This window comes from Cupriavidus sp. GW821-FHT07C08 (assembly GCF_059419025.1).
Window position 1 is genome coordinate 1 of sequence record NZ_JBWKQZ010000012.1, and the last position, 56,850, is coordinate 56,850.

Here is a 56,850-nt window from a genome sequence, read left to right on the forward strand (position 1 = left end):
GACCGGGTCGTCAAGTCCCGCCCTTCACGCTATGCCGTTCGCTTCCTCAATAGGGACCTTAACTGAACGGCATTACACCCGAAGGTGCGTTTTTTTCTGGGCCGGTGCCGGTCAGACCGAGAACGACGAGCCGCAACCGCAGGTGGTCGAGGCATTCGGGTTCTTGATCACGAACTGCGCGCCGTTGATGTCTTCCTTGTAGTCGATCTCGGCGCCGACCAGGTACTGGTAGCTCATCGAGTCGATCAGCAGGGTGACGCCGTTCTTGACCATGGTGGTGTCGTCTTCGTTGACTTCCTCATCGAAGGTGAAGCCATACTGGAAGCCGGAGCAGCCGCCGCCCTGCACGAACACGCGCAGTTTCAGTTCGGCATTGCCCTCTTCCTCGATCAACTGCTTGACCTTGTCGGCGGCGCTGTCGGTAAAGACGAACGGTGCCGGCACGTCCTCGGTAACGGGTGCCTCTGCGACTGCGTTCATGGGGGGTTCTCCTGTTTAGTTGGGTAGGGACAGGTCATTGCTGACCCATCCCCCCCTAAGAACCGTACGTGCGAGTTTCCCCGCATACGGCTCAAGCCTTTCAAAGTACGGTTTATTGTACCGGTTTCACTACGGGTCTGCCGTGGTGGTGCACTTGCTTGTGGCAATCAGGGTGTAGCAGCACACGATTCCCTAGAGCGTCCGAGCCTCCGTATGTACGGTACTCGATGTGATGATCTTCCCATCCTGTCTCTTTGGTGATCTTGCACTCACACACCGCACACAAGCCCCGCTGGGAAATGTAGAGCTTAATCCACTGCTTCCGGTGCGACATGTTGTTTAACATCCGCTCCTGACGCAGCGTTTCGCCGTATCTTTCCTGCGCTGGGTCGAAGGGGTGATAGTCCCCTCGAACCTTCTTGTGCCTTTGGATAGGCGTACCCGCAAGGGAAAAAAGCCCCACCCATCGGCTATTGCCGCCGTCATCCACGATCGTGGTTCCAAACACCCAACTCCGATCCCCGACTGGCGCGTAGTACTTCTTCCGCACCCAATCGGTGGTCTTCTGTGGATGTCGCCGTTTCGCCCACCGCCATAGAGCCTTGGATACTGCGTACTCCAAGCGGTTGAACGTGGCCTTCGCAACCACCGGGCTGTGATACTGCGCCCAGCCCCTTAGCATCGGGTTCAGCAAGTTGATGATGTTCACTTGCTTCGCCGTCTTGTTGGCACTGATGACCCCTTTCACCTTGCGATAGAACGTTTGCACATTCTTCTTGCTCGGCTTAATGAGCAGCGTTCCCGAATACTTCCGGAAATTCCACCCGAGGAAGTCAAAGCCGTCAGCGATATTGACGATCCGCGTTTTCTCCGTCGATAGCGTCAGCCCCCGTACTGCCAGGAACTGTTCCACCCACGGCTTCACTTCGCTTTCTAGGATCTCCGGCGTACTGCCAGTGATCACGAAGTCGTCCGCATAGCGCACCACATTCACTTTTAGCTTCTTCGTGTTGACCACGCCCAGTTTAGTCTCGAGAGACTTAACCAGTTGTCGTTCCAACCCGTTCAGCGCAACGTTTGCCAGAGTGGGGGAAATGATGCCCCCCTGCGGTGTTCCGGCTTCGGTCGCCTGAAGCTGGCCTTGAAATACCACGCCAGCTTTCAACCACTTCCGAAGGATTGCTTTGTCCATAGGGACATTGCTTTCCAGCCAGTCGTGACTGATATGGTCAAAGCAGCCTTTGATGTCCGCTTCCAAGATCCATTGGGCCGAAGCCTTTCTGGACAGGTTTAGGAATAGCTGAGACATGGCGTCCGCGGTAGAGCGGTTGATCCGAAACCCATAGGAGTTCGGATCGCTCGTCCCTTCGGACACCGGCTCCAGGGCCAGCAAATACAGCGCTTGCATGGCTCTGTCTAACATGGTCGGAATGCCCAAAGGGCGCTCCTTCCCGTTGGCCTTGGGGATAAAAACCCTCCGTAGTGGCAAAGGTCTATATCCCCGGCGCTTCAACCGCCCGATGGCTTCCCATCGGGTTTCAGGCGAGTCCCATTTTTCGCGATCGACGCCTGCCGTTCGCTTACCTTGGTTCTCCGTCACTCGCTTCACTGCCGATGCCTTGGCAGAAAACGAGCGGGTCAGAGACCGTTGCAAAGCTTTCACCCTGCGCCAATCCCCTTCCTGTGTCGCCTTCGCAATTCGAATCTGCATCTCTCGGACGTTCCGCTCCACGCGGCGCCAATCAATGGCACCCCAGGTTTGCGGCCCGCCGGAGAGCGCAGATTCATCCTTGCGGATCAATGCTTCCATGCTGCTCTCCTATCTTGAGGATCTTCCCCAACATCAAGAGACAGCACGCCCCTTGAGGGACGTGTTGCCCCTCAAGGGAAGAAAATTTAAACAAGCGAGATTAGTCAGCCGTCCTGCGACGATTGACCAGTTGGAAGTCTGCCCGCTTTCGCGTGGGATGATGTTTCAATCCCTATCCGAGCCATTACAGCCCGGCATTCGCTTTCTCCAACCTCCCATACCCGCACAGCCAACAGCGTTCCTTGCGGTTCGCCTGCCTGAGCCAAACTGCGCTCCGGCAGCCATACGGGCTTACCACGTTCCCTGCGCATTACACGACCGGGTTAGGGCCTGCCTTTCCGCCGGCGGTTGTATGGCGACGTGTTCCGGCGTACCAGCGGAACAACCAACCGCACACCTTTTGGTTGATGCCTATCAGCAGCTTTGGCATCTCAATACTGACGACGTTTACCAGCAGTTCACATACGTTGCCCATGCCAGCCAGCCTAGCTCCTCAACCCCAATTGCTGCTCGGAGTCTCTGCCGTCCAGTCTCACGACTAGGCGACACCCTTGCGGGGGAAACATTGTCAGGAGAGCTTCACACCCCACCGTTACCAGTGACGCATGTCCCCTTAGGCTACTGCTAGTCGCATAGCAGGTTCTCTATCGAAACACCCTCACGGGCACATTCGACCGAACCATAACGCGCAGAGCTTGCGCTCCGGGACCTCACTTCCTACTTCATGTGCTCCCATATTGGCGAGCGCTTGACGGTGGGTGAACTCTTTCGAGCGCAGACCTCCGTCCCAAGGCGTACAGCGCCGACCCGACTGGGTCGGTTTGAATGCCGTGTAACGACTTCGCAACCAAACTAACGTTGCGCAACCGCCCGCACCCTCCGTAGAGGAGGCGTTTACAAAGAAACTCGCCCAAAGGCGAGCGTCCCCGCCCTTGGGCAATGGCTGGAAATTCATCCAGCAGAAAGCAAACCGCGGGTAGCCAATACTCCGGCTCCCGCAGCACATCGGACTCCCCCTGGCTGTTCGGCTGGGTTCGTCTAAGCAAGAAATTGGTTGGGATTAGACGGTCTGGCAGAAGCCTTTCCGTGTCCCAACAAGGTCGATGCTCCTTACGTTGGAGCTGCCCGGACACGATAGTGCGTGTCGCACGATACGCCTGTATTCTAAGCGCTACTGAGAGATCGTGCCGAAACCCTGTGTTTTCAAGGGGTTCCCGGCATGGCGGGTGCCGCTCAGGCGGCCTTTTCAGTGGGTTGGGTGTCGGCAGCGGGCGTTGCGCGGTCCGTGACAGCAGCCTCGTCCGCCGCTTCCGTCACTTCGACCGCCGGCGCCGCCTCGACCAGGTTCGGCAGCGCCTTGATCTCGCCTTGCACCAGCGGCATCAGGCGGCCTTCGACCAGCGCGCCCTGGTGCATTTCCAGCGCCGCATAGCGCACGTCGCCCAGCACGCGGGCATGCGGCTGCAGTTCGAGCAGGTCGGTGGCCTGCACCGGGCCCTTGACGGTGCCGTTGAGCACCAGGTGGCCGACGCTGATCTCGCCCTCGACCATGCCTTTTTCGCTGACCACCAGCATGCTCGGCTTGCCCGGCGCCGCGGTGACGTTGCCGCGCACGCGGCCGTCCAGGCGCAGGCCGCCCGCAAATACCAGGTCGCCGTCGACGGCGGTGTCTTCGCCGATCAGAGTATCGATCGAAAGGCCCTTCTTTTTCGAAAACAGCATCACTCTCACTCCTCTCTCGTTCGTGCCGAACCCTCCGGCCGTGGCGCATTCGCGCCGGCAAGCAGCACTTGCCGATGGCGACAGGGCGTGATTGTAGCCGCGCGCAGCCCATACCCCACAAAAGTATGGCTGCCCAATCGCTTTTTCGGCAGGCCAGAGTATTTCCGTACCCTGCAGGCGAAAAAAAACCGCACGGCCAGCGTGCGGTTTCTTTGGTCTCGCAAGATCCGGCAGTACCGGACCTGCGAAAACGCATCAGCGCTTCGAGAACTGCTTGCGACGACGCGCCTTGTGGAAGCCGACCTTCTTACGCTCGACTTCACGTGCATCGCGCGTGACGTAGCCAGCCTTCGACAGGGCCGACTTCAGGGTCGCATCGTAGTCGATCAGGGCGCGGGTGATGCCGTGGCGCACTGCGCCGGCCTGGCCGGTTTCGCCACCGCCGGTCACGTTGACCTTGATGTCGAACGTTTCAGCGTGAGCGGTCAGTTCCAGGGGCTGGCGCACGATCATCAGCGAGGTTTCGCGAGCGAAATACTCTTTGATGGGCTTGCCGTTGACGATGATATCGCCCTTGCCCGACTTGATGAAGACACGAGCCACAGCGCTCTTGCGGCGGCCAGTACCGTAATTCCAGTTACCGATCATGGATTGGCCTCCTTAGATTTCCAGCGCCTTGGGCTGCTGCGCTTCATGCGGATGCTCGGCTTCGGCGTAAACCTTCAGCTTCTTGATCATCGCGTAGCCCAGCGGACCCTTCGGCAGCATGCCCTTGACAGCCTTTTCCAGGGCACGGCCCGGGAAACGCTGCTGCATCTTGCCGAACGTCGTTTCGTAGATACCGCCCGGGTAGCCCGAATGGCGATAGTACTTCTTGTCCGTTTCCTTGGTACCCGTGACACGCAGCTTGGCTGCATTGACGATGATGATGTAATCACCCGTGTCGACGTGCGGAGTGAATTCCGGCTTGTGCTTGCCGCGCAGACGGCGTGCCACTTCGCTGGCGACACGGCCGAGGACTTTGTCCGTCGCGTCAATCACGTACCAGTCGCGCTTTACCTCATGAGGCTTGGCGGAAAAGGTCTTCATGATTTTTCCTGACTATTAGTTCGTACCCGAAATCCGACTCGCGAAGGCTTGTACTCGCCCCTGCAAGTCTTGTGGCTGGCCCGTGAAGGCTGGCCCGGTCCTGCTCTTTCTTCCGCGGGTATGACGGAAAGCCTTCCATTATACTGGCGGCTGCTGGAACCGCACAAGCAAAGACTGATCTTTTCGTCAAGGTCGCTGCCATGGAGGGGCCAAGACAGAGCAGCTTCGCGCACTTTGCCTTGCGCGGCGCACCACGACACAGGGGCGAAAAAAAACCCAAGCTGTTGAGCTTGGGTTTGAATCCACCAAAGGAGGAGGGTGGAGGAGACACTGGGAGATCGACGGAGGGACTGGCGGGCGGTGCGGCGGGCTTGCCCTGGGGCTTCGCTTTCGCACTCTGGCGCGCTGTCGGTGCCGTCGTTCAATGATTCAAATTATACATGGGGTTTTCCCCAGTGCAAGGGAAATTTGCACTGCGAAATGCCATTTCGTATTGCGGAAAGAAAGACGTGACGCGCAAGACAGGTAATTTCAGTTATAAATCAATGACTTATGCAACATCCTGCTATGTCATTGAACTGTCATACTAGAGGAAACCCTCGGATTTCATATGGGTATTGGTGTCAGCAGCCCAAGCTTGACGATGCCATATACTGAGAATTGCAAGATTCGAGATCATGCGTTTGTGATCGGTAACACACAATATAAACGACAGGAACGAACAAAATGGAATGCAAAGTGACATGGATGGGCGCGGACGGCATGAGCTTCGTGGCCCAGACCGGCAGCGGCCATATCGTGGCGATGGACGGCGCGCCTGAGGGCGGCGGCCACAACCTGGCACCGCGGCCGATGGAGATGGTGCTGCTCGGCACGGGCGGCTGCACCGCCTATGACGTGGTACTGATCCTCAAGCGCGGCCGCCAGGACGTTTCCGGCTGCAGCGTCCAGCTGCAGGCCGAGCGCGCCGGCGAGGACCCCAAGGTCTTCACCCGCATCAACTTCCATTTTGTGGTGACCGGCAAGAACCTCAACCCCGCCACGGTCGAGCGTGCCATCAAGCTGTCGCACGAAAAGTACTGCTCGGCGTCGATCATGCTGGCCAAGACGGCCGAGATCACGCACACGCTGGAAATCGTCGAAGCCTGAAGGGAAGATGCAGACCCGGTACGCCGTGGTGGCGCCGGGTCATGCCATAAGAAGAAGCAAAGCAGGCCGATAAGCCGGATTCTGTGCACCCCGCCCGCCTTGCGGCAAACGGTGCGTGACAACCATTCCTCTAGGCCGGCTGTTACCAGCCGGCTCCAGCTCCCTACCCGCAGACTCAGCGGGCCGCTTCATCGCCTGCCTATTTGGGATTGCTCCAGGTGGAGGTTACCGCGTTTCACCCTTCCCGCCGGGCGAACCCGGCGGCAAGACTCGTCTCTGTGGCCCTATTCCGCACGTTGCCGTGGATGGCTGTTAGCCAACACCCTGCCCTGTGGAGTCCGGACTTTCCTCCCCCTGCACCTTGCGGTGCAGGCAGCGGTTGCCTGGCCTGCTTTGCGGCCCGCAGTCTAACACCGATTGGCGGCGGCTTCAGCCGGCGCGCCGTCCTGGGCGGAACACCGCGGTATCGGCGTAGAAGCCAGGTTCGGCGTTATCGTCGCACCAGCCCGGGATGCCGAGCACCGGCAGCGGCGCAAAACTGCGCCCGCCACGCAGCGCGCCAGCCTTGGCCGCAGTGGCAAGAGATTGCGCCAGCATGGCGTCCAGCGATGGGCCTGCCGCCTGCTGCGGCGCCAGCGGCAGCACCCATGCATGGGCAGTGACCGACTTGTACGGCTGCACCAGTTTTTCGAGCAGCGCATGGCCGAACGGCACCACCGTGCAGGCCCTGCCCCACGCCGGCCTTGATTCGACCAACAGGCGCTGCCACGCAAACCCCTTGAGCGCGTCCACCAGGTCCTGATCGGCGCTGACAAACAGCACCGCATTCTCGTCGAACAGGGTCGCCGCATCGCGCACGCCGCCGCGCGTGGTCTGCACGCCTTCGCGCGCGATGACCTCGGCCTGGATCTGGTTGAGCACGCGCTTGGCCTGCGGGAAATGCAGCCAGGTCAGCGCGTTGAAGAAATCGTGGAGATTGTCGCGGGTTGGGATCTCGCCCGTGGCATGGATATGCGCCTCATAGGCGCTGCCTTCGGGCAAGGCATGCTGGGTGATAAAGCGCAGCGGCAGGCCGCGCGCATTGCGCAGGCCAAGCTGGCCGGCGCGCGCGTCGAGCAGCGCGCGCAGATCGGCGCCACCCTGCACGGCCGCAGCCAGCGCAGCGCCCTGCGCCGCAAACGGCTGGAACCACGGCCGGGACCAGTCGATCCCGGCCAGCGCGGCGACGAAAGGCTCGTCGGCCGCGGGCACCTGCATGGGCAAGGCCTCGGCAGGGTTTAGCGGGCCTTCCAGCGCAGCGTCTCGCCGCCGCGCAGCGGCACCAGCGTGGTGTCGCCATAGGGCAGCTCGGCCGGCAGTTCCCAGTCCTCTCGCTCCAGCGTCAGCGTGCCGGTGTTGCGCGGCAGGCCGTAGAAGGCCGGACCGTTGAAGCTGGCAAAGGCTTCCAGCTTGTCCAGCGCGCCGGCTGCGTCGAAGGCCTCGGCATACAGCTCCATCGCATGCAGCGCGGTATAGCACCCGGCGCAGCCGCAGGCGTGCTCCTTCAGCCCGCGCGCGTGCGGCGCGCTGTCGGTGCCCAGGAAGAAGCGCGGGCTGCCCGAGACCGCGGCAGCCACCAGGGCCTCGCGATGGGTCTCGCGCTTGAGCACCGGCAGGCAGTAGTAGTGCGGGCGGATGCCCCCGGTGAAGATGGCGTTGCGGTTGTAGAGCAGGTGGTGCGCGGTGATGGTGGCGCCGACCGGGCCGCTGGCGTCGCGCACGTACTCGGCCGCGTCCTTGGTAGTGATGTGCTCGAACACCACCTTCAGCTCGGGCATGTCGCGGCGCAGCGGCGTCATCACGCGGTCGATAAAGACGGCTTCGCGATCGAAGATGTCGATGCTGGGGTCGGTCACCTCGCCGTGCACCAGCAGCGGCAGGCCCGCGCGCTGCATCGCTTCCAGCGCCGGGTAGCAGCGGCGGATATCGGTCACGCCGGCGTCGCTGTTGGTGGTGGCGCCGGCCGGGTACAGCTTGACGCCGTGCACGAAGCCGCTGGCCTTGGCCGCGGCGATTTCTTCGGCCGTGGTGTTGTCGGTCAGGTACAGCGTCATCAGCGGCTCGAACTGCAGGCCGGCCGGCAGCGCCGCCAGGATGCGGGCACGGTAGGCCTGCGCCTGCGCCACCGTGGTAACGGGCGGCTTCAGGTTGGGCATGATGATGGCGCGTGCGAACTGGCGCGCGGTGTCGGGCAGCACGGCGGCCAGGGCCGCGCCGTCGCGCAGGTGCAGGTGCCAGTCGTCCGGGCGGGTGATGGTGAGCTTCTGGGTCATGGCTAGCTTGGGCCTGCCGCGGCGGCGGCGGGCGTTCGTCGAAATCAGAGAATCAGGATGGCGCGGTAGTCGTTCACATTGGTGCGAGTCGGGCCGGTGACCACCAGGTCGCCGATGGCATCGAACAGGCCCCAGGCGTCGTGCGCGTCCAGCTGGCGCAGTCCCGGCAGGCCGGCGGCCGCGGCGCGCGCCAGCGTGGTCGGATCGGCCAGCGCACCGGCATTGTCCTCCGAACCGTCGATGCCGTCGGTGTCGGCCGCGATCGCATGCACGCCGGGCATGCCGTCAAGCTCGACCGCCAGCGACAGCAGGAATTCGGAGCAACGCCCGCCCCGTGCCTTCGCGGCGCCACCGCCGGCAGGCAAAGTGACCGTGCACTCACCTCCCGAAATCAGCGCCACGGGCGCGGCGAACGGCGCATTGTACGCGCGAATCTCGCGCACCAGCGCAGCGTAGACGCGGGCCACTTCGCGCGCTTCGCCGGTCACGGTATCGCCCAGCACCACCGGCGTGATGCCGCGTTCGCGGAACAGCGCCGCGGCCGCCTGCAGGCTGCCATGGGCGGTGGCGATCATGCGGTTGTCGACCTGGGCGAACAGTGCGTCGCCCGGCTTGGGCGTCTCCGGCACCTCGCCGCGGGCGCCGCGTTCCAGGTGGTCCCGCACGCTGGCCGGCACCTGCGCGCCCCAGCGGCGCAGGATCTCCAGCGCATCGGCAAAGGTGCTCGGGTCGGCCACGGTCGGGCCCGAGGCGATCGCGCTGGGATGGTCGCCGGCCACGTCCGAGACGATCAGCGTGGTCACCGGCGCACGGCTTGCCTGCGCCAGCCGCCCGCCCTGGATGCGCGAGACATGCTTGCGCACGATATTCATCTCGGTGATCGGCGCGCCACAGCGCAGCAGTTCCCGGGTGGTGGCCTTCAGGTCAGCCATCGGGATGCCTTCGGCCGGCAGCGACAGCAGGCTGGAGCCGCCGCCCGACACCAGCACCAGCAACCGGTCCTGCGGCGTCAGCGACTGCACACTGGCCAGGATATCGGCGGCGGCCTGCTCGCCGGCCTCGTCGGGCACCGGGTGACCGGCTTCGATTACGCGGATATGGTCGGTCGGCAGCCCGTGGGCGTAGCGCGTGACCACCAGCCCTTCCAGCGTGGCTTTGCCCGCATAGGCACGCTCGACCGCCGCGGCCATCGACGCCGCGGCCTTGCCCGCGCCCACCACCAGCGTGCGGCCGCCCGCGTGCGGGGGCGGCAGGTGCTGCGCCACGATCTGCAGCGGATCGGCGGCCGCCACGGCGGCGTGGAAGCTGTCCAGCAGGAGTACGCGCGGCTCGCCCGCGCCCGCCGCGCTCACAGCGCCTCCGCGATAGCCTGGCCCAGGTCGGCCGTGCCGGCCTTGCCGCCGATGTCGCGCGTCAGCGGCGCGTGTTCGGGGCCCGCGGCCAGCACCTTCTCGATCGCACCTAGCACGGCGGCGCCGGCGGCTTCATGGCCCAGGTGCTCGAGCATCATGGCGCCGCACCAGATCTGGCCGATCGGGTTGGCCACGCCGCGCCCGGCAATGTCCGGGGCCGAGCCGTGCACCGGTTCGAACAGGCTGGGGAAGGTGCGGTCCGGGTTGATATTGCCCGATGGCGCGATGCCGATGGTGCCGGTGCAGGCCGGGCCCAGGTCGGACAGGATGTCGCCGAACAGGTTGCTGGCCACCACCACGTCGAACCAGTCCGGATGCTGGACGAAATGCGCGGTCAGGATGTCGATGTGGTACTTGTCGACCTGGATGCCGGGGTAGCTGGCCGCCATCGCCTCGACGCGCTCGTCCCAGTACGGCATGGTGATCGAGATGCCATTGGACTTGGTCGCCGATGTCAGGTGCTTCTTGGGCCGCTTCTGCGCCAGCTCGAAGGCAAACTTCAGGATGCGGTCGACGCCGGTGCGGCTCATCACGGTTTCCTGCACCACGATCTCGCGCTCGGTGCCCGGAAACATGCGCCCGCCGATGCTGGAGTATTCACCCTCGGTGTTCTCGCGCACCACATAAAAGTCGATATCGCCAGGCTGGCGGCCGGCCAGCGGGCTCCTGATGCCGGGCATCAGCCGCACCGGGCGCAGGTTCACGTACTGGTCGAACGAGCGCCGGAACTGCAGCAGCGAACCCCACAGCGAGACGTGGTCAGGCACGGCATCAGGCCAGCCCACCGCCCCGAAGTAAATGGCGTCGTACTTGACCAGCGTGTCGAACCAGTCGTCCGGCAGCATCTTGCCGTGGCGGGCGTAGTAGTCGCAGCTGGAAAAGTCGAAGTGGTCCCACTGGAAGTCGATGCCGAAGCGCCGCGCCGCGGCGTCCATCACGCGGATGCCCTCGGGCATGACTTCCGTGCCGATTCCGTCTCCGGGAATCACGGCGATCTTGTATTGGCGCATGGTTATTGGGGAGATTCGTGCAGGATGGCCGGTCGCCGCGCGCGGTCCGGCCGACGCTGCTTGGCAGCGGCCCGGGTGCGCGGGATAATGTCTGCATTCTATTGCAAAGCGGCAGCCCGCTGCCGACCGGTGCCCCGATATGTGCCAGCTGCTAGGCATGAACTGCGCCACGCCGACCGACGTGACGTTCTCCTTCACCGGCTTTGCCGCGCGCGGTGGCCTGACCGACCATCACGCCGACGGCTTCGGTGTCGCCTTCTTCGAGGACAAGGCCTGCCGCCTGTTTATCGACAACCAGTCCGCCGGCACCTCGCCGGTGGCAGACCTGATCAAGCGCTACCCGATCAAGTCCAAGAACGTCATCTCGCATATCCGCAAGGCCACGCAAGGCACCGTGCTGCTGGAGAACTGCCACCCCTTCATGCGCGAGCTGTGGGGCCGCCACTGGATCTTTGCCCATAACGGCGACCTGAAGGGCTTCACCCCGTTCCTGTCCGGCGTCTACCAGCCGGTGGGCGATACTGACAGCGAACTGGCCTTCTGTACATTGATGCAGGGCCTGCGCAAGCGCTTCCCGGGCTCGCAGCCGCCGCTGAACGAACTCTGCCATGCGCTGGCCGACATCACCCGCGAGATCACGCTGCATGGCGTGTTCAACTACCTGCTGTGCAACGGCCAGGCCCAGTTCGCGCACTGTTCCACGCACCTGTACTACATCGTGCGGCAATGGCCGTTCTCGACCGCGCACCTGATCGATGCCGACCTGTCGATCGACTTCGCCCAGGTCACCACGCCGGACGACCGCGTGGCGGTGATCGCCACCCAGCCGCTGACCGACAACGAGACCTGGACCCGCTTCGCCCCGGGCGAGCTGATCATGTTCGAGGACGGGCGCCCGACCATGACGCTGACGGTGCCGATCCCGCCGGAAGTGCAGGCGAAGAACGCGGCCAACACGGCCTGCACCTGAGCCATCGGGAACGAAAAAAAGGGACGCCGAGGCGTCCCTTCTTGCTTGGCCCTGCCAGTACGGTCAGTGATGCAGGATCTTCGACAGGAACTGGCGCGCTCGCTCGGAGCGGTGTTCGATATTGCCGAAGAAGTCCTCCTTCTCGCAGTCCTCGACGATCTTGCCCTGGTCCATGAAGATCACGCGGTTGGCCACCTTGCGCGCGAAGCCCATTTCGTGGGTCACGCACATCATGGTCATGCCTTCCTGGGCCAGCTGCACCATCACGTCCAGCACTTCGTTGACCATCTCCGGGTCCAGCGCCGAGGTCGGCTCGTCGAACAGCATGCAGATCGGGTCCATCGACAGCGCGCGCGCGATCGCCACGCGCTGCTGCTGGCCGCCCGACAGCTGGCCGGGGTATTTCTCAGCCTGGCTCTTCAGGCCCACGCGGTCCAGGTACTTCAGGCCCTTGGCCAGCGCCTCTTCCTTGGAGCGGCCGAGCACCTTCATCTGCGCGATGGTCAGGTTCTCGGTGATCGACAGGTGCGGGAACAGCTCGAAGTTCTGGAACACCATGCCCACGCGCGAGCGCAGCTTGGGCAGGTTGGTCTTGGGGTTGCCCACCGAGGTGCCGTCGACCAGGATATCGCCCTTCTGGAACGGCTCAAGCGCGTTGACGGTCTTGATCAGCGTGGACTTGCCCGACCCGGACGGGCCGCACACCACCACCACTTCACCCTTGGCGACCTTGGTGGTGCAGTCGGTCAGCACCTGGAAGGCGCCGTACCACTTGGAGACATTGTTGATTTCGATCATACAGCCACCTTTTTCTGGTAACGCTTGACCAGCAGCGAAGCGGAGAAGCAGATAAGGAAGTACACCACGCCGGCGAACAGCAGCATCTCGACGATGCGCCCGTCACGTTCGCCGATGCCGTAGGCCTGGCCGAAGAAGTCGGCCAGCGCGCTGACGTAGACCAGCGACGTATCCTGGAACAGGATGATCCCTTGCGTGAGCAGCAGCGGCACCATGTTGCGGAACGCCTGCGGCAGGATCACCAGCCGCATCGACTGGCCATAGGTCATGCCCATCGCCTGCGCCGCGAACATCTGCCCGCGCGACACGCTCTGGATGCCCGCGCGGATGATTTCCGAGTAGTACGCGGCCTCGAACAGCGCAAAGGCCACCAGCGCGGACGTCATGCGCAGGTCGGTCGCCGGCGACAGGTTGAACAGGTTCTGCAGCACCTGCGGGATGATCAGGAAGAACCACAGCAGCACCATCACCAGCGGGATGGAACGGAAGATGGTCACGTACCCCTGCGCAAACCAGTTCAGCAACTTGAACGACGACAGCCGCATCATCGCCAGGATGGTGCCCCAGACGATGCCCACCACCACCGCGGTGACGGTGATCTTGAGCGAGACCATCATGCCCTCGCCCAGGACATGAAGCGTGGCAGGGGTGATGGAAGTGAAATCGAAGGAATAAGCCATGGCGCCCCCTTACTTGCCGCCGATGAAGCCGGGCACGCGCGTGCGGGCTTCCACCCAGCGCATGATCAGCATCACCGTCACGTTGATCAGCGCGTACATCAGCGTGACCGCGATGAACGATTCATACGGGCGCGCGGTGTAGTCCACCAGTTGCCGGCCCTGCGCCGCCAGTTCCAGCAGGCCGATGGTCGACGCCACCGCCGAGTTCTTGAAGATATTCAGGAATTCGGAAGTCAGCGGCGGCACGATCACGCGGAACGCCATCGGCAGCAGCACGTGGCGGTACGTCTGCGGCAGCGTGAAGCCCATCGCCAGGCCGGCGTTCTTCTGCCCGCGCGCCAGCGAGTTGATGCCCGAGCGCACCTGCTCGCAGACCCGCGCGGCGGTGAAGGTGCCCAGGCACAGCATGGCGGCCAGGAACTGCTGCGCGAACGGGTTCATCTGCTTGATCGCCTCGCCGCCGGGCAGCAGCTCGGGCGCGACGAAATACCAGATGAACAGCTGCACCAGCAGCGGGATGTTGCGGAAGATTTCCACATAGGTGGCGGCGATGCCCGCCAGCCACTTGTTGGGCACGGTGCGCAGCACGCCGAGCACCGAGCCGATGACCAGGGCGATGACCCAGGACGAGAGCCCCAGCGCGAGCGTCACCTTCAGGCCCGAGATCATCCAGTCCAGGTAGGTCTCGTTCTGGGCGGCCTGTTCGAGGAAGACTCCCCAATGCCAGTTGTAGTTCATGTTGCGTCCTCAAAAAGAAACGGAAGGACATGCCTTCCGTTTCACACTGCTGTCAACGGCAGGTCAGTCCAGCGCCTTGTCGTTCGGCGCCTTGATCAGCGCCTTCATGTCTTCAGACAGCGGGAAGTCCAGGTTGAGGCCCTTCGGCGGCACCGGTTGCATGAACCACTTGGTGTACAGGGTGTTGACCGAACCGTCCTTCATCATGCCGGTGATCACGGTATCGGACAGCTTCTTGAACTGCGGATCGTCCTTGCGGATCATGCAGCCATAGGACTCGCGCGATTGCGGCTTGCCCACCACGATCCAGTCGGCCGGGTTCTTCGCCTTGGCACGCTCGCCGTACAGCAGCGCGTCGTCCATCATGAACGCGACCGCGCGGCCCGATTCCAGCGTCAGGAACGACTGGCCGTGGTCCTTGGTGCTGATGATGTTCATGCCCAGCTTCTGGTCATCGTTCATCTTGCGCAGCAGGCGCTCCGACGTGGTGCCGGCGGTGGTGACGATGTTCTTGCCCTTCAGGTCGGCCCAGTCCTTGATGCCGGCATCCTTCTTCACCATGATGCGCGTGCCGATGATGAAGATGGAGTTGGTGAACGCAACCTGCTTCTGGCGTTCCAGGTTGTTGGTGGTGGAGCCGCACTCGATGTCGATGGTGCCGTTCTGCAGCAGCGTGATGCGGTTCTGCGAGGTGATCGGGATTTCCTTGACCTGCAGGTTCGGCAGCTTCAGCTGGTCCTTGATGGCTTCCACGATCTTCATGTTGATATCGTAGGAATAGCCGACTTGCCGCACGCCGCCCAGGTTGTAGTTGAACGGAATCGACGACTCGCGCACGCCCAGCGTGATGACGCCGGTGTCCTTGATCTTCTTCAGCGTGCCCGTCAGTTGTTCAGCTGCCTGTGCCGTCCCGCACATCACGCCCGCGGCAATCATCAGGGCAGCCAACTTGGCAAAATTCATAACATCTCCTTGACCATGAAGAGAAAGCGGGATTCTAGAGACAAAACCCCCACTGATGAAACAGTATTGCGCAGCATCCGCCGCAATACAACTGGGTTTTCTCCTAGAAGCCCACTTCAGGGCAATCACTGCGCACGGCATCCGGATACGACAACGCGGTCTCCGGCGCTAGCCGGAGACCGCGTCTGGCGGTCATGACCAAGGGTGCCGGGACGATTGCTGCGTTGCACCATGGCAGTGCCTCGTCCCGGCTTTCCTGTGTCCTGCCGATCAGGGATACAGGCCGCGCATCTCGCGCGCCTGCAGGATCCGCGTACAGGCCACGATAAACGCCGCCGTGCGCAGGGTCACCTTGTTGTCCTGTGCCACTTGCCAGATTGCCCGGAAGGCTTCTTGCATGATCCGTACCAGGCGCTGGTTGATTTCTTCCTCGGTCCAGAAGAAGCTCGAGAAGTCCTGCACCCATTCGAAGTAGGACACGGTCACGCCGCCGGCGTTGGCGATCACGTCCGGGCAGACCAGGATATTGCGCTCGCGCAGGATATCGTCGGCTTCCGGCGTGGTCGGGCCGTTGGCGCCTTCAATCACCAGTTTTGCCGTAATCTTTGGCGCGTTCTCGGCCGTGATCTGGCCTTCCAGCGCGGCCGGGATCAGGATGTCGCAGTCGACTTCCCAGAACTGCGCGGTACGCAGAACTTCGCCGCGGAAGCCTTCGATGGTGCCGCAGTGCGAGGCGTATTCCATCATCGCCGGCACGTCCAGGCCAGCCGGGTCGAACAGCGTGGTGCGATGGTCCTGTACCGCCACCACCTTGGCGCCAGCTTCATGGAACAGCTTGGCGGCCACGGCGCCGACGTTGCCGAAGCCCTGCACCGCCACGCGCGCACCCTTGATTTCCAGGCCGATATTGCGCGCGGCTTCGGAGCCGACCACGAACACGCCGCGGCCGGTGGCTTCGTGACGGCCGAGCGAGCCGCCCAGCGAGATCGGCTTGCCGGTCACCACGCCGGTGGCCGTGCTGCCGGAGTTCATCGAGTACGTGTCCATCATCCAGGCCATGACCTGGGCGTTGGTGTTCACGTCCGGCGCCGGAATATCCTTGCTCGGCCCGATGATGATGTTGATTTCGCTGGTGTAGCGGCGCGTCAGGCGTTCAAGTTCGGCGTGCGAGAGCGTGCGCGGATCGACGCGGATGCCGCCCTTGGCACCGCCGTAGGGCACGTTGACGGCGGCATTCTTCACCGACATCCAGGCCGACAGCGCCATCACCTCGGACAGGGTCACGTCCTGGTGGAAGCGCACACCGCCCTTGCCCGGGCCGCGCGACAGGTTGTGCTGCACGCGATAACCCTCGAAATGGGCAATGGTGCCGTTATCCAGTTCGATGGGAACGTCGACGATCATCGCGCGCTTGGGGCGCTTGAGGGTTTCGACCCAGCGTGCCAGCGAGCCCAGGTAAGGCGTGACACGGTCGACCTGCTGCAGGTAGATGCCCCAGGGGCCGAGATTGTCGGCATTGAGGTAAGACGGGAGTGCGTGCTTTTGGCCAGCAATATTGGTCGGTGCTGCGGAAGACATCGGTGGGTTCCGGTGTGAAGAATGCCCGCAAGCTTAGGGGTGGCGCCCCGCCCGAATCCAATGCCGTTTGCTCATCCGGTCATGCAAAACCTGCATAACCTTGTCATCTGGCGGAAACCGGGGTGCCGGCCGGCTGGGCGGACTGGGCCGCCGACAAGGTCGACCACACCTGGTCGACCAGCTGGCGCTTGCGCCGTGCCCCGGCACGGCGTTCGTTGCCGTTCTCGCCCGGGCGCTCGCGGTACAGGCGGATTTCCATGTCGATCGACAACGGCAGCCCGCGCGCCGACTCGGCCCGCACCAGCCGGCCCGCCGCCACGTCCTCGCGTACCGCGCTTTCGGGCAGGAAGGCCATGCCGTGGCCGGCCAGCGCCATCACCTTGAGCGCCTCGGCCATGTCGGTCTCGTAGCATTTGTCGAGCTTGAGCGCCTCGGAGGTGTCGGCCAGCAGCAGGTCGACCATGCGGCCGAGGAAGGCGTTGGGCGTGTAGCTGAGGAAGGGCACCGGCTTCTTGTCGGTGCCGGGCAGCCGGAACTGCGGCTTGCCGGCAGCGTCCGGCACACTGTAGGGCGACAGCCGCTCGGTACCAAGCACCAGCATGTCGTACCGCGCCGGATCCAGCTGGATGGCCTGGCGCGCGTGGTGGTAGACCATCACCAGGTCGCAGCCGCCCTCTACCAGCATCAGCACCGCGTCATGGACGTTGAGCGCGCGCAGCCGGCACGGCAGCGTGCCGATCCTGCGCTCCAGCGCCTTGAGCCATTCCGGGAAGAAGGTCAGCGACAGCGTATGCGGCACCGCGAACTCCAGCACCTGGGCGTTGGCCGAGCGCTGGCCGCGCATCAGCGCGCGGGTCTCGCTGACCTGCGCCAGCATGGCCAGCGCCTGCTCGTAGAACACCTTGCCGGCCGGGGTCAGGCTGGTGGGGTAGCTCGAGCGGTCGATCAGCTCGGTGCCGACCCACGCCTCCAGCGACTGGATGCGGCGCGAGAACGCGGGCTGCGTAACGTGGCGCAGCTCGGCCGAGCGCGAGAAGCTGTGCGTCTCGGCCAGGCTGACGAAGTCTTCAAGCCATTTGATTTCCATGACGCGGATTATCCACCCGCGCCGGGCTGTCCGTCACCTGCGCGTCACCTGCCCGGCAGCAAGCCGTCAGCCGCGATGCGCCCAGCCGGTCATGCGCTTCTCGACCACCGCAAACAGCTCGTACATCGCCATCGCCATCACCGCGATCACCACCAGCCCGGCAAAGGCCAGCGGCATCTTCATGGCCGAGCCGGCCGACACCAGCAGGTAGCCGATGCCTTCGTTGGCGGCGTTCATCTCCGACACCGTGGTGCCGACAAAGGCCAGCGTGATCGCCACCTTCAGCGAGGCGAAGAAATACGGCATGGCGCGCGGCAGCCCGACCTTGAGCAGCACGTCGCGCCGTTTGGCGCCCAGCACGCGCAGCACGTCTTCCAGCTCCGGCTCCAGCGTGGCCAGCCCGGTGGCGATATTGACCATGATCGGAAAGAACGAGATCAGGAACGCGGTCAGGATGGCGGGGCCCGCGCCCAGGCCGAACCACACCACCAGGATCGGCACGAAGGCGGCCTTGGGCAGCGCGTTGAACGCCGTCATCAGCGGATAGCTGGCGGCATAGAGCAGCCGCGACGAGCCCATTGCCAGCCCCAGCAGCACGCCCACGGCGATGGCCACGCCGAAGCCCACCATGGTGGTCCAGAAGGTGCGCCACGCATGGCCGGCGATCACACCGGCATATTCCACCAGCGAGGCCACGATCGCCGACGGCGTCGGCAGGATAAAGTCGGACACGCCGAAGGCCATGCACGCGCTCTGCCACAGCAGCAGCACCGCGGCCAGCAGCAGCCAGGGCGCCACGCGCTGCACGCGGCGCTCCTGCGCGGAAGTGAGAGTCATCATCGTTGGGTTGCCTTAGTGTTGCCGCACATGGCCGATCTTCTCGCGCAGCACTTGCACCAGGTCGGCAAAGGGTTCGGTATAGGTCAGTTCCAGGTCGCGCGGGCGCGGCAGGTTGATCTCCTTGCGCATCAGGATGCGGCCCGGGCGCTGGCTCATCACGTAGACGGTGTCGGCCAGGAACACGGCCTCGCGCAGGTCGTGCGTGACCAGGATCACGTTGAAGCGCTGCGCCTGCCACAGGTCGCGCAACACGCACCAGAGCTCCTCGCGGGTAAAGGCGTCGAGCGCGCCGAAGGGCTCGTCCAGCAGCAGCATGCGCGGCTCGTGGATCAGCGCGCGGCAGATCGAGGCGCGCTGCTGCATGCCGCCGGACAGCTGCCACGGGTATTTGTCCTCGTAGCCGGCCAGGCCCACCGTATGCAGCAGCTTGTGGGCGCGCCCGACGTACTCGTCGCGACGTGCGCGCAGGGTGGAGCGATACGGCTCGACGATCTCCAGCGGCAGCATCACGTTGTCCAGCGTGGTGCGCCACGGCAGCAGCGTCGGCGCCTGGAAGGCCATGCCGACCTGCTTGAGCGGGCCGGTCACCTTCTGGCCGGCAATCCTCACAATGCCGCGCGTGGCCGGCTTGAGCCCGGTCGCGAGCTTCATGAAGGTGGACTTGCCGCAGCCGGACGGGCCGACGATGGCGATGAACTCGCCCGGCGCGACCTGCAGCGAGATGTCCTCGACCGCGAACTCGCCCTTGTGCGCCAGCTCGTCGTTATAGGCCAGCCAGACCCGGTTGAAATCGACAAAGGGTTCCGCGGCCGCGGGCACGGCGCTGCCGCCGGACGCGGGCATGAAGGCAGCCTGGCGCGTCATCATCGCAGCACATCCAGTTCGGCCGCGCTGGGCAGGAACGCGTCGGTCCACAGCGCATCGGGGTTGATGCGGCCCTTGGTGCCGAAGGCATCGGCCACCTGCGAGGCCATCAGCGACAGGCGCGGCTTGCTGATGCGCCCGAAGCCCTCGGCTTTGGCGTCCGGCGACTTGACCACGCTGTCCAGCGCCAGCTTGAGACGGCGCACTTCCAGCTTTTCGTCGATGATGCCGTCGCGCGCCTTGACCGCCTTGATGCCCTCTTCCGGCCGAGCGATCACGTCGCGCGCCGACTTGCTGAAGGCGCGCAGGAAGGCCTTCACTGCCTCCGGGTTCTTCTTCATGAACTCCTCGGAGGCGATCACCGCGTTGCCGTACAGCTTCACGCCGAACTGCGGGTACGGCAGCACCACGATGTCTTCATCCTTCACGCCGCGCGCGTTCAGGTTCAGGATCGAGGTGAACGAGAACCCGGTGATGGCATCGAGGTCGCCGCGCGTGAGCATGGTCTCGCGCAGCGTCGGGTCCATCGCCTGCCAGTTGAACGAGGACGGCTGCAGGCCGTTGGCCTTGGCGAAGATCGGGAAGGCGCGGCGGCCGGCGTCGAACACCGGCGCGCCCATGCGCTTGCCGGCGAGGTCCTTCGGCGCACGGATGCCGGACTTCTTCAGCGCGAGGACGGCCGCGGGCGTGTTGTTGTAGACCATCATCACGGCCACCGGCTTGTTCTTCGCGTCGGGGTTGTTGCCGTAGAACTCCATTACCGACGACATGTCGGCGAAGCCCATGTCGTACGTGCCCGAGGCCACGCGGTTGACCACGTTGCCCGAGCCGTTGCCGGCGTCGATCGAGACATCGAGCTTCTCGGCCTTGTAGTAGCCCTTCTGCTCGCCCAGCAGGAACAGTGCCGCCGGCCCTTCGAAGCGCCAGTCGAGCTGGAAGCGGACCTTGGTTGGTGCAGCCTGCGCGTGGGCCGCGCCGGTGAACTGTGTCGACAGCACCAGGCTGGTGCCGATCATCACGCCGAGCTTCAGCAGGCGGCGCCGTGCCGTGATGCGGGCCGCGCGCGCGCCGGTATTGTCAGTGTTCCCGGCTGCAGCGACACAAACACCGGGGGACACTGGCGCAGCGTGGAAATGAGGCATGGAATCTCTCCGTGGATCGTGATCTCGGAGGGATTCGTCCGCAAGGGACGTGCCAGGTTTTGAAGCTCCGTTTCAGGGCGCGCCCGCAAGCGATTGCCGAACCAAAATCGTGCGAGGCGATTGCCGCATCGGCATCGTCGGCAATGATTGTCGACAATGCCCGCCGCCCCTTGGTGCACGCGGATGCAGGAGAATGCAGTCCCGTCAGGCGTCCTGCGTGGCGTCGCCCACGTCGAGTGCCAGCGCATCCGCGCCCACGGCTTCGCCGCCCTTGGCGGCGGCGCGCGCCTGGATGTCCCACATCTCGGCGTAGCGGCCACGCGCGCGCATCAGCTCGGCATGGGTGCCGCGCTCGACGATGCGGCCGTGGTCCATCACCAGGATCTGGTCGGCATGCACGACGGTGGACAGCCGGTGCGCGATCAGCAGCGTGGTGCGGTTCTGCGCCAGCCGCATCAGCTCGGCCTGAATCGCCTGCTCGGTGCGTGAATCCAGCGCCGAGGTGGCTTCGTCGAAGACCAGCACCGGTGGGTTCTTTAGCAGCGTGCGCGCGATCGCCACGCGCTGCTTCTCGCCGCCGGACAGCTTCAGGCCGCGCTCGCCCACCGGGGTGTCGTAGCCCTGCGGCAGCTCGCGGATGAAGCTGTCGATCTGGGCGGCGCGCGCGGCGGCGATGACTTCGTCGCGGCTGGCGTCGGGCCGGCCGTAGGCGATGTTGTAGAAGATGCTGTCGTTGAACAGCACCGTGTCCTGCGGCACGATGCCGATGGCGCGGCGCAGGCTGTCCTGCGTGATTGCGCGGATATCCTGGCCGTCGATCTCGATGGCGCCGCCGTTGACATCGTAGAAGCGGAACAAGAGCCGCGCCAGCGTCGACTTGCCCGAGCCGCTGTGGCCGACCACCGCGGTAGTGGTGCCCGCCGCGATGGTGAAGTCCACGCCATCCAGGATCAGCCGGTCCGGCTCATAGCTGAAGCGCACGTCGCTGAAGCGCACCTGCGCGCCGTTGACCTGCAGTGGCTTCGCATCAGGCGCGTCGGCCACCTCCTGGTTGGTGCCCAGCAGCACGAACATGCGGTCCATGTCGGTGGTGGCCTGCTTGATCTCGCGGTAGATCACGCCGAGGAAGTTCAGCGGGATATAGAGCTGGATCATCAGCGTATTGACCAGCACCAGGTCGCCCAGCGTGAGCTTGCCGTCGACCACGCCCACGGTGGCGCGCCACAGGATCAGGATCAGCCCCAATGCGATGATGGTCTGCTGGCCGAAGTTCAGGAACGACAGCGAGTTCTGCGAGCGGATCGCCGCGGTGCGGTACTTGCGCAGGTTCTCGTCGTAGCGCAGCGCCTCGTAATCTTCATTGCCGAAGTACTTGACGGTCTCGAAGTTGAGCAGGGAATCGATCGCCTTCTGGTTGGCGCGCGAATCGAGCTCGTTCATGCGGCGGCGGAAATGCGTGCGCCATTCGGTCACCACGATGGTGAAGACGATATAGCCCACCAGCGCGCAGCCGGTGATGGCCGCGAACCAGATGTCGTAGTGCAGGATAAAGAAGCCAATCACCAGCCCCATCTCCACCAGCGTGGGCAGGATGCTGTACAGCGAATACGAGATCAGCGACTGGATGCCGCGCGTGCCGCGCTCGATGTCGCGGCTCATGCCGCCGGTCTGCCGGTCCAGGTGGAAACGCAGCGACAGCGCGTGCAGGTGCCGGAACACCTGCAGCGCGATCTCGCGCACGGCGCTCTGCGTGACCTTGGAAAAGAGCATCTCCCGCAACTCGGTGAACAGCGTCGCCGACAGCCGCAGCAGCCCGTAGGCGACGATCAGCCCGACCGGCACCGCCAGCAGCGCGCGCGGGTCGCCCGGCTGCAGGTTCATGCTGTCGATCAGCTGCTTCATCAGCACCGGCACGCCCAGGTTGGCCACCTTGGCCGACACCAGGCACGCCAGCGCCAGCATCACGCGCCACTTGTAGTGCCAGACATAGGGCAGCAGGTTGCGCACCGTCTGCCAGTCGCTGCGGGGCGCGCGCTGACCGGGAAAGAGCGTGTTTGAAGCAGGAGCGGGGGCCGGCTCAGCGGTCGTGGAATAGCGGCGCATACGTTAGAATTCGGGCCAATGCGCGATTGTCGCAGAGTTCGCATTACGTGGCAGGCGAAGGGTCTTTCGCCCCGCCCCGCCCCCTTCCGCAGTCCACCACACACCGTCATGAACGCTCCCCACACCGTCCCCGCCCTGCCCGCCGGCAAGAATCCCGCTCTGCGCGTGGTGCCGATGCCCGCCGACGCCAATGTGCACGGCGACGTGTTCGGCGGCTGGATCATGGCGCAGGTGGATATCGCCGGTTCGATCCCGGCGGTGGAACGCGCCCAGGGCCGCGTGGCCACCGTCGCGGTCAACTCCTTCCTGTTCAAGCATCCGGTGTTCGTTGGCGACCTGGTCAGCTTTTATGCGGACATCGTCAAGACCGGCCGTACCTCGATCACGGTGTCGGTCGAGGTCTATGCGCAACGGATGCGCCACAGCAATGAGATCGTCAAGGTGACGGAGGCCACGCTGACGTATGTGGCAACGGATGAATCGCGGCAGCCGCGGGTGTTGCCGTCGGCTTGAGCGCCTCGCCCCCGAATGCAAAAAGCCGTCTGCGCGTAACGCAGACGGCTTCTTTTATTCCTTTCCGGGGATCCGGCCGGCTTACTCGAACTTCGTAAAATCCGGCCTGCGCTTCTGAAAGAAGGCAGCAAACGCCTCTTTCGCCTCCGGCGCCACCAGCATCTTCCGGAATACCGCGCCCTCCTCGGCCATCTGCTTTTCCACCGCCGCCATATCGCCCGCCTTCATCAGCCGCTTGCTCTCGCGCAGCGACGAAGCCGGCAGGGCCGCCAGCTTGCGCGCCTGCTGCAGCGCAAAGTCGTGCAGCTCGGCCACCGGCAGCACCCGCGTCACCAGCCCGATCTCCAGCGCCTCCTGCGCGCTGAAGGCTTCGCCCAGCAGCAGCTTCTCGGCCGCGCGCTGGTAGCCGACCAGCCGCGGCAGCAGCAGGCTCGAGGCCGCCTCGGGGCACAGGCCCAGCTGCACGAACGGCAGCGACAGTTTGGCCGTATCGGACGCATAGACCAGGTCGCAATGCAGCAGCATGGTGGTGCCCACCCCGACCGCGGCACCGCTGACGGCTGCCACGATCGGCTTGGTGGCGTGGCTGATCTGGTAGAGGAACTGGAACACCGGCGCCTGCTCGGCGCCTTCGCCCGCGGCAGGCGGGCGCTGCATGAAGTCTTCCAGGTCGTTGCCGGCGGTAAAGATCTCTGGCTTGCCGCGCAGCAGGATGGCGCGCACGTTGCGGTCAGTCTCGGCCGCGCGCAGCGCGTCGGCCATGGCCTGGTACATCGCCGCGGTGATGGCGTTCTTCTTGTCGATGCGGTCGAACTCGATGGTCAGGATGCCCTGCTCGATGCCGGTGCGGATGCTCATGGTGTCCTCGTCTGTGGATGCATTGCTTGGAGGGTTATTCAAAAGGCGGCGGCAATTCGGAAAGATAGCTCAGGCCGAACGCGCGCGCGCCGACATTCAGCGCCACCGTCAGGCTCATCGGCGCCAGCATCAGTTCCACGCCCTGGCTGCGCGCGGTGCGCTCCAGCGACTGGAACGCCGGCATCGCGCGCACGGCGTCGAGCGGGCCGGCATAGCAGACGGAGATCGCCGGCACCATCAGGTCGCCGCCGCGGATGCACTGCTCGGCATGCTGCAGCACGCGGCGCGCACCCTCCTCGGAGCCGCGCGCCCTGGCGATGGCGTCGGTGTGCCCGCGGTGCATGCGCACCACCGGGCGGATATTGAAGGCGCTGCCCATCACATAGCGCCCCCAGGTGATGCTGCCCTCGCCCTTCTGGCGCGCGCGCGTGTACATGTAGAGCAGCTCGTCGGGCACCAGGAACATATGGGCGGCATCGCGCAGGCGCGTCTCGACCGCTTCCCGCACCGCTTGCGGGCTGGCGCCGGCGGCGGCCATGCGCGCGGCTTCACGCACGATCAGCGCCTGGCCCGGCCCGATCGCGCCGGTGTCGACCACGGTCAGGTCGAACAGGCCGGTGCGCCCGGCTTCCTTGCGCAGACGCACGCTGCGCGCCACCGTGCCGATCACCGCGCCGGTGGCATGCGCATACAGCTTGCTGCGCGAACTGGCGATGGTGAACAGGATGGCGCGGTCGCAGTGGGCCACCACGTTGCGCAGCAGGTGTTCTTCCAGCTCGCGCTCGAGCAGCGGGATCGATTCGGCGTAGTGGTCCTGGCGGCCAACCAGGTATTGCTGGTAGAGCGTGGGCAGCGCGTCTTCATCGCGCGTATCGGCGACGAAATGCTCGCCCGCGCGGATGCGGAACGGAATCGTGTGGACCTTCAGCTGGGCCATGACGTCGCGCGGCAGATCGCACGCGGCATCGGCCAGGATGGCTGTCTCCTGCATAATATTGTCTCCTCCCTACCTGGTGACCCGCGTCGCGGGCGGCAGCCCCCGGTTACTGCTTTCTTCACCTGATGCAGAAGGGCGGGACAGCCCCGAAGGACCGTCCCGCAGGCGCGTTCAGACGCGCTCGAAAATACCTGCAGCGCCCATGCCCGTGCCAACGCACATGGTCACCATGCCGTACTTCAGGTTGTGGCGGCGCAGCGCGTGCACCACCGTGGCAGAACGGATCGCACCGGTCGCACCCAGCGGGTGGCCCAGCGCAATCGCGCCGCCCATGCGGTTGACCTTGGCCGGATCCAGTTGCAGATCGCGCATCACCGCCAGCGACTGCGCGGCAAAGGCCTCGTTCAGTTCAATCCAGTCGAGCTGGTCCTGGGTCAGGCCCGCGGCCTTCAGCGCCGCCGGAATCGCTTCCTTGGGGCCGATGCCCATGATCTCGGGCGGCACGCCGCGCACCGCGAACGAGACGAAGCGCGCCAGCGGCACCAGGTTGAACTGCTTGAGGATCTTTTCCGAGACCAGGATCAGCGCGCCGGCGCCGTCAGAGGTCTGCGAGCTGTTGCCGGCGGTGACGCTGCCCTTGTTGGCAAACACCGGGCGCAGCTTGCCCAGGCCTTCCAGCGAGGTCTCCGGGCGCGGGCCTTCGTCCAGCGAGATCGTGCGCGTCTTCACGTTGACCTGGCCGCTGGCGAGGTCCGGGAAGCGCTCGATGATCTCGATCGGCGTGATCTCGTCCTTGAACTCGCCGGCCTGCTGCGCGGCGATGGCCTTCTGGTGCGAGGCCAGCGAGAACGTATCCTGGTCCTCGCGGCTGACCTGCCATTGCTGCGCCACCTTCTCTGCGGTCAGGCCCATGCCGTAGGCGATGCCCACGTTCTCGTCGCGGGTGAAGATCTCCGGCGACATCGACGGCGAGTTGCCCATCATCGGCACCATGCTCATCGATTCCACGCCGGCGGCGATCATCACGTCGGACTCGCCCACGCGGATGCGGTCGGCGGCCATCGCCACCGCGCTTACGCCCGAGGCGCAGAAGCGGTTGACGGTGATGCCGCCCACAGTATTGGGCAGGCCCGACAGCAGCGCGCCGATGCGGGCGACGTTCAGGCCCTGCTGCGCCTCAGGAATCGCGCAGCCGACGATGGCGTCTTCGATCAGCTTGGGGTCCAGGTTCGGCACCTGTGCCACTGCAGCCTTCAGGATGGTGGCCAGCAGATCGTCCGGGCGCGTGTTCTTGAACGCGCCCTTCGGGGCCTTGCCGATCGGCGAGCGGGTGGCCGCAACGATATATGCGTCTTGCAGTTGTTTCATGATGTCGGTTCCTCGCTTGCCCTGTTAGTTACGCACCGGCTTGCCGGTCTGCAGCATGCCCATGATGCGCTCCTGCGTCTTGCTGGTGCCGAGCAGGTCGACAAAGGCCTTGCGCTCCAGCGCCAGCAGCCAGTCCTCGCTCACCAGCGAGCCGGCCTCGACGTCGCCGCCGCACACCGCTTCGGCAATGCGGCTGGCGATCAGGAAGTCGTGTGCGGAGATAAAGCCGCCGTCGCGCATATTGACCAGCGATGCCTTGATGGTGGCAACGCCCGAGCGGCCGGCCACCGGGACCAGCGTCGGCAGCGGCGCGCGGTAGCCGGCATTGGCCAGCGCGCGCACTTCGTTCTGCGCCACGTAGAGCAGCTCATGCACGTTGAAGACAATCTTGTCGGACGGCTGCAGATAGCCCATCTGGCGCGCTTCCAGCGCCGAGGCCGAGACCTTGGCCATGGCCGCGCTCTGGAAGCGGCTGGTCAGGAACTGCAGGATGTTGGTGCTGCCCGCGGCCTGCGCCGCGCGCGCGGCTGCCAGCGCGGCTTCCTTCAGGCCGCCGCCGGCCGGCACCAGGCCCACGCCCACTTCGACCAGGCCGATATACGTCTCCAGCGCGGCTACGCGCGAAGCCGAATGCAGCATCAGCTCGCAGCCGCCGCCCAGCGCAATGCCGGAAGCCGCGGAGACCACCGGCACCGAGGCGTATTTCACGCGCATCATGCCGTCCTGGAACTTCTTCACGAACGGCTCGATGCCCTTGGCGCCGCCCATCATGAAGGCGGGCATGGCCGCTTCCAGGTTGGCGCCGGCAGAGAACGGGCCGCCCGGCGCGCCCAGCTGCAGCGAGGTCGGCTGCCACACCACCAGGCCCTTGTAACCGGCTTCGGCCTGGTCGATGGCGCGGGTCAGGCCGTCGATCACGTCCGGCCCGATGGTGTTCATCTTGCTCTTGAACGAGACCACCAGCACGTCGTCCTGGCCTTCGCTCACCCAGATGCGCACGGCGTCGTTCTCTTCGACGGTGCGGCCGGCCTTGCGCGGATCGGCCGCGGCAGTGCCCTTGATCGCGGCACGGAATGCCTGGCGCTGGTACACCGGCAGCGTGCTGCGCGCGACGAATGACTGCGTCGCCGGCGACCACGAACCGGCGGCGGCATGCACGCCCTGGTTCTCTGCCACCGGGCCCTCGAATACCCATGCCGGCAGCGGCGCGGCCGACAGCGCCTTGCCGGCTTCCACGTCTTCCTTGACCCACTCGGCCACCTGCTTCCAGCCGGCCGACTGCCAGTCTTCGAACGGACCCGAGTTCCAGCCGAAGCCCCAGCGGATCGCCAGGTCGATGTCGGCGGCGGAACCGGCGATCTGCTCCAGGTACACGGCGATGTAGTGGAACACGTCGCGGAACACCGCCCACAGGAACTGCGCCTGCGGGTTGGTCGACTCGCGCAGCAGCTTGATGCGCTCGGCCGCATCCTTCTTCAGCATGCGCACCACGATCTCGTCGGCCTTCTTGCCGGCATCGACATACTGGCCGGTCCTGGCGTCGAGCACCTTGATGGCCTTGCCTTCCTTCTTGTAGAAGCCGGCGCCGGTCTTCTGGCCCAGCGCGCCCGCGTCGACCAGGCCCTTGAGCACGGCCGGGGTCTTGTACACCGGCGCGAACGGGTCGTCGTGCAGGGTGTCCTGCATGGTCTTGATCACGTGCGCCATGGTGTCCAGGCCGACCACGTCCGCGGTGCGGAAGGTGGCGGACTTGGCGCGGCCCAGCTTGGAGCCGGTCAGGTCATCGACCACGTCGAACGGGATGCCGAACTTCTCAGCTTCGGCAAACACAGCCAGGATCGAGAAGATGCCGACGCGGTTGGCGATGAAGTTGGGCGTGTCCTTGGCGCGCACCACGCCCTTGCCGAGCGTGGTGGTCAGGAACGCTTCCAGCTGATCGAGGATCTGCGGCTGCGTGGTCGCGGTCGGGATCAGTTCGACCAGGTGCATGTAGCGCGGCGGGTTGAAGAAGTGCACGCCGCAGAAGCGCGACTTCAGGTCCGCATCAAACCCGTCGGACAGCGCGGTGATCGACAGGCCCGAGGTGTTGGTCGCGAAGATCGCGTGCGAGGCCAGGTGCGGCGCGACCTTCTTGTACAGGTCATGCTTCCAGTCCATGCGCTCGGCGATCGCCTCGATCACCAGGTCGCATTCCTTGAGCAGCGCGATGTCGTCCTCGTAGTTGGCCGCCTGGATCAGGCCAGCCTCTTCCTTGATGCCCAGCGGCGCGGGCGAGAGCTTCTTCAGGTTCTCGATGGCGCGCAGCGCGATGCCGTTCTTGGGGCCTTCCTTGGCGGGAAGGTCGAACAGCACCACGGGCACGCGCGCATTGATCAGGTGGGCGGCGATCTGCGCCCCCATGACGCCGGCACCCAGCACGGCGACTTTCTTGACGATGAAATTGGACATGCTCGCTCCTGGATTAGTGAGCGTTAGACAGATGCGAAGCCGTCGTTCCCGGCCAGGAACGACGGGTAGAGTCGACTCAGAACAGGTCTGCGTCCAGCGCCATCAGCGTGGCCGAACCGGCGCGCGCCTTGCGGATCTCGGCGGCGGTTTCCGGCAGCAGCTTGGCAAAGTAGAAGCGTGCCGTGGCCAGCTTGGCGGTGTAGAACTTGTCGCCGCTGGCTTCCTTCTCCAGCGCGATCTTGGCCATGCGGGCCCAGAAGTACGAGAACACCAGGTGGCCCACCACGCGCAGGTACGGCACCGCGGCGGCACCCACCTCATCGGCATTGCCCATCGCCTTCATGCCGATTTCCATGGTGAGCTTCTGCACCTTGTCGCCAATGTCGGCGAGCGGGTTGATGAACTCCTGCATGGCTTCGTTGGTGCCTTCGGCCTCCACGAATTCCTGCACGATCTTGCCGAAGGCCTTCATCCTGGCGCCCATGTCGCCCAGGATCTTGCGGCCCAGCAGGTCCAGCGCCTGGATGGTGTTGGTGCCTTCGTAGATCATGTTGATGCGCGCATCGCGCACATACTGCTCCATGCCCCACTCGGCGATATAGCCGTGACCGCCGAACACCTGCATGCCCTCGTTGGTGGATGTGAAAGCGTTGTCGGTCAGGAAGGCCTTGATCACCGGCGTCAGCAGCGCGACCAGGTCGCCGGCCTGCTTGCGCACGGCTTCGTCAGGGTGCGACAGCTCGCGGTCGATCTGCAGCGCGGTCCAGTAGCTGAAGGCGCGGCCGCCTTCGGCGTAGGCCTTCTGCGTCAGCAGCATGCGGCGCACGTCCGGGTGCACGATGATCGGGTCGGCGGGCTTGTCCGGCGCCTTCGGGCCGGTCAGCGCGCGCATCTGCAGGCGGTCCTTGGCGTAGGCCAGCGAGTTCTGGTACGCCACTTCGGTCAGGCCCAGGCCCTGCGCGCCAACGCCCAGGCGGGCGGCGTTCATCATCACGAACATGGCGTTCAGGCCCTTGTTGGGCTCGCCCACCATCCAGCCGCGGGCGCCGTCCAGGTTCATCACGCAGGTGGCGTTGCCGTGGATGCCCATCTTGTGCTCGATCGAGCCGCACTTGATGCCGTTGCGCTCGCCCGGGTTGCCGTTGGCATCGGGGATGAACTTGGGCACCACGAACAGCGAGATGCCCTTGGTGCCGCCCGGCGCGTCCGGCAGGCGTGCCAGCACCAGGTGGATGATGTTCTCGGCCATGTCGTGCTCGCCGGCCGAAATGAAGATCTTGGTGCCCGAGATCAGGTACGAACCGTCGGCCTGCGGCTCTGCCTTGGAACGGAGGATGCCGAGGTCGGTGCCGCAGTGCGGCTCGGTCAGGCACATGGTGCCGGTCCATACGCCGGAGACCAGCTTGGGCAGGTAGGTCTGCTGCAGTTCGGGCGTGCCGTGCGCGTGCAGCGCCTCGTACGCGCCGTGCGAGAGGCCCGGGTACATGGTCCAGGCCTGGCCGGCCGAGTTCAGCATCTCATAGACCACATTGTTGATCACGATCGGCAGGCCCTGGCCGCCGAATTCGGGATCGCACGCCAGCGCCGGCCAGCCGGCTTCGACGTACTGCTGGTAGGCTTCCTTGAAGCCGGTGGGGGCCTTGACCACGCCGTCGCCGACGTAGGTGCAGCCCTCGCGGTCGCCCACCTGGTTGAGCGGGAACACGACGTCCGAGCAGAACTTGCCGGCTTCCTCGATGACCTGGTTGATGGTGTCCGCGTCGATGTCCGCGTGCGGCGGCATCGCCTTGAGTTCGGCTTCGGCGCCGAGCAGTTCATGGAGCACGAACTGCATGTCGCGCAACGGTGCGGTGTACTGGCCCATCTGAGACTCCTTGGAGTTGTGCGATGCCGCCACGCCGCCCGTCCCGCTTGCGCGATACGGTCCGACCGGGGCGACCTCAGGTACGGTAAGACTGAATCAGCTTGTTGAGCGCGACCATGGCAAGCTCGGCACTGTCAGGCAGGCGCAGGAAACGGGCGTCATGATGCAAGCCTAGTTCAAGGCTGTACATCTCGAACAGCATCAGGCGCGGATCGCAGTCCGCGCGCAGGTGCCCTTCCTCCCGCGCCTGGTTGATGGCGCGCGTGAGCGCTGCCCGCCAGATGGTGACGCTCTTGACCAGCTCGTCACGCACCAGGCTGCCGGCACGGTCGTCGTACTCCACGGCGCCGCTGATGTAGATGCATCCAGTCGTCACTTCCTGGATGCGCTTTTCCATCCAGCGCCGCACCATCGACCACAGCCGGGGCAGGCCGCGCGGCTCCTGCAGCGAGGGATAGAACACCTCCTGCTCGAACCGGCGGTGATACTCCCGCACCACCTCTACCTGCAGGTCTTCGCGCGAACCGAAATGCGCGAAGACACCGCTCTTGCTCATCTGCATGCGTTCCGCGAGCAGCCCGATGGTCAGACCTTCGAGCCCGTCGCGGGACGACAATTCCAGTGCGGCATCCAGAATTGCCACGCGCGTCATTTCACCCTTGCGCATTGGCGCGGGGGAGGCGGCGGCGGATTCGAGACGGGCTGACTGGTGTCGCATGTTTTTTCTCCGTTCTGCGATGCCCTGCTGCGGCATCGCGTATGACCCTGACGTTGCATTTCTGCTTGCGGCCGAACCGGCGGATTTGCCGGTGCATACCGCGAATGCACGCAGTCTAAGCCAAAAAAGAACGGTCGTTCAGATTATTCTGGCGCAGCAGCCGACCATCAAGCTTTTAATTAGACCGCTGTTTCTAAACGGACTGCAATGCAGCATGCCCGTCATGTCGGGCATGGCTTGCACGGCAACCGGTTGTCGCCAGCGCCCTGCCGCAGAGCAGCAAACGCGCACCGCGCTCGCGGCTGCCGTTCAGTAGCGCCCTGTGACACCGGCAATGATGACACCGAGGCGCAGCAGCATATAGGCCGCCCAGTTGGCCAGCCGGTGCAGCGGCGAGCGGCGCGCATGCACCTCCGGCATCACGCGCACGCTGCGGTGCGCAATGGCGAATTCCAGTGCGGTACGCAGTTCAGCGGCGAAGGCCGCATCATAAACGGCGACGTTGGCTTCGCGCGCAAGCAACAGGCTGAACGGGTCCATATTGCTCGACCCGACCGTGGCCCAGGCCTCGTCCACCACGCCCACCTTGGCGTGCAGGAAGCTCTCGGCATACTCGTAGATCTCGACGCCGGCCTCCAGCAGCGAGGCATACAGCGCATGGGTGGCGTAGTGCTGCAGCCGGTATTCGACCCGGCCCTGCAGCAGCAGCCGCACGCGCACGCCGCGCGCGCGGCAGGCCAGCAGCGCGCGCCGCATCTTGTGGCCAGGCAGGAAGTAGGCGTTGGCCAGGATCACGTCGTGGCGCGCGGCGCCCAGCGCGCGCAGGTATTCGCGCTCGATGGTGCGGCGGTTGCGCAGGTTGTCGCGCAGCAGCAGCGCGGCGCGTACGCCGCCCGCGGCTTCCGCGCGCGGCGGCAGGTCGGTGGCCAGCGGATAGTCGGCCACCGCGGCGGCGCGTTCGGCGCCGTGCATATCGCGCAGCGACAAGCGCCACCAGAGCCGCTCGGCGGACAGCGCGATGCCGTCCACCAGCGGGCCGCTGACCTGCACCGCGAAGTCATAGCGCGGCCCCAGGTTGGCGCCTTCGAACGGGCCGTGGTTATGGTCGTCGATGATATTGATGCCGCCGACGAAGGCCACGCGCCGGTCGATCACCGCCAGCTTGCGGTGCAGCCGGCGCAGGTGGCGCCGCGCCAGCCGGAAGCCGCGCAGCATGCGGAACACGCGCAGTTGCACGCCGCCGGCGCGCAGCCGCGCAGCCAGCTCGGCGGGCATGTCGCCGGCGCCGAATCCGTCCACCGTCACGCGCACGGTCACGCCGCGTGCGGCGGCGCGGATCAGCGCGTCGCTGACCGCGCGGCCGACCGCGTCATCGGCATAGATGTAGGTTTCCAGCATCACCTGGAACGCGGCCTGGTCGATGGCGGCGACCAGCGCGGGGAAGAAGTCCTGGCCGCCGTGCAGCAGCCGCACCGCATTGCCGGTGGTGGGCTTGCCGCGGCGCCAGGTCCAGCGCAGCATGTGGCGGCGCGGCGCGTGGTCGCCGGCCGCGGCCGGGTCGTGCGCGCGGGCGTCGGCATGAGCGGAGTGGGATATCCGTGACATGCCGTGATTATCGGACAGATTGCCGGGCGCAAGGCGCCGCGCGCACATTGGCAGGCGCATCTCTGCTATCGTCGATACTGATGCTTGCCCGCGCAGCCAGCGACGGGCCATCGACGACTGACGCCCCCCACGGAACCCATTGTGAAGGTATTCGGCATTACCGGATCGTCCGGCAGCGGCAAGACCACGCTGCTGGACCAGCTCATCCCCTGTTTCGTCGCCGCCGGCCTGCGCGTGGCCGGCGTCAAGCACACCCACCACGGCTTTGACCCCGACACGCCCGGCAAGGACTCCTGGCGCATGCGCGAGGCCGGCTGCGCCAATGTCGTGCTGGTCGGCGCGCGCCACCTGACGCTGATGCGCCACTACCCGGAAGCGGTGCCCTCGCCCGAACTGGACGATGCGCTCGCCGTGCTGCCGGCCGACACCGAACTGGTGCTGGTGGAAGGCTACAAGCGCAGTGATTTTCCCAAGCTGGAGGTATATCGCCCGGCACTGGGACGCACGCCGCTGTGGGACGAGGTGCCGGGCGTGGTGGCGGTGGCAAGCGACGACCCTGCCGCGGTGGCCGCCATGACCGCGCTGCCGGTGCTGGACCTGAACGACCCGCAGGCGGTGTTCGCCTTCATCCGCGACTATCCGGACCGCGCGCGCTGAATTCAGGCGGCCTTGCCGGCGGGCTCCGCGGGCATGGCCAACTCGCCCTGCGGATGGCCCAGTTCCGCCACCAGCGGCACGTGGTCCGAGCGCTGCGCCCAGTCGCGGCCGGTCAGCGCATGCGCGCGCTCGATCTCATAGCCGCGCACATAGATGCGGTCGAGCTGCCACCACGGCATATGGCTGGGGAAGGTATGCAGACGCGCGCCACGCGCGTGCGAGGCCTCGACCGCGCCCAGCGTATTGCAGATCTGCGCATCGAGCCGGTGGTTCCAGTCGTTGAAGTCACCGGCAATCACCAGCGGCATGCCGGCCGGCACCACGTTGCGCACGCGCTCCACCAGCGCCTCGGCCTGGCGCGCGCGGCTGCGCGCGAACAGGCCGAAATGCACGCAGATCAGGTGCGTTTCCACCCCGTGCACATCCGCCACCGCATGCAGCAGCCCGCGCTGCTCGAAGCGGTGGTCGGAAATATCCAGGTTCTCGGACATCAGGATCGGGTGGCGCGACAGGATCGCGTTGCCGTGATGGCCGTAGTCATAGACCGCGTTGCGCCCGTAGACCGAGTGCGGATACGCGTCGGTGGCCAGGTAGTTGAGCTGCGTATGCTCCGGATCGAACAGCGCCGCGGCCACCAGCCGGTCGTTGCGGTCCTGCACTTCCTGCAGGAAGACAATGTCCGCATCCATCGCATGCAGGCCGGCGCGTACGTTCTGGATGCGCGGGCGCCGCGAGATGCCGGTCACTCCCTTGTGGATGTTGTAGGTGACCACGCGCAGCTTCATGGCTGCGCTCCGTACAACGCCTGCGGCTCGCCAGCGCCAGCCCCGGCCGCGCGCCAGGCCAGCTGGCGGATGGCCTCGGCATTGCTGCTGGAAAAGCACTGCTGCGCTGCTTGCTCCCACGGCAGCCACCGGTATTGCAGATGTTCGCGTGGTGCCAGCGTCACCGGCAGCGCCTCTTGCACACGCAGCCCGAACCAGTGCTCTGTATTGCGCGTGACGCCTTCGGCGTAGCGGTGGCGCCACTGCGGGTAGATCTCGTACTGGATGGTGTGGCCCCAGTCGGTCAGCTGGTGCTCGCCGGCGATGATGCCGGTTTCCTCGGCCACTTCACGCGCGGCGGTCAGGGCCAGGGGTTCGTCCAGGGTGTCGAGGCTGCCGGTCACGGACTGCCAGAACCCCGGGCGATCGGCGCGTTCCAGCAGCAAGACTTGAAGATCTGGCGTGTAAATCACCACCAGCACGGATTCCGGGATCTTGTAGGACATGGGTCTGGGCGAAAGGACAAACCCAAGGATAGCGCAGCCGCGCCGCGTTGCCACGCGAAAGCGTGGCGGCGCTCGCCCCAGGCTGCCCGCGGCAGCCTTCAGGCGGCGCTGCGCGCGCCATACGTGGCATGGGGTGCCAGGTATGGCTCGTCGGCGGCGGTGCGCTGCCAGGTGTCGAACACCTGGGGCGAATCGCCGTGGCCCCAGGCGGCACGCAGCTGGTCCATCAGCGGCGCCAGCGCCTGGCGGTAGCGTTTGGACGCGCCATGCGCGTGCGTGGCCAGGGCGTCGGCGCGGTGCCGGACCTCGCCCTGCAGCCGCGTGCGCTCCAGCGCGATTTCCTTCTCGCGCTGTCCCAGCGCGTTGTACTTCTGGATCAGGAAGCGCTGGTAGTCGCCGCCATCCATGCCCTGCGCGGCCTGCGCGTTGACCTGCTCGAAACGCAGCACGATGCTGCCGGTTTCCTGCTCGATATGGGCAACCTCGGCGTCCAGGGCCTGCAGCGCCTCCTGCACGCGCTGGGCATCGCGGCGCAGCGCCTGCACCTGCGCGGCCTCGTCCTCGAACACGCGCTGCGCATCCAGGTAGGCCTGCACCACCGGCTGCGGCGCCACCACCAGCAGCGGGTCGGCGCCGTCGGCGCGCTGGCCGGCCAGCAAGGCGTCGTCGGCCAGGCGCAGGTTGCCGAGCTCGTCCAGCCAGCGCCCGCGCGTCATGACCACGCCGACGGTATCCAGCGCCAGCCGGCGCAACGCTTCGGCGCGCTGCATTTCCACCGGCTCGGCCGCCGCGGCGGGCGCGGCCGACTGCACCGCATGGGCGATGTCGGGCACGCAGGCCGCCACGGTGGTGGCCACCGATTCAGACATGGCCTGCGCCGAGCGGCGCACGGCGCGGCGCAGCTCGAAGCGAGCCAGCAGCATCATCAGCAACCCGGCCACCAGCCAGGTCAGGATGGTTTGGTCATGGGCCAGCAGGAACTGGCGGATCAGGTCGATATCCAGGGTCACGAATTTCCTCCCGAGTGCCGGAAGCCTTCATTGCGAGGCCCCTCGGCAAATTGCGTGTCAAAAAGAGCAGACCCCGCCGCGGCGCCCTTCGTTCCGATCGGTAACAAATCGAAACGAAACCAATGCGCCGCGCGCCTCACAGCGCAGGCGGCCCGACGTTGCGCATAAAGCAAAAAAGCCGCGCAATTGCGCGGCTTCCTTGCGGGCTTCGGGCGACTCAGGCCGTCAGCTTGGGCTCGGCGGCGCGCAGGCGGATGTGCAGCTCGCGCAGTTGCTTCTCGTCGACCGAGCTCGGGGCCTGGGTCAGCAGGTCCTGGGCGCGCTGGGTCTTCGGGAAGGCGATCACGTCGCGGATCGAGTCGGCGCCGGCCATCATGGTGACGATGCGGTCCAGGCCGAAGGCCAGGCCGCCGTGCGGGGGCGCGCCGTACTGCAGCGCGTCCAGCAGGTAGCCGAACTTGGCACGGGCTTCCTCGTCGTTGATGTTGAGCGCGCGGAACACCTTGCTCTGGATGTCCGAACGGAAGATCCGCACCGAGCCGCCGCCCATTTCCCAGCCGTTCAGCACCATGTCGTAGGCCTTGGCCAGGCACTTGCCCGGGTCGGTCTCGAGGTATTCCAGGTGCTCGTCCTTGGGGCTGGTGAACGGGTGGTGCATGGCCACCCAGCGCGCGTCTTCCTCGTCGTACTCGAACATCGGGAAGTCGACCACCCACAGCGGCTTCCAGGTGTCTTCGAACAGGCCGTTGGCCTTGCCGAAATCAGAGTGGCCGACCTTCAGGCGCAGCGCGCCGATCGAGTCGTTGACCACCTTGGCCTTGTCGGCGCCGAAGAAGATGATGTCGCCGTCCTGGGCGCCGGTGCGCTTGAGGATCTCGGCAATGGCGGCGTCGTGCAGGTTCTTGACGACCGGCGACTGCAGGCCGTCGCGGCCCTTGGCCACTTCGTTGACCTTGATCCAGGCCAGGCCCTTGGCGCCGTAGATGCCGACGAATTGGGTGTAGGCGTCGATCTCGCCGCGCGAGATCGCACCGCCGCCCGGCACGCGCAGGCCGACCACGCGGCCGTTGTCGCTGTTGGCGGGACCCGAGAACACCTTGAAGTCGACGTCCTTCATCACCTCGGTCAGCTCGGTGAATTCCAGCTTGACGCGCAGGTCAGGCTTGTCCGAGCCGAAGCGGGCCATGGCCTCGCGGTACTCCATCACCGGGAAGGTGGCGTCCAGGTCGACGTCGATGGCGTTCTTGAACACCGTGCGCATCATGTCCTCGAACAGGTCGCGGATCTCCTGCTCGGTCAGGAACGAGGTCTCGCAGTCGATCTGCGTGAATTCCGGCTGGCGGTCGGCGCGCAGGTCTTCGTCGCGGAAGCACTTGGTGATCTGGTAGTAGCGGTCGAAGCCCGACACCATCAGCATCTGCTTGAAGATCTGCGGCGACTGCGGCAGCGCGAAGAAGTGGCCCGGGTTCACCCGCGACGGCACCAGGTAGTCGCGCGCGCCTTCGGGCGTGCTCTTGCCCAGCATCGGGGTCTCGATGTCGATAAAGCCCTGCGCATCCAGGAACTTGCGCACTTCCATCGCCACCTTGTAGCGCAGGCGCAGGTTGTACTGCATCTGCGGGCGGCGCAGGTCCAGCACGCGGTGCGTCAGGCGCGTGGTTTCCGACAGGTTGTCGTCGTCGAGCTGGAACGGGGGCGTGACCGACGGGTTCAGCACGGTCAGCTCATGGCACAGCACCTCGATCTTGCCCGAGGTCAGGTTGGCGTTCTCGGTGCCGGCCGGGCGCGGACGGACCTTGCCGGTGACGCGGATGCAGAACTCATTGCGGATCTCTTCGGCGGCCTTGAACATCTCGGGGCGGTCCGGATCGCACACCACCTGCACCAGGCCTTCGCGGTCGCGCAGGTCGATGAAGATCACGCCGCCATGGTCGCGGCGGCGCTGGACCCAGCCGGTCAGGGCCACTTCCTGGCCCGAGAATTGTTCGGTCACCAGACCGCAGTAGTGAGTACGCATGGAGGACATAAAGAGATTCCCGGTAAAACGCGGCCGCCCGAAGCGCATCGGGCGGCCCGTGATCAGATTGGATGCTTAAGGATCGGTCGTCTCGACCGTTTCCTCGTTGCTGGCCCTGCCGGCCGGACTGGCCGGGGCTGCCGGCCGGAGGGCGCTGCCGTTCTTGCGCGGCAATTCCGCCGGTGCCACCACGCCCATCGAGACGATGTACTTGAGCGCGGCGTCGACGGTCATGTCGAGTTCGATGGTGTCGGCCTTGGGCATCATCAGGAAGAAGCCCGAGGTCGGATTCGGCGTGGTCGGGACGTAGACGCTGACGTATTCGCCCTGCAGGTGGTTCTGCACGTCGCCGCCGGGGCGCCCGGTCAGGAAGGCGATGGTCCACGAGCCCTCGCGCGGGTACTGCACCAGCAGCGCCTTGCGGAAGGCATTGCCCGAGGACGACAGCAGCGTGTCCGAGACCTGCTTGACGCTGGTGTAGATCGGGCCCACCACCGGGATATGGCCCAGCAGCGCTTCCCACCAGCGCACCAGGCGCTGGCCGATGAAGTTATGCGCCAGCAGGCCGACCAGCAGGATGACCAGCAGCGTCAGGATGGCGCCCAGGCCGGTCACGCGCTTGCCGAACATCAGCCGGTCCGGGCGCCAAGCCTCGGGCAGCAGCGCCAGGCTCTGGTCCATCGTGCCGATGATCAGGCTGAGCACCCACAGCGTGATGCCCAGCGGCACCAGCACCAGCAGCCCGGTCAGGAACCAGGTTTTCAGGGCGGAAGTCTTCTTGGCAACCACGGGACGGGTCCGGCTCAATGGCAGGCGCAGGCGCTGCCGCAGCCGCCGGCTGCCGCGGGCGTGGCCGAAGCGGACGAGGCAGGACTGGCCGACGATTCAGCCGCCGCCGGGGCGCTGGCCGCCGCTGCAGCGGCGCCACCCGCGGCGCCGGTGGCAGCAGGCGCGCTGGCTCCGGCGCTGCCGCCGCGGAAGTCGGTCACATACCAGCCCGAGCCCTTGAGCTGGAAACCAGCAGCAGTCAGCTGTTTCTTGAACGAGCCGGCGACGCCGCACGACGGGCAGTCCGTCAGCGGGGCATCGCTCATTTTCTGCAGCACATCGCGCCCGTGGCCGCAGGCGTCGCAACGGTAGGCATAGATCGGCATGGTGTTATTTCGCGAGAAAACTTCGGAATCGGTACAAAGGCGGACATCGCCGCGGGCCATGGCGGCTGCGGGAAATTCCCGCGCGACGATGCAAAGCCTTGAATTATAAACCGTTCCGGGGCTGCCTGATCGCCGGAAATGAGGGGGTTGCAGACCCCCGGGCGTCAGGCGATATGGACTTCCTTGACCGGCGCGTGATCTGCAATCCACTGCGGCAGCAGTGAACCGACCACCATGCCGCTGATCGAGAACACCAGGCCCACCATCTGCGGTGGCACGACCGCGCCGGCGAACGCGACCTCGCAGGTGAGCCACGACGACAGGCCCAGCAGGATCGCCGCCAGCCCGCCCTGGCGGGTGGCGTGCTTCCAGAACATGCCGAAGGCCAGCGGCACGAACGACGACACCAGCGTGACCTTGTAGGCATTTTCGACCATATGGAAGATCGACAGGTGCGAGTTCAGCGCGAACAGCGTCACGGTGGCGGTGAACACCAGCACCACCGCCTGCATCACACGCAGGAACTGCTTGTCATCCAGGTGGCGGAAATAGGGGCGCAGGATGTTCTCGGCAAACGTCACCGACGGCGCCAGCAGCGTGGCCGAGGCGCAGCTCTTGATGGCCGACAGCAGCGCGCCGAAGAACATGACCTGAGCAAACATCGGCGCGTGGTTCAGGATCAGTTTCGGCAGGATCAGCTGCGAATCGGCGTTGATGTACTTGGCTACCATGTCCGGGTCGATCAGCGTGGCCGAATACGCCAGGAACATCGGGATAAAGGCAAAGCAGAAATACAGCACCCCGCCCAGCACCGAGGCGCGCCCGGCGATGTGCTCGGTGCGCGACGAGGTTACCCGCTGGAACACGTCCTGCTGCGGGATCGAGCCCAGCATCATGGTGAACAGCGCCGCCGCGAAGCCGATGATCTGGATGAGGTCCAGCGACGGCAGGAACTCGAACTTGCCGGCCGCGGCCGCATGCGACACCACGGCGGCGACGCCGCCGGCCTGGCCGCTGACCTCGTAGCCGATATAGAGCATGCCGATGACGATGATGATCATTTGGATAAAGTCGGTGATCGCCACCGACCACATCCCGCCAAACAGCGTATAGACCAGCACGCTGGCCGCGCCGATCATCATGCCGGCCTCCTGCGACACCGTGCCGTCCGACACGGTAAAGAACACCAGCCCCAGCGCCTTGATCTGCGCCGCGACCCAGCCCAGGTAGGACACCACGATGCACAGCGTGGTCAGCACCTCGGCCAGCCGGCCATAACGGTTGTGGTAGTAGTCGCCGATGGTCAGCAGGTTCATCCGGTACAGCGGCCGGGCGAAGAACAGGCCTACCAGGATCAAGCACAGTGAGGAGCCGAAGGGATCGGAAACGACGCCCGACAGGCCTTCCTTCAGGAATACCGCGGGGATGCCCAGCACTGTCTCGGAGCCGAACCAGGTGGCAAAGACGGTGGCGGTGACGATATAGAACGGCAGGCTGCGCCCGGCGACGGCGAAATCGGTGGTGTTGCGTACGCGCAGCGCCGCCCACAGGCCGATGCCGACCGAGATTACCCAGTAGATGATGACGAACCAGATCAGCATGCCGCTGCCCTATGCAGAAAGTGCCCTTGTGGCGAGAAACCGAATGCCGGGCGGCGCATGGGTGCACCTTGCTTGCGCGCATCTGCCCGGAGTCCAATTCATCGGTCGGGGCCGCATATCGAGCTGCCTGGAGTTCTCGCGCTGGGCGGAAAACGCGGCCGGGGCTGCGGTCGTAGCCGAATCAAAACGCGGATTATAGCGACGCAGACCATCGTGGGCGAAAAAAATTCCCCGCTGGCGCAAATGCGCCACGCGGAGCATCGCCTGCGCCACAAGCGCTGGCCGGCGGCTGCTTCAGCCGGACCGGCGGCGCCAGACCTGCCAGCGCTCCTGTCCCTGGAACACCGGCAGCGGCGCGGCCGAGGGCCGGTCCTCAAGTCGCTCGAAGGCCGGCGCCAGCAGCGCGTCCAGCTCCTCAGCCGGCATCGCGAACGGCGGTCCGCCGCGGTTTTCGCCCAGGTAGAAGTAGCCGGCCAGCAGGCCGCCCGGCGGCAGCAGTTGCGCGACCCGGGCGGCATAGTCAGCCCGCATCGCCGGCGGCAGCGCGCACAGGAAGGCCCGTTCGTAGATCAGCCCGCATGCGGGCTGCGGCGTGAAGGCGAAGAAATCGCCCTGCTGCACCACCACCCCTGCCGGCCCCAGCGTCCGCCGCGCCGACGCCACCGCCTGCGGCGAGAAGTCGATTGCCGTCACCGGCCAGCCGCGCTCGAACAGCCACGCGGCCTCCCAGCCGTTGCCACAGCCTGGTACCAGGGTCGGGCATGGCGCCCGGCCTTCGATGAACCGCCGGAATTCCTCGGGCACGCCGCCCTGGTCCCAGGGCGTGAAGCCCTGTTCGAAACGCTCGTCCCAGAACGCCGGGTCGGCGGCGTTGCGGGTGGCGAAGGTCGGCGCAGGCTTGGCGGTGTCGCTCATGGTCATCTCCGATGGATCGGTCCCGGGTGCGCTACCAGTAGCCGGCCCAGCCCAGCACATGCGTCAGCACGATGCCGGCGACAAAGCCACCCAGCAACAAGATCCCGGTGCCGAGCAGCCGGTTGGTGCGGCGCTGCTCCACCACCAGCATCGCCAGCAGCTTGTCCTGCTCGCCGTTGCTGGTCAGCGCGCGCCGCTCCAGGAACTGGTGCGCCAGGCGCGGGAAGTCGGGCAGCATCTTGGCCCACAGCGGCGCCTCCACCTTGACCCGCTCCCAGGCGCCCTTCCAGCCCACCTGTTCGTGCATCCAGCGTTCCAGAAAAGGCTTGGCGGTCTTCCACAGGTCCAGGTCGGGGTCGAGCTGGCGGCCCAGGCCTTCGATATTGAGCAGCGTCTTCTGCAGCAGCACCAGCTGCGGCTGGATCTCGACATTGAAGCGGCGCGAGGTCTGGAACAGCCGCATCAGCACCATGCCCAGCGAGATTTCCTTGAGCGGCTTGTCGAAGTACGGCTCGCAGCAGGCGCGCACAGCGCTTTCCAGCTCTTCGATGCGGGTATCGGGCGGCACCCAGCCCGACTCCACGTGCAGCAGCGCCACGCGGTGGTAGTCACGGCGGAAGAAGGCGATGAAGTTCTGCACCAGGTAGTTCTTGTCGAACTCGGACAGCGCCCCGACGATGCCGAAGTCCAGCGCGATATAGCGGCCGAAGGTCTCGGGCTGCACCGACACCAGGATATTGCCCGGGTGCATGTCGGCATGGAAGAAGCCGTCGCGGAACACCTGGGTGAAGAAGATCTCGACGCCCTCTTCCGCCAGCACGTGCATGTCCACGCCGGCGGCCTTGAGCGACTCGGTGCGCGAGATCGGGATGCCGTGCATGCGCTCCATCACGAACACGGTGCTGCTGCACCAGTCCCAGAACACCTCGGGCACCAGCAGCAGGCTGGAGTCGGCAAAGTTGCGGCGCAGCTGGCTGGCGTTGGCCGCTTCGATCATCAGGTCGAGCTCGTCGTGCAGGTATTTGTCGAACTCGGCCACCACCTCGCGCGGCTTCAAGCGCTTGCCGTCGGCCCAGAAGCGTTCCATCCAGGTCGCCATGTCGCGCATCAGCGCCAGGTCGCTGTCGATCACCGGCAGCATGCCGGGACGCAGCACCTTCACCGCGACCTCGCGGCCGTGGTTGGGGCCGCCCTTGAGCGTGGCGAAGTGCACCTGCGCGATCGAGGCGCTGGCCACCGGCTGGTGCTCGAAGGTCTCGAACAGCTGGTCCAGCGGCCGCCCCAGCGCGCGCTCGATGATCTTCACCGCCACCACCGAATCGAACGGCGGCACCTGGTCCTGCAGCTTGGCCAGTTCGTCGGCAATGTCCGCTGGCATCAGGTCGCGCCGGGTCGACAGCACCTGGCCGAACTTGACGAAGATCGGGCCCAGCCGCGTCAGCGCCAGACGCAGGCGCTCGCCGCGCGGCATCTCGAGCTTGCGCCCGATGGTGATAACGCGCACCAGGAAGCGGATCCTGCGGCTGCTGAAGCCCGAGAGCACCAGCTCGTCCAGGCCGTAATAGAGGATGACGAAGAGAATCTTGCCAAGGCGCAGGAGGCGGGTCATTCGGGAGTCTTCACAGGGCCGGGCAGGCAGTCATGTTGGTGGTGGATGGGATCGGGGCGCGGCCGGCTCAGCGGTGCGGCGACGGCAGCTTGCCGGACTGGCCCGGCGGTCCGGCGCGCTCCAGCCGCTCCAGCCGTTTTTCGAGCCGGGCCAGGCTGTCGCGCAGCCGGCCCACGTCTGCGCCGAAGGCATCGAGCGCGGCGTGGCGCACCAGGGTCGGATGCTCGTCCAGCAGGTAGTCGGTGACGTTGTCGACCAGGGCGCGGCCAACGCGCGTGGCCTGCTCATGCACCTGGCGCGCGCCATCGACCACGCGCTGCGCCACGCTGTCGCTCACCGGCCCGCCCAGGATGCCGCGCAGCGCGCGCGACAGGTCTTCGGCGGCGTCCCAGCGCAGGTTGCGCGCCAGCGTCGAGACGGTGTTGGCCAGCTCGGCGTCGCCCTCGATGCGGACATGGCGCATGGCGGCGGCCTGGCCGCCTTCGGCCACGTCGGCGGCCACCAGCGGCCACTGCTGCACCGGCACGCGCAGCGTCACCGCGGGCGCCTCGGCCTCGGGCGCCGGTTCGGTGCAGCCGTGCTCCGTCACCTTCAGCGACAGCACGAAGGCGGCGGCATCGAAGCGGATCACGCGCCCCGCAAACGGCGTGAGCTGGTTGCGGGCCCACGGCTCCTGCTCAAGCAGGTGGTTCAGCGCCGAGATGGCGGGCATGGCCAGGGCGGAAGGCAGAGTATTCATGACAGCGCGGTTGGCGGGCAGGCAGCGACGCCGCAGGTCGGGCGTCCCAAACAAAAAAAGGCCCACGCTTTCGCGTGGGCCTCCATTCTAAGCTACTCCCCCCGGCGCATCACCGCCGCGGGGTGCGGCATCAGGACTCTTGCTGGATGCCGGCCAGCAGCCAGCCGCCGGTGCCGCTGGCAGGCTTGGCCAGGTTCCAGACCTCGCCGAACGGCTGGGCCGCCTCGCCGGACTTCTCGCGGATCATGCCCGAGAAGCGCACGCTGGCGATATGCTGGGCGGCGGCCGATTCGATGCCGAGCAGCTGGGCTTCCAGCGTGACCACGTCGGTCTTGTTGACCTCGGCGCCGCGCTCGGACAGGTCCATCTTGATCTCGGCGAACATCTCCGGCGTGGTGAACTCGCGGATGTCATCCAGGTTGCCGGCGTCCCACGCGGCCTGCAGGCGCACGAAGTGGACCTTGGCATTGCGCAGGAAGGCTTCGGTATCGAAGTCGGCCGGCACGCCCCACGGCTGCTGGGCCACGGCATCGGCGGCCACCGGGGCCACCGATGCTGCCGGCAGTACCGTGCTGGCGGCCGCGCCTGCCGGGCTACCCGAAGACACAGGCGTCGGCTCACCGCGGAACATGGGCTCGGCGCTGCGGTCCAGGTTCGGCGCGTTGCCGGCACCGGCGTAGGCCGGCTGCTGGGTGCGCTTGCTGCCGCCACGGAACTTGCGGATCAGCCAGATCGCCGCGAACGCCACCAGCGCGATCAGGATCAGGTTGGACAGGAAGCCCAGCGCCGCGCCGCCCAGGCCGAAGTGCGACAGCAGCCAGCCGATACCCAGGCCGGCGGCGATGCCGCCCAGGATGCCGCCCCAGTTGCGCTTGGGAGCTGCCGCGGCAGCCGCGCCGGCGGCGCCAGCCGTGGCCGGGGCTGCCTGATTGGGCTGCTGGGCCGGTTGCTGGGTCGGCGAAGTGGGCTGCGGCGCCTGCTGGCGCTGTTGCGTGACCGTCGACGACTGCTTGCCGATGCTGCGCGAACCGCCCATGCGCTTGGCATTGGCGTCGAACACCATCCCGAAGGCAATCGCGGTAATCAGCGACCCAACCAGGAATTTTCCACGAAATGACGACATATTCTGCTATCCCCTGTCAGTTTCACCCTATATGCGGGCGAGGCATGGCGATTTCAAGTCTTCTTAATACTTGCGCCCGACGTGGAGCGCCACCACTCCGGCCGTCAGATTGAAGTATTCGACATTTTCCAGGCCAGCATGTTCCATCAAGCGTACAAGTGAAACCTGGTCTGGATGCATTCTGATCGATTCCGCGAGATAGCGATAGCTGGGGGCATCCCCTGCCACCCGCTCACCCAGCCACGGCAGCACCTTGAAAGAATAGACGTCGTAGGCCTTCTCCAGGGGTTTCCACACCTTGGAGAATTCCAGCACCATGACCTTGCCGCCCGGCTTGACCACCCGGCGCATCTCGGCCAGCGCGGCATCCTTGTGCGTCATGTTGCGCAGGCCGAAGGCCACCGTGACCAGGTCGAAGTAATTGTCCGGGAACGGGATGTGCTCGGCGTCGCACAGGCACACCGGCGTGACGATGCCCTTGTTCAGCAGCCGGTCGCGGCCCACGCGCAGCATCGACTCGTTGATATCGGTCAGCCAGACCTGCCCGGTCGGGCCGGCCTGCCTGGCGAACGCCTTGGCCAGGTCGCCGGTGCCGCCGGCGATATCCAGCACCTTGTGGCCGGGGCGCACGCCGGCCTGGGCGATGGTGAACATCTTCCAGAGCCGGTGCATGCCGCCCGACATCAGGTCGTTCATCACGTCGTACTTGCTTGCCACCGAATGGAATACGCCGGCAACCTTGTCGGCCTTTTCCGCTTCGTCGACCTTTTCAAACCCGAAGTGGGTTTCACTCATCTTTCAGACTCCAGGGTAATCGGTTCGGCGCGGCTCAGTGATGGCCGCAGCCGTGGCCGCCGGCAGCGCCGGTGGCGGGCATCGGGGTGTCGCGGTCGGCGCCGGCGGCTTCCAGGCGCTGCAGGTAGTCCTGCCAGAGCGCATCCTGGTTGTCGCCGAGGCGGTACAGCAGGTCCCAGGAATAGATGCCGGTGTCGTGGCCGTCGGTAAAGCGGATCAGGATCGCGTAGTTGCCGACCGGCTCGACCGCGTTGACGCCGACCTCGCGCTTGCCGGTCTGCAGCACTTCCTGCCCCGGGCCGTGGCCCTGGACTTCAGCGGACGGCGAATACACGCGCAGCAGCTCGAACGGCAGCCGGAAGCTGCGGCCATTGTCGAAGCCGATCTCCAGCACGCGGGATTGCGTATGGACGGTCAGCGCGGTGGGATGAGGAGTGTCTTTTTCCAGGCCTGCCATGATGATCGCGGCCCGGTTAGGGTCGCTCCTGAGGGGGTGATTGCCGCGCGATGCTGCCGTTACGGCACGGCATCACGCTTCGCATACGACCCGATAGCTTACCCCAGGCTCGCCGGCTTGCGCAGCCCGGGCGGCGTCCCCATCCTGCGGCACGTAGCGCAGGCGCCGGCCGTGGAAGGCCGCCACGGTGCTGCGGTGGGCGATGCTGACGATGGCCGCACCGGGCAGCGAGTCCACCATGAGCTTGTACATGACGCCCTCGGTTTCCTCGTCCAGCGCGCTGGTGGCCTCGTCCAGGAACAGGTAGTCGGGCTTCTGCAAGAGTGCGCGCGCAAACGCCAGCCGCTGTTGTTCGCCCGGCGACAGCCGCAGCGACCAGTTGTCGAACACGTCGAGCTGGTCCACCAGCGCAGCCAGCCGCGCCTGGCGCAGCGCCGCCTGCAGCGCTTCCGCGCTGTGCACGGTGCCAGCGTCGGGGTAAGCCAGCGCATCGGCCAGCGTGCCGATCGGCAGGTAGCTGCGCTGCGGCAGGAACAGCATGCGCGCGCCGTCGGGCATGGTCACGGTGCCGCTGCCGTACGGCCAGATCCCCGCCAGCGCGCGGAACAGCACGCTCTTGCCGCAACCAGACGGGCCGCTGACCAGCCAGCGCTCGCCCGGCGCGACCGATAGCGAGAACGGCGCCACCAGCGGCCGCTGGCCCACGGCCGCGCTGCGCGCGGCGCGTACCGGCAGTGCCAGCGCCAGGCCGTCGATGGTGATGCCATTCTGCGGCTTGCCGGTATGTTCCACCTCGATATCGCGCACGCCGCCCGGCGCCATGTCCTGGCGCTCGGCCACGCGGATCGCTTCCTGGAAATCGATCAGGCGGTTGGCGGCGGCCTTCCAGCCCACCAGCGTGGCGTAGCTGTCGACAAACCACGACAGCGCGCCCTGCACCTGGCCGAAGGCGGAGCTGGTCTGCATCAGCCCGCCCAGCGTCATCTTGCCGGCAAAGTAGCGCGGCGCCGCCACCAGGATCGGGAAGATGATGGCGAACTGGGCATAGCCGGAGCTGACGAAGGTCAGCCGCCGCGTATAGCGCATCAGCTGGTTCCAGTTGGCGCGGATGCGGTCGAAGCGCGCGCGCAGGCCGGCCTGCTCGGTCGGCTCGCCGCGGTACAGCGCCACCGGCTCGCTGTTCTCGCGCAGGCGCACCAGCGTGAAACGGAAATCCGCCTCGTACTGTTCCTGCTGGAAGTTCAGGCCGATCAGCGGGCGGCCGACCACGTGCGCCACCAGCGAGCCGATCACCGCATAGCCCGCCGCGAACCACACCATGTAACCGGGAATGGTCCATTCAGTGCCGCCCATTGCAAAGCTGATCGGCCCCGATACCGTCCACAGGATGCCGACGAAGGACAGCAGCGTCACCACCGAGTTGAGCAGCCCGAGCGACAACGACAGCGCGCCGTCGGTGAACTGGCGCAGATCGTCGGCGATACGCTGGTCAGGGTTGTCGGTGGTGTGGGTCTGCTCGATGCGGTAATAGGCCTGGTGCCCGAGCCAGTGGCCCATGAAGCGGCCGGTCATCCAGGTACGCCAGCGCATCTGCAGCATCATGGTGTAGTACTGGCGCGAGATCGCCGCCACGATAAAGAACGCCGCGATCCACGAGAAGCGCAGCAGCAGCACCTTGAACGAGGCGTAGTCGCGCTGCTCCAGCGCGTTGTAGAACACGCGGTTCCACTCGTTGAGCAGCACGTTGATATAGACGATGCCGAGGTTGAGCACGACCACCAGGGCCAGCAGGCCAAGCCCGGCGACGCGGTCGTCGGATTTCCAGTAAGGCTTGATCAGTGCCCAGGTGGCGGCCATGCGCAGCCGGCTCTGGATCTTGAGGGCCCTGGCAGGGACGGCCGGGCCCGGTACGGTGACGGAAGTCGGAGTGGAGGACATAGCGGCAGCGCTTGGCCCGTCAGCGGATGCCGGCCGGGCTTGTTGTTCTGGATACCGTGGCGGCAGGCCACGGCGGCAACAGCATTCAGACGGTCACGGCCAGGCGTGGGTTCCGCGCACCCCTCAGGCGTCGCCGGCTTCGAGCAGCGAAAGCGCCGTACGCAGCGCCGGCAGCCGGCTGGCCAGTTCCTGCACCCGCACGGCATCCGCCGCGCGTTGCGGCGCGGCCCAGATCGCCTCGGGGAAATGGGTGTCCCAGCGGTAGCGCGGGATGATGTGCCAGTGCAGGTGCGGCACCATATTGCCAAAGGCCGCCAGATTGACCTTGTCCGGCGCCATGACCTCGCGCACCACCCGTTCGACACGTGCGACCAGCCGCATCAGCCAGGCCTGGTCGGCATCGTCCAGGTCGCTCAGCTCGGCCACGTGGTCGTTCCAGACGATGCGGCAGAAGCCCGGGAAACGGTCATGCTCGACCAGGATCAGCCGGGCGCGGTCGCCCATCCAGACCAGTTCGCCGCCGTCGGTTTCGCAGAGCGGGCAGTTTGGAGCGCGCGTCATGGCGTTGGCTTACACCAGCACGCGTTCAATGCCGCCGGCATTGGCCTTGGCCACATACTCCGGCATCCAGTTCTCGCCCAGCAAATGCTTGGCCATCTCGATGACGATGTAATCCGCCTGCACCGAAGCATCTTCCTTGTAGCGCGACAGCCCCTGCAGGCACGACGGGCAGCTGGTCAGGATCTTGACGTCGCCGGTGAAGCCGTCGGCGCGCAGCTTGTCTGCGCCCCTGGTCATCTCTTCTTCCTTGCGGAAGCGGACCTGGGTCGAGATATCCGGACGCGTCACCGCCAGCGTGCCCGATTCGCCGCAGCAGCGCTCGTTCTTCTCGATCTTGCCCAGACCGGTGTTCCCGCCCATCAGGTCGTTGACCAGCTTGGTCGGGTCCATGGTCTTGATCGGGGTGTGGCAGGGATCGTGGTACATGTAGCGCGTACCGGTCACGCCTTCCAGCTTCACGCCCTTCTCGAGCAGGTATTCGTGGATGTCGATGATGCGGCAGCCCGGGAAGATCTTGTCGAATTCATAGCCGGCGAGCTGGTCGTAGCAGGTGCCGCAGCTGACCACCACGGTCTTGATGTCGAGGTAGTTCAGCGTGTTGGCCACGCGGTGGAACAGCACGCGGTTGTCGGTGACGATCTTCTCGGCCTTGTCGTACTGGCCGTTGCCGCGCTGCGGATAGCCGCAGCACAGGTAGCCCGGCGGCAGCACGGTCTGCACGCCGACGTGCCACAGCATCGCCTGCGTGGCCAGCCCGACCTGCGAGAACAGCCGCTCCGAGCCGCAGCCCGGGAAGTAGAACACCGCTTCCGATTCCGGCGTGGTTGCCTTCGGGTCGCGGATGATCGGCACGATCTCGTTGTCTTCGATGTCGAGCAGCGCGCGCGCGGTCTTCTTGGGCAGGTTGCCCGGCATCTTCTTGTTGATGAAGTGGATCACCTGCTCGCGCACCGGCGCCTTGCCCACGGTCGCGGGCGGATGCGCGGTCTGCTTCTTGGCGAACTTCTTCAGCACGTCGTTGCCGAGGCGCTGCGCCTTGTAGCCCCAGTCGATCATGACCTTGCGGGTCAGGTTGATGGTCTCGGGGTTGGTGGCGTTGAGGAAGAACATCGACGCCGCGGTACCGGGGTTGAACTTCTTCTGCCCCATCTTGCGCAGCAGGTTGCGCATGTTCATCGACACGTCGCCGAAGTCGATCTTGACCGGGCACGGCGTCACGCACTTGTGGCACACGGTGCAATGGTCGGCCACGTCGGAGAACTCGTCCCAGTGCTTGACCGAGATGCCGCGGCGGGTCTGCTCTTCATACAGGAAGGCTTCGATCAGCAGCGAAGTCGCCAGGATCTTGTTGCGCGGGCTGTACAGCAGGTTGGCGCGCGGCACGTGGGTGGCGCACACGGGCTTGCACTTGCCGCAGCGCAGGCAGTCCTTGACGCTCTCGGCAATGGCGCCGATATCGCTCTGCTGCATGATGATCGACTCATGCCCCATCAGGCCGAACGACGGCGTGTAGGCATTGCGCAGGTCGGCGCCGGGCAGCAGCTTGCCCTTGTTGAAGCGGCCCTGCGGGTCGACCTTGGCCTTGTAGGCGCGGAAGTCGCCGATTTCTTCCTCGGTGAGGAATTCCAGCTTGGTGATGCCGATGCCGTGCTCGCCCGAGATCACGCCGTCGAGCGAACGCGCCAGCGCCATGATGCGGGCCACCGCGCGGTGCGCGTCCTGCAGCATGTCGTAGTCGTCGGAATTCACCGGGATATTGGTGTGCACGTTGCCGTCGCCGGCGTGCATGTGCAGCGCCACGAAGACGCGGCCGCGCAGCACCTGCTTGTGGATCTTCTGGGCCTCGTCCAGGATCGGCTTGAACTCGCCGCCGTTGAAGATCTTGCGCAGTTCGGCGCGGATCTCGTTCTTCCACGACACGCGGATGGTGCGGTCCTGCAGCAGGTGGAACACGGTGGCATCCGGCTGCTGGTGCAGGCGCGCCTCGAACTCCTGCCCGAGCAGCCCCAGGCCGTGACCGATCAGCGAGGCCTTGGCCTGCGCCAGCGGCACGTCCATGTGGTCCTGCAGGTAGCGCCAGCGCGCGCGGATCTCGCGCAGCAGCGTCAGCGCGTGCTGCACGCGGTCTTCCAGCAGCTCGGCGCTGGGGATTTCGTTGGCGTCGTCGCTGCGGCCCAGCGGCAGGTTGCCGCGCGCGAAGAACGCTTCCAGCGTGTCGACCAGCTTGAGCTTGCTCTTGATCGACAGTTCGATATTGATGCGCTCGATGCCGTCGGTGTACTCGCCCATGCGGTTCAGCGGGATCACCACGTCTTCGTTGATCTTGAAGGCGTTGGTATGCTTCGCAATCGCGGCGGTACGCGAACGGTCCAGCCAGAACTTCTTGCGCGCCTCGGGGCTGACGGCGATAAAGCCTTCTCCGCTCTTGCCGTTGGCCATGCGGATCACTTCCGAGGTGGCGCGCGCCACGGCGTCTTCATCGTCGCCGACGATATCGCCAATCAGCACCATCTTCGGGAAGGCGTTGCGCTTGCTCTTGGTGGCGTAGCCGACCGCGCGCAGGTAGCGCTCGTCCAGGTGCTCCAGGCCGGCCAGGATGGCGCCGCCCGGCTTTTTGGTCTCGGCGTCGAGAAAGTCCTTGATCTCGACAATGCTTGGGATGGCGTCGCGCGCCTGGCCGAAGAACTCCAGGCAAACCGTGCGGATGAACTTCGGCATGCGGTGCAGGATCCAGCGCGCGCTGGTGATGATGCCGTCGCAGCCTTCCTTCTGCACGCCCGGCAGGCCGGCCAGGAACTTGTCGGTGACGTCCTTGCCCAGGCCTTCCTTGCGGAACTTGCGGCCCTCGATGGCGAGCGTCTCGGTGCGTAGCACCTTCTCGCCCGGCGCACGGTTGCCATCCGACCACTTCAGCTCGAAGGTGGCCACCGGCACGTCGTGGATCTTGCCCAGGTTGTGGTCCAGCCGGGTGATCTCCAGCCAGTTGCCCTCCGGGTCCACCATGCGCCACCAGGCCAGGTTGTCCAGCGCGGTGCCCCACAGCACGGCCTTCTTGCCGCCGGCGTTCATGGCCACGTTGCCGCCGATGCACGAGGCATCGATCGAGGTCGGGTCGACCGCGAACACCAGGCCGGCCTTGTCGGCCGCATCGGCCACGCGGCGCGTCACCACGCCGGCGCCGGAGAAGATGGTCGCAACCTTGTGCGACACGCCCGGCAGGTCGGTCTGCTCGACCGGGCCGAGCTGTTCCAGCTTCTCGGTATTGATGACCGCGCTCATCGGCGTCAGCGGCACGGCGCCGCCGGTGTAACCGGTGCCGCCCCCGCGCGGGATGATGGTCAGGCCGAGCTCGAAGCAGCCCTTGACCAGGCCGGCGATCTCTTCCTCGGTATCCGGCGTCAGCACCACGAACGGATATTCCACGCGCCAGTCGGTGGCGTCGGTCACGTGCGAGACGCGCGACAGGCCGTCGAACTTGATGTTGTCCTTCTGCGTGACCTTGCCCAGCACGCGCTGGGCGCGCTTGCGCAGGTCATAGGCCGCGGCAAATTCGTTCTTGAAGTCCTCGATCGCCTGCTTGGCGAACGCCACCAACTGCTCCACGCGATGCGAGCGGTCCTCGGCGGCGGGCTCGGCGTGCTCGGCACGGTCAGCGGCGCGGCGCTTCTCGATCTCGTTCAGGCGGTGGTGCAGCGCGCTGACCAGCATCTGGCGGCGCTTGGGATTTTCCAGCAGGTCGTCCTGCAGGTAGGGATTGCGGCGAACCACCCAGATATCACCCAGCACCTCGTACAGCATGCGGGCCGAGCGGCCGGTGCGCCGCTCGCTGCGCAGCTCGTCCAGGATGCGCCAGGCTTCCTCGCCGAGCAGGCGGATGACAATCTCGCGGTCCGAGAAGGACGTGTAGTTATAGGGAATTTCACGCAGGCGCGGCGGGGCGTCCTGCGCGGCGAGCTTGGCGTCGAGCACGAGTGGGGCGTTCATTGGGGGACCGCTTCCTGCTGCGCACGGGGACAGTGCGCGAATCGTTCATTAAAGGGCGATTGTACTGCAAGGCCCGGTTTCGCCGCACCGCAACATGGAGGAATCCTTGTTGGAACAAGGGATTAGGCGACACTTTGGCGGTGGCACCGGCGCCCTGCGGTGGTGCCGGCGGCGCACCGGATCAGAACCAGGCCTTCCACATTTGCGCAATGTTGTGCCAAAAGCTGTCCGGGATCCACAGCAGGCTGGCGGTCATGAACAGGTAGCGGATGAATTTGCCGACCGCCATCCAGGCCAGGCTGGGCCAGAATGAGAGGCGCAGCCAGCCCGCCAAAGTGCACAATGGATCACCAATCCCAGGCAGCCACGAGAACAGCAGCGTGGGCGGCCCAAGCCGGCGCATCCAGCGGAAGTAGCGCGCATCGAGCTTGGGCTTGGGCGGCTTGCGCATATGTTTGCGGTGCTCAAGGTGCTCAAGGTCATGCTCGCGCGCCCGGCGCCGCTTGTGGTAGCGCACCAGCGCCAGCTTGGCGGCGTAGCCCAGCCACCAGTCGATGGCACCGCCGACCGTGTTGCCAAGCGTGGCCACCACGATCGCCGGCCAGAACATATGCGGGTTGAGCTTGACGTAGCCGAACACCGCCGGCTCCGAGCCCAGCGGCAGCAGCGTGGCCGAGATCAGGCTGACCACAAAGATCGCGGGCAGGCCCACCTTGGGCAGGGCAATGGTCTCGAACAGCCAGTCGAAGAAGGCTTCCATGTCAGGGTGAGCAAGGGGGCCGGGCCATTCTAGCAGCGGCCCTGCCAGGACCCCGCCCCCCGAATGGGGAGCGGGCAAACCACATGGCACCTGTGCTGGATTTGTGATTAACTGTTAGAGCCTGTTGCGGCCAATCGTTCGCCGGCCGCAGCATTCGCGCCAGCATTGAAGCCGCTCGCCGCGTGCGCTGGCGCACCTACAGCAGTTGTAGCGGCAGCACCAATATCACGAATTAGCCGTCCTATAGCCGTCTTAAGCGGCAGTACCGCGTCGTGGCCAGTCCCACGCAGTTCGTTCGGGATTTCGGGCAATTGGTCATGCGCGTCCACCCCACATGGAGACAAGCATGGCGATTCCGATCCGCCTGACGGTCAACGGCAAGTCCGTTGACGCGCAGGTAGAACCCAACACCCTCCTGGTCCAGTTCCTGCGCGAACAGCTGCGCCTGACCGGCACCCACGTCGGCTGCGACACCGCGCAGTGCGGCGCCTGCACGGTCCACCTGGATGGCCGGGCGGTCAAGTCGTGCAATATCCTCGCGGTCCAGGCCGACGGCGCCGCCGTGACCACCATTGAGGGCCTCGCCGCTCCCGGCACGCTGCACCCGATGCAGGAAGCCTTCCGCGAATGCCACGGCCTGCAATGCGGCTTCTGCACGCCCGGCATGGTGATGAGCGCCACCGCGCTGGTGCAGGAACACCCCGGCGCCGACGCCGCCACCATCCGCGCCCACCTGGAAGGCAACCTGTGCCGCTGCACGGGCTACCACAACATCGTGCGCGCAGTGCAGCAGGGCCAGGCGGCCATGCAGGGCACCACCGCCAGCGCGGAATAAGGGGGACCGGCCATGAACGCACCCGAGAACCAACGCCTGGTAGGCGCGCCGGTCAAGCGCAAGGAAGACTATCGCTTCCTGACCGGCAACGGCCAGTACACCGACGACATCGTGCTGCCGCAGCAAAGCTACGCGTACTTCCTGCGCTCGCCGCACGCGCATGCGCGCATCCGCTCGATCGACAAGACCGAGGCGCTGGCCGCGCCCGGCGTGATCGCCGTGCTGACCGGCGACGACCTGGCGGCCGACAAGGTCGGCGGCCTGCCCTGCGGCTGGCTGATCCACAGCATCGACGGCTCGCCGATGAAGGAGCCGCCGCACCCGGTGATTGCCCACGACAAGGTCCGCCACGTCGGCGACCAGGTCGCGCTGGTCATCGCCGAGACCCTGCAGCAGGCGCGCGACGCCGCCGAGAAGATCGACGTCGACTATGAAGAGCTGCCCGCCGTGGTCAGCGCTGCCGATGCCGCCAAGGCGTCCACCCTGGTGCATGACGACGTGCCCGCCAACACCTGCTACACCTGGGGCCACGGCGACAAGGCCGCCACCGACGCCGCCTTTGCCAAGGCCGCGCATGTGACCACGCTGGACATCGTCAACAACCGGCTGATTCCCAACGCGATCGAGCCGCGCGCGGTCAACGCCAGCTATACACGCCAGGACGACAGCTATACCGTCTACGTGGCCAACCAGAACCCGCACGTCGAACGCCTGCTGATGGGCGCGTTCGTGCTGGGGCTGCCCGAATCGCGCCTGCGCATCATCGCGCCGGACGTGGGCGGCGGCTTCGGCTCCAAGATCTTCCTGTACCCGGAAGACGTGGCGCTGACCTGGGCCTCGAAGAAGATCGGGCGCCCGGTCAAGTGGACCGCGGACCGCTCCGAGTCCTTCCTGACCGATGCCCACGGCCGCGACCACGTGACCAGGGCCGAGCTGGCGCTCGACGCCGACGGCAAGTTCCTGGCGATGCGGGTGCATACCACCGCCAATATGGGCGCCTACCTGTCGACCTTCGCCAGCAGCGTGCCCACCATCCTGTATGCAACGCTGCTGGCGGGCCAGTACGCCACGCCCGCGATCTACGCCGAGGTGCAGTCGGTCTTCACCAACACCGCGCCGGTGGATGCCTATCGCGGCGCCGGCCGGCCCGAGGCCACCTATGTGGTCGAGCGCCTGGTAGAAACCGCCGCGCACGAGATGAAGATCGACCCGGCCGAGCTGCGCCGCAAGAATTTCATCCGCCAGTTCCCGTACGCCACGCCGGTGGGCCTGACATACGACACCGGCGACTACGAGCCGTGCCTGGCGCGCGCGCAGGAGCTGGCCGACGTCAAGGGCTTCCCGGCCCGGCGCGACGAAGCGAAGCAGCGCGGCAAGCTGCGCGGCCTGGGCTATTCCTGCTATATCGAGGCCTGCGGGCTGGCGCCGTCGAATATCGCCGGCGCGCTGGGCGCGCGCGCGGGGCTGTTCGAGGTGGGCGAGATCCGCGTGCACCCGACCGGCACCGTGACCGTGTTCACCGGCTCGCACAGCCATGGCCAGGGGCACGAGACCACCTTCGCGCAGGTGGTCGCCGACCGGCTCGGGCTGCAGCTGGACCAGGTCGAGATCGTGCACGGCGACACCGGCCGGGTGCCGTTCGGCATGGGCACCTATGGCTCGCGCTCGCTGGCGGTGGGCGGCTCGGCCATCGTCAAGGCGCTCGACAAGATCGAGGCCAAGGCCAAGAAGATCGCCGCGCACCTGCTGGAAGCCGCCGACACCGACATCGAGTTCAGCAACGGCGTGTTCCGCGTGGCCGGCACCGACCGCACCAAGACCTTCGGCGAAGTCGCGCTCTCCGCCTACGTGCCGCACAACTATCCGCTCGACAAGCTGGAGCCGGGCCTGAACGAAAACGCGTTCTACGACCCGACCAACTTCACCTACCCGTCCGGCGCCTATGTGTGCGAGGTGGAAGTCGATCCCGATACCGGCGAGTCGCAGGTGGTCAAGTTCACCGCGGTGGACGACTTCGGCAACATCATCAACCCGATGATCGTCGAAGGCCAGGTCCATGGCGGCATCGGCCAGGGGCTGGGCCAGGCCATGCTGGAGCAGTGCATCTACGACAACGACAGCGGCCAGTTGCTGACCGGCTCGTACATGGACTACGCCATGGCGCGTGCCGGCGACCTGCCCGACTTCACCGTCGAGACCGCCACCGGCACGCCCTGCACCCACAACCCGCTGGGCGTGAAGGGCTGCGGCGAAGCCGGCGCGATCGGCTCGCCGCCGGCGTTCATCAACGCGCTGGTAGATGCGCTCAGCCCGCTGGGCGTGAAGGACATCCAGATGCCCGCCACGCCGCACCGGGTCTGGCAGGCC

The 56,850-nt window shown here is 65.9% G+C and carries 50 protein-coding genes and 1 other RNA gene (1 of these 51 only partly in view); 7 read left to right on the forward strand and 44 right to left on the reverse strand.

The genetic code is table 11. The annotated features are described in order from the left end of the window. Positions 1-111: 111 nt before the first annotated feature. The 5 genes from erpA to rplM all read right to left on the reverse strand — a co-directional run bounded on the left by erpA (position 112) and on the right by rplM (position 5,101). Entirely contained in the window at positions 112-480 is a 369-nt protein-coding gene (gene erpA, locus AC07UK_RS16615; RefSeq protein ID WP_010813904.1) for an iron-sulfur cluster insertion protein ErpA, read from the reverse strand. 112 nt (positions 481-592) lie between these two features. Beyond that, positions 593-2,290, reverse strand: coding sequence for a group II intron reverse transcriptase/maturase (gene ltrA / locus AC07UK_RS16620; RefSeq protein ID WP_494686012.1), 1,698 nt, complete (start codon positions 2,288-2,290; stop codon positions 593-595). 1,233 nt (positions 2,291-3,523) lie between these two features. Continuing rightward, positions 3,524-4,012 carry a bactofilin family protein gene (locus AC07UK_RS16625; RefSeq protein WP_436220829.1) on the reverse strand — a complete coding sequence of 163 codons (489 nt, stop codon included), beginning with the start codon at positions 4,010-4,012 and terminating at the stop codon, positions 3,524-3,526. Between the two features lie 255 nt (positions 4,013-4,267). Beyond that, positions 4,268-4,660 (reverse strand): 30S ribosomal protein S9, encoded by a 393-nt coding sequence (gene rpsI, locus AC07UK_RS16630; RefSeq protein ID WP_010813906.1) that lies wholly within the window; start codon positions 4,658-4,660, stop codon positions 4,268-4,270. Positions 4,661-4,672: 12 nt separating this feature from the next. Further along, complete coding sequence (rplM, locus tag AC07UK_RS16635) at positions 4,673-5,101, reverse strand: 50S ribosomal protein L13 (protein WP_010813907.1); 429 nt, start codon at positions 5,099-5,101, stop codon at positions 4,673-4,675. Positions 5,102-5,827: 726 nt separating this feature from the next. On the opposite strand from rplM, the gene AC07UK_RS16640 reads away from it, so the two are divergent. Next, positions 5,828-6,250: an OsmC family protein gene (locus AC07UK_RS16640; RefSeq protein WP_013955568.1), complete on the forward strand. Its 423-nt coding sequence runs from the start codon at positions 5,828-5,830 to the stop codon at positions 6,248-6,250. A gap of 54 nt (positions 6,251-6,304) precedes the next feature. Here AC07UK_RS16640 and rnpB read toward each other — a convergent pair. From rnpB to AC07UK_RS16665, 5 genes are all read right to left on the reverse strand, one after another. Then, an RNA gene (gene rnpB, locus AC07UK_RS16645) (RNase P RNA component class A) lies at positions 6,305-6,645 on the reverse strand. A 34-nt stretch (positions 6,646-6,679) separates the two neighbouring features. Further along, entirely contained in the window at positions 6,680-7,507 is an 828-nt protein-coding gene (locus AC07UK_RS16650; RefSeq protein WP_494686013.1) for a DUF3025 domain-containing protein, read from the reverse strand. A 20-nt stretch (positions 7,508-7,527) separates the two neighbouring features. Next, the gene (pyrC, locus tag AC07UK_RS16655) at positions 7,528-8,562 is read right to left on the reverse strand and encodes a dihydroorotase (protein WP_011614536.1); all 1,035 of its coding nucleotides are present in this window, start codon (positions 8,560-8,562) and stop codon (positions 7,528-7,530) included. Positions 8,563-8,606: 44 nt separating this feature from the next. Continuing rightward, on the reverse strand, positions 8,607-9,914 hold the full coding sequence (locus AC07UK_RS16660) for a glycerate kinase type-2 family protein (RefSeq protein WP_494686014.1): 1,308 nt from the start codon (positions 9,912-9,914) through the stop codon (positions 8,607-8,609). After that, positions 9,911-10,984 (reverse strand): tartrate dehydrogenase, encoded by a 1,074-nt coding sequence (locus AC07UK_RS16665; protein WP_494686015.1) that lies wholly within the window; start codon positions 10,982-10,984, stop codon positions 9,911-9,913. The genes AC07UK_RS16660 and AC07UK_RS16665 overlap by 4 nt, the downstream gene beginning before the upstream one ends. A gap of 139 nt (positions 10,985-11,123) precedes the next feature. Here AC07UK_RS16665 and AC07UK_RS16670 point away from each other — a divergent pair, with 139 nt between their 5' ends. After that, positions 11,124-11,954, forward strand: a complete 831-nt coding sequence (locus AC07UK_RS16670) for a class II glutamine amidotransferase (RefSeq protein ID WP_018312769.1) — start codon at positions 11,124-11,126, stop codon at positions 11,952-11,954. Positions 11,955-12,017: 63 nt separating this feature from the next. Here AC07UK_RS16670 and AC07UK_RS16675 read toward each other — a convergent pair whose 3' ends face one another. From AC07UK_RS16675 to AC07UK_RS16720, 10 genes are all read right to left on the reverse strand, one after another. After that, the gene (locus AC07UK_RS16675) at positions 12,018-12,752 is read right to left on the reverse strand and encodes an amino acid ABC transporter ATP-binding protein (RefSeq protein WP_436220826.1); all 735 of its coding nucleotides are present in this window, start codon (positions 12,750-12,752) and stop codon (positions 12,018-12,020) included. Beyond that, the gene (gltK, locus tag AC07UK_RS16680) at positions 12,749-13,432 is read right to left on the reverse strand and encodes a glutamate/aspartate ABC transporter permease GltK (RefSeq protein ID WP_436220825.1); all 684 of its coding nucleotides are present in this window, start codon (positions 13,430-13,432) and stop codon (positions 12,749-12,751) included. Before gltK ends, AC07UK_RS16675 begins: the two co-directional genes overlap by 4 nt. 9 nt (positions 13,433-13,441) lie before the next feature. After that, positions 13,442-14,170, reverse strand: a complete 729-nt coding sequence (locus tag AC07UK_RS16685) for an amino acid ABC transporter permease (RefSeq protein ID WP_116355616.1) — start codon at positions 14,168-14,170, stop codon at positions 13,442-13,444. 63 nt (positions 14,171-14,233) lie between these two features. Further along, positions 14,234-15,133: a glutamate/aspartate ABC transporter substrate-binding protein gene (locus tag AC07UK_RS16690; protein WP_013955560.1), complete on the reverse strand. Its 900-nt coding sequence runs from the start codon at positions 15,131-15,133 to the stop codon at positions 14,234-14,236. A 270-nt stretch (positions 15,134-15,403) separates the two neighbouring features. Then, positions 15,404-16,711, reverse strand: a complete 1,308-nt coding sequence (locus AC07UK_RS16695; RefSeq protein ID WP_494686016.1) for a Glu/Leu/Phe/Val family dehydrogenase — start codon at positions 16,709-16,711, stop codon at positions 15,404-15,406. A gap of 103 nt (positions 16,712-16,814) precedes the next feature. Beyond that, positions 16,815-17,798 (reverse strand): LysR substrate-binding domain-containing protein, encoded by a 984-nt coding sequence (locus AC07UK_RS16700; protein ID WP_494686017.1) that lies wholly within the window; start codon positions 17,796-17,798, stop codon positions 16,815-16,817. A 66-nt stretch (positions 17,799-17,864) separates the two neighbouring features. Continuing rightward, positions 17,865-18,638: an ABC transporter permease gene (locus AC07UK_RS16705; protein ID WP_494686018.1), complete on the reverse strand. Its 774-nt coding sequence runs from the start codon at positions 18,636-18,638 to the stop codon at positions 17,865-17,867. Between the two features lie 12 nt (positions 18,639-18,650). Then, positions 18,651-19,505: an ABC transporter ATP-binding protein gene (locus AC07UK_RS16710; protein WP_494686019.1), complete on the reverse strand. Its 855-nt coding sequence runs from the start codon at positions 19,503-19,505 to the stop codon at positions 18,651-18,653. After that, on the reverse strand, positions 19,502-20,644 hold the full coding sequence (locus AC07UK_RS16715; RefSeq protein ID WP_494686020.1) for an ABC transporter substrate-binding protein: 1,143 nt from the start codon (positions 20,642-20,644) through the stop codon (positions 19,502-19,504). Before AC07UK_RS16715 ends, AC07UK_RS16710 begins: the two co-directional genes overlap by 4 nt. Before the next feature lie 204 nt (positions 20,645-20,848). Next, the gene (locus AC07UK_RS16720; RefSeq protein ID WP_494686021.1) at positions 20,849-22,747 is read right to left on the reverse strand and encodes an ABCB family ABC transporter ATP-binding protein/permease; all 1,899 of its coding nucleotides are present in this window, start codon (positions 22,745-22,747) and stop codon (positions 20,849-20,851) included. A 108-nt stretch (positions 22,748-22,855) separates the two neighbouring features. On the opposite strand from AC07UK_RS16720, the gene AC07UK_RS16725 reads away from it, so the two are divergent. Next, positions 22,856-23,260 (forward strand): acyl-CoA thioesterase, encoded by a 405-nt coding sequence (locus AC07UK_RS16725; RefSeq protein WP_013955553.1) that lies wholly within the window; start codon positions 22,856-22,858, stop codon positions 23,258-23,260. 81 nt (positions 23,261-23,341) lie between these two features. Here the strand turns inward: AC07UK_RS16725 and AC07UK_RS16730 are convergent, their stop codons facing one another. The 6 genes from AC07UK_RS16730 to AC07UK_RS16755 form a co-directional block, all read right to left on the reverse strand. Continuing rightward, the gene (locus tag AC07UK_RS16730) at positions 23,342-24,118 is read right to left on the reverse strand and encodes an enoyl-CoA hydratase (RefSeq protein WP_494686022.1); all 777 of its coding nucleotides are present in this window, start codon (positions 24,116-24,118) and stop codon (positions 23,342-23,344) included. Positions 24,119-24,152: 34 nt separating this feature from the next. Continuing rightward, a complete protein-coding gene (locus AC07UK_RS16735) occupies positions 24,153-25,109 on the reverse strand; it encodes a DegV family protein (protein WP_494686023.1) in 957 nt (318 codons plus the stop codon). 117 nt (positions 25,110-25,226) lie between these two features. Beyond that, positions 25,227-26,426 (reverse strand): acetyl-CoA C-acyltransferase, encoded by a 1,200-nt coding sequence (locus AC07UK_RS16740; protein ID WP_494686055.1) that lies wholly within the window; start codon positions 26,424-26,426, stop codon positions 25,227-25,229. 21 nt (positions 26,427-26,447) lie between these two features. Beyond that, entirely contained in the window at positions 26,448-28,871 is a 2,424-nt protein-coding gene (locus AC07UK_RS16745) for a 3-hydroxyacyl-CoA dehydrogenase/enoyl-CoA hydratase family protein (RefSeq protein ID WP_494686024.1), read from the reverse strand. A gap of 76 nt (positions 28,872-28,947) precedes the next feature. After that, complete coding sequence (locus AC07UK_RS16750; RefSeq protein WP_316152901.1) at positions 28,948-30,735, reverse strand: acyl-CoA dehydrogenase C-terminal domain-containing protein; 1,788 nt, start codon at positions 30,733-30,735, stop codon at positions 28,948-28,950. Between the two features lie 76 nt (positions 30,736-30,811). After that, positions 30,812-31,402, reverse strand: a complete 591-nt coding sequence (locus tag AC07UK_RS16755; RefSeq protein WP_026201385.1) for a TetR/AcrR family transcriptional regulator — start codon at positions 31,400-31,402, stop codon at positions 30,812-30,814. Positions 31,403-31,451: 49 nt separating this feature from the next. Between AC07UK_RS16755 and AC07UK_RS16760 the strand changes: the two genes are divergently transcribed. After that, positions 31,452-31,769, forward strand: coding sequence for a hypothetical protein (locus tag AC07UK_RS16760; protein WP_479943577.1), 318 nt, complete (start codon positions 31,452-31,454; stop codon positions 31,767-31,769). Here the strand turns inward: AC07UK_RS16760 and clsB are convergent. Further along, complete coding sequence (clsB, locus tag AC07UK_RS16765; RefSeq protein WP_494686056.1) at positions 31,763-33,106, reverse strand: cardiolipin synthase ClsB; 1,344 nt, start codon at positions 33,104-33,106, stop codon at positions 31,763-31,765. The two genes, AC07UK_RS16760 and clsB, sit on opposite strands and share 7 nt — an antisense overlap. Before the next feature lie 93 nt (positions 33,107-33,199). On the opposite strand from clsB, the gene mobB reads away from it, so the two are divergent. Continuing rightward, positions 33,200-33,715: a molybdopterin-guanine dinucleotide biosynthesis protein B gene (gene mobB, locus AC07UK_RS16770; RefSeq protein ID WP_035822773.1), complete on the forward strand. Its 516-nt coding sequence runs from the start codon at positions 33,200-33,202 to the stop codon at positions 33,713-33,715. 2 nt (positions 33,716-33,717) lie between these two features. Here the strand turns inward: mobB and AC07UK_RS16775 are convergent, their stop codons facing one another. The 17 genes from AC07UK_RS16775 to AC07UK_RS16855 all read right to left on the reverse strand — a co-directional run bounded on the left by AC07UK_RS16775 (position 33,718) and on the right by AC07UK_RS16855 (position 53,648). Beyond that, positions 33,718-34,500, reverse strand: a complete 783-nt coding sequence (locus AC07UK_RS16775; RefSeq protein ID WP_013955544.1) for an endonuclease/exonuclease/phosphatase family protein — start codon at positions 34,498-34,500, stop codon at positions 33,718-33,720. Beyond that, the gene (gene nudB, locus AC07UK_RS16780) at positions 34,497-34,985 is read right to left on the reverse strand and encodes a dihydroneopterin triphosphate diphosphatase (RefSeq protein ID WP_494686025.1); all 489 of its coding nucleotides are present in this window, start codon (positions 34,983-34,985) and stop codon (positions 34,497-34,499) included. The genes AC07UK_RS16775 and nudB overlap by 4 nt, the downstream gene beginning before the upstream one ends. 98 nt (positions 34,986-35,083) lie before the next feature. After that, positions 35,084-35,995, reverse strand: coding sequence for a membrane protein (locus AC07UK_RS16785; protein ID WP_035822767.1), 912 nt, complete (start codon positions 35,993-35,995; stop codon positions 35,084-35,086). A 217-nt stretch (positions 35,996-36,212) separates the two neighbouring features. Then, positions 36,213-38,021 (reverse strand): aspartate--tRNA ligase, encoded by a 1,809-nt coding sequence (aspS, locus tag AC07UK_RS16790; RefSeq protein ID WP_494686026.1) that lies wholly within the window; start codon positions 38,019-38,021, stop codon positions 36,213-36,215. 66 nt (positions 38,022-38,087) lie between these two features. Next, the gene (locus tag AC07UK_RS16795; RefSeq protein WP_436220814.1) at positions 38,088-38,801 is read right to left on the reverse strand and encodes a DUF502 domain-containing protein; all 714 of its coding nucleotides are present in this window, start codon (positions 38,799-38,801) and stop codon (positions 38,088-38,090) included. Positions 38,802-38,815: 14 nt separating this feature from the next. Beyond that, on the reverse strand, positions 38,816-39,166 hold the full coding sequence (locus AC07UK_RS16800) for an FmdB family zinc ribbon protein (protein WP_436220813.1): 351 nt from the start codon (positions 39,164-39,166) through the stop codon (positions 38,816-38,818). Between the two features lie 164 nt (positions 39,167-39,330). Next, positions 39,331-40,767, reverse strand: a complete 1,437-nt coding sequence (locus AC07UK_RS16805; protein ID WP_436220812.1) for a high affinity choline transporter 1 — start codon at positions 40,765-40,767, stop codon at positions 39,331-39,333. A 294-nt stretch (positions 40,768-41,061) separates the two neighbouring features. After that, positions 41,062-41,682: a methyltransferase domain-containing protein gene (locus AC07UK_RS16810; RefSeq protein WP_494686027.1), complete on the reverse strand. Its 621-nt coding sequence runs from the start codon at positions 41,680-41,682 to the stop codon at positions 41,062-41,064. 31 nt (positions 41,683-41,713) lie between these two features. Next, entirely contained in the window at positions 41,714-43,291 is a 1,578-nt protein-coding gene (ubiB, locus tag AC07UK_RS16815; protein ID WP_436220810.1) for a ubiquinone biosynthesis regulatory protein kinase UbiB, read from the reverse strand. Positions 43,292-43,358: 67 nt separating this feature from the next. Continuing rightward, the gene (locus AC07UK_RS16820) at positions 43,359-44,030 is read right to left on the reverse strand and encodes a ubiquinone biosynthesis accessory factor UbiJ (protein ID WP_436220809.1); all 672 of its coding nucleotides are present in this window, start codon (positions 44,028-44,030) and stop codon (positions 43,359-43,361) included. A 130-nt stretch (positions 44,031-44,160) separates the two neighbouring features. Next, positions 44,161-45,153 (reverse strand): Tim44 domain-containing protein, encoded by a 993-nt coding sequence (locus AC07UK_RS16825; RefSeq protein WP_436220808.1) that lies wholly within the window; start codon positions 45,151-45,153, stop codon positions 44,161-44,163. A 63-nt stretch (positions 45,154-45,216) separates the two neighbouring features. Continuing rightward, positions 45,217-45,948 carry a bifunctional demethylmenaquinone methyltransferase/2-methoxy-6-polyprenyl-1,4-benzoquinol methylase UbiE gene (ubiE, locus tag AC07UK_RS16830; protein ID WP_436220807.1) on the reverse strand — a complete coding sequence of 244 codons (732 nt, stop codon included), beginning with the start codon at positions 45,946-45,948 and terminating at the stop codon, positions 45,217-45,219. A 34-nt stretch (positions 45,949-45,982) separates the two neighbouring features. Continuing rightward, on the reverse strand, positions 45,983-46,405 hold the full coding sequence (locus tag AC07UK_RS16835; protein ID WP_436220806.1) for a gamma-butyrobetaine hydroxylase family protein: 423 nt from the start codon (positions 46,403-46,405) through the stop codon (positions 45,983-45,985). A 72-nt stretch (positions 46,406-46,477) separates the two neighbouring features. Then, complete coding sequence (locus AC07UK_RS16840; protein WP_013955532.1) at positions 46,478-48,343, reverse strand: ABC transporter ATP-binding protein/permease; 1,866 nt, start codon at positions 48,341-48,343, stop codon at positions 46,478-46,480. 123 nt (positions 48,344-48,466) lie between these two features. Further along, positions 48,467-48,904 carry an HIT family protein gene (locus tag AC07UK_RS16845; protein ID WP_013955531.1) on the reverse strand — a complete coding sequence of 146 codons (438 nt, stop codon included), beginning with the start codon at positions 48,902-48,904 and terminating at the stop codon, positions 48,467-48,469. 9 nt (positions 48,905-48,913) lie between these two features. Next, on the reverse strand, positions 48,914-52,888 hold the full coding sequence (locus tag AC07UK_RS16850; protein WP_436220805.1) for a DUF3683 domain-containing protein: 3,975 nt from the start codon (positions 52,886-52,888) through the stop codon (positions 48,914-48,916). A gap of 181 nt (positions 52,889-53,069) precedes the next feature. Continuing rightward, the gene (locus AC07UK_RS16855; protein ID WP_436220804.1) at positions 53,070-53,648 is read right to left on the reverse strand and encodes a YqaA family protein; all 579 of its coding nucleotides are present in this window, start codon (positions 53,646-53,648) and stop codon (positions 53,070-53,072) included. 346 nt (positions 53,649-53,994) lie between these two features. Between AC07UK_RS16855 and AC07UK_RS16860 the strand changes: the two genes are divergently transcribed. Further along, positions 53,995-54,483, forward strand: coding sequence for a (2Fe-2S)-binding protein (locus tag AC07UK_RS16860; protein WP_436220803.1), 489 nt, complete (start codon positions 53,995-53,997; stop codon positions 54,481-54,483). Between the two features lie 12 nt (positions 54,484-54,495). Further along, positions 54,496-56,850, forward strand: partial view of a xanthine dehydrogenase family protein molybdopterin-binding subunit gene (locus AC07UK_RS16865; RefSeq protein WP_436220802.1) — the 5' portion only. 21 nt of this gene lie beyond the right edge of the window; 2,355 of the gene's 2,376 nt are visible here — the first part of the coding sequence; its start codon is at positions 54,496-54,498; the stop codon falls past the right edge of the window.

Bases quoted from the DNA above. Each gene is read 5' to 3' on its own strand.
- erpA (WP_010813904.1), bottom strand. From the start codon at position 480: ATGAACGCAGTCGCAGAGGCACCCGTTACCGAGGACGTGCCGGCACCG.
- ltrA (WP_494686012.1), bottom strand. From the start codon at position 2,290: ATGGAAGCATTGATCCGCAAGGATGAATCTGCGCTCTCCGGCGGGCCG.
- AC07UK_RS16625 (WP_436220829.1), bottom strand. From the start codon at position 4,012: ATGCTGTTTTCGAAAAAGAAGGGCCTTTCGATCGATACTCTGATCGGC.
- rpsI (WP_010813906.1), bottom strand. From the start codon at position 4,660: ATGATCGGTAACTGGAATTACGGTACTGGCCGCCGCAAGAGCGCTGTG.
- rplM (WP_010813907.1), bottom strand. From the start codon at position 5,101: ATGAAGACCTTTTCCGCCAAGCCTCATGAGGTAAAGCGCGACTGGTAC.
- AC07UK_RS16640 (WP_013955568.1), top strand. From the start codon at position 5,828: ATGGAATGCAAAGTGACATGGATGGGCGCGGACGGCATGAGCTTCGTG.
- AC07UK_RS16650 (WP_494686013.1), bottom strand. From the start codon at position 7,507: ATGCAGGTGCCCGCGGCCGACGAGCCTTTCGTCGCCGCGCTGGCCGGG.
- pyrC (WP_011614536.1), bottom strand. From the start codon at position 8,562: ATGACCCAGAAGCTCACCATCACCCGCCCGGACGACTGGCACCTGCAC.
- AC07UK_RS16665 (WP_494686015.1), bottom strand. From the start codon at position 10,984: ATGCGCCAATACAAGATCGCCGTGATTCCCGGAGACGGAATCGGCACG.
- AC07UK_RS16670 (WP_018312769.1), top strand. From the start codon at position 11,124: ATGTGCCAGCTGCTAGGCATGAACTGCGCCACGCCGACCGACGTGACG.
- AC07UK_RS16675 (WP_436220826.1), bottom strand. From the start codon at position 12,752: ATGATCGAAATCAACAATGTCTCCAAGTGGTACGGCGCCTTCCAGGTG.
- gltK (WP_436220825.1), bottom strand. From the start codon at position 13,432: ATGGCTTATTCCTTCGATTTCACTTCCATCACCCCTGCCACGCTTCAT.
- AC07UK_RS16685 (WP_116355616.1), bottom strand. From the start codon at position 14,170: ATGAACTACAACTGGCATTGGGGAGTCTTCCTCGAACAGGCCGCCCAG.
- AC07UK_RS16690 (WP_013955560.1), bottom strand. From the start codon at position 15,133: ATGAATTTTGCCAAGTTGGCTGCCCTGATGATTGCCGCGGGCGTGATG.
- AC07UK_RS16695 (WP_494686016.1), bottom strand. From the start codon at position 16,711: ATGTCTTCCGCAGCACCGACCAATATTGCTGGCCAAAAGCACGCACTC.
- AC07UK_RS16700 (WP_494686017.1), bottom strand. From the start codon at position 17,798: ATGGAAATCAAATGGCTTGAAGACTTCGTCAGCCTGGCCGAGACGCAC.
- AC07UK_RS16705 (WP_494686018.1), bottom strand. From the start codon at position 18,638: ATGATGACTCTCACTTCCGCGCAGGAGCGCCGCGTGCAGCGCGTGGCG.
- AC07UK_RS16710 (WP_494686019.1), bottom strand. From the start codon at position 19,505: ATGATGACGCGCCAGGCTGCCTTCATGCCCGCGTCCGGCGGCAGCGCC.
- AC07UK_RS16715 (WP_494686020.1), bottom strand. From the start codon at position 20,644: ATGCCTCATTTCCACGCTGCGCCAGTGTCCCCCGGTGTTTGTGTCGCT.
- AC07UK_RS16720 (WP_494686021.1), bottom strand. From the start codon at position 22,747: ATGCGCCGCTATTCCACGACCGCTGAGCCGGCCCCCGCTCCTGCTTCA.
- AC07UK_RS16725 (WP_013955553.1), top strand. From the start codon at position 22,856: ATGAACGCTCCCCACACCGTCCCCGCCCTGCCCGCCGGCAAGAATCCC.
- AC07UK_RS16730 (WP_494686022.1), bottom strand. From the start codon at position 24,118: ATGAGCATCCGCACCGGCATCGAGCAGGGCATCCTGACCATCGAGTTC.
- AC07UK_RS16735 (WP_494686023.1), bottom strand. From the start codon at position 25,109: ATGCAGGAGACAGCCATCCTGGCCGATGCCGCGTGCGATCTGCCGCGC.
- AC07UK_RS16745 (WP_494686024.1), bottom strand. From the start codon at position 28,871: ATGTCCAATTTCATCGTCAAGAAAGTCGCCGTGCTGGGTGCCGGCGTC.
- AC07UK_RS16750 (WP_316152901.1), bottom strand. From the start codon at position 30,735: ATGGGCCAGTACACCGCACCGTTGCGCGACATGCAGTTCGTGCTCCAT.
- AC07UK_RS16755 (WP_026201385.1), bottom strand. From the start codon at position 31,402: ATGCGCAAGGGTGAAATGACGCGCGTGGCAATTCTGGATGCCGCACTG.
- AC07UK_RS16760 (WP_479943577.1), top strand. From the start codon at position 31,452: ATGTTTTTTCTCCGTTCTGCGATGCCCTGCTGCGGCATCGCGTATGAC.
- clsB (WP_494686056.1), bottom strand. From the start codon at position 33,106: ATGTGCGCGCGGCGCCTTGCGCCCGGCAATCTGTCCGATAATCACGGC.
- AC07UK_RS16775 (WP_013955544.1), bottom strand. From the start codon at position 34,500: ATGAAGCTGCGCGTGGTCACCTACAACATCCACAAGGGAGTGACCGGC.
- nudB (WP_494686025.1), bottom strand. From the start codon at position 34,985: ATGTCCTACAAGATCCCGGAATCCGTGCTGGTGGTGATTTACACGCCA.
- aspS (WP_494686026.1), bottom strand. From the start codon at position 38,021: ATGTCCTCCATGCGTACTCACTACTGCGGTCTGGTGACCGAACAATTC.
- AC07UK_RS16800 (WP_436220813.1), bottom strand. From the start codon at position 39,166: ATGCCGATCTATGCCTACCGTTGCGACGCCTGCGGCCACGGGCGCGAT.
- AC07UK_RS16805 (WP_436220812.1), bottom strand. From the start codon at position 40,767: ATGCTGATCTGGTTCGTCATCATCTACTGGGTAATCTCGGTCGGCATC.
- AC07UK_RS16810 (WP_494686027.1), bottom strand. From the start codon at position 41,682: ATGAGCGACACCGCCAAGCCTGCGCCGACCTTCGCCACCCGCAACGCC.
- ubiB (WP_436220810.1), bottom strand. From the start codon at position 43,291: ATGACCCGCCTCCTGCGCCTTGGCAAGATTCTCTTCGTCATCCTCTAT.
- AC07UK_RS16820 (WP_436220809.1), bottom strand. From the start codon at position 44,030: ATGAATACTCTGCCTTCCGCCCTGGCCATGCCCGCCATCTCGGCGCTG.
- AC07UK_RS16825 (WP_436220808.1), bottom strand. From the start codon at position 45,153: ATGTCGTCATTTCGTGGAAAATTCCTGGTTGGGTCGCTGATTACCGCG.
- ubiE (WP_436220807.1), bottom strand. From the start codon at position 45,948: ATGAGTGAAACCCACTTCGGGTTTGAAAAGGTCGACGAAGCGGAAAAG.
- AC07UK_RS16835 (WP_436220806.1), bottom strand. From the start codon at position 46,405: ATGGCAGGCCTGGAAAAAGACACTCCTCATCCCACCGCGCTGACCGTC.
- AC07UK_RS16840 (WP_013955532.1), bottom strand. From the start codon at position 48,343: ATGTCCTCCACTCCGACTTCCGTCACCGTACCGGGCCCGGCCGTCCCT.
- AC07UK_RS16845 (WP_013955531.1), bottom strand. From the start codon at position 48,904: ATGACGCGCGCTCCAAACTGCCCGCTCTGCGAAACCGACGGCGGCGAA.
- AC07UK_RS16850 (WP_436220805.1), bottom strand. From the start codon at position 52,888: ATGAACGCCCCACTCGTGCTCGACGCCAAGCTCGCCGCGCAGGACGCC.
- AC07UK_RS16855 (WP_436220804.1), bottom strand. From the start codon at position 53,648: ATGGAAGCCTTCTTCGACTGGCTGTTCGAGACCATTGCCCTGCCCAAG.
- AC07UK_RS16860 (WP_436220803.1), top strand. From the start codon at position 53,995: ATGGCGATTCCGATCCGCCTGACGGTCAACGGCAAGTCCGTTGACGCG.